Annotated in this window: 42 protein-coding genes, 3 tRNA genes and 1 pseudogene (1 of these 46 only partly in view); 23 read left to right on the top strand and 23 right to left on the bottom strand. The window is 70.6% G+C overall.

The features are described 5' to 3' along the window. From BLT82_RS20335 to BLT82_RS20315, 5 genes are all read right to left on the bottom strand, one after another. On the bottom strand, positions 1-748 hold the 5' portion of the coding sequence (locus BLT82_RS20335; RefSeq protein WP_093656821.1) for an oxidoreductase. The gene continues 188 nt to the left of window position 1, outside the view; only the first 748 of its 936 coding nucleotides appear in the window; it begins with the start codon at positions 746-748; its stop codon lies beyond the left edge, outside the window. Between the two features lie 145 nt (positions 749-893). Then, positions 894-1,406, bottom strand: a complete 513-nt coding sequence (locus BLT82_RS20330) for a DinB family protein (RefSeq protein WP_093656819.1) — start codon at positions 1,404-1,406, stop codon at positions 894-896. A 185-nt stretch (positions 1,407-1,591) separates the two neighbouring features. Continuing rightward, a complete protein-coding gene (gene nirD / locus BLT82_RS20325; protein ID WP_093656817.1) occupies positions 1,592-1,939 on the bottom strand; it encodes a nitrite reductase small subunit NirD in 348 nt (115 codons plus the stop codon). Continuing rightward, positions 1,936-4,446 carry a nitrite reductase large subunit NirB gene (gene nirB, locus BLT82_RS20320; RefSeq protein WP_093656815.1) on the bottom strand — a complete coding sequence of 837 codons (2,511 nt, stop codon included), beginning with the start codon at positions 4,444-4,446 and terminating at the stop codon, positions 1,936-1,938. Before nirB ends, nirD begins: the two co-directional genes overlap by 4 nt. Position 4,447: 1 nt before the next feature. Next, the gene (locus BLT82_RS20315; protein ID WP_093656813.1) at positions 4,448-5,668 is read right to left on the bottom strand and encodes an NAD(P)/FAD-dependent oxidoreductase; all 1,221 of its coding nucleotides are present in this window, start codon (positions 5,666-5,668) and stop codon (positions 4,448-4,450) included. 227 nt (positions 5,669-5,895) lie between these two features. On the opposite strand from BLT82_RS20315, the gene BLT82_RS20310 reads away from it, so the two are divergent. Beyond that, positions 5,896-6,675 (top strand): sulfite exporter TauE/SafE family protein, encoded by a 780-nt coding sequence (locus BLT82_RS20310; protein WP_093656811.1) that lies wholly within the window; start codon positions 5,896-5,898, stop codon positions 6,673-6,675. 102 nt (positions 6,676-6,777) lie between these two features. Here the strand turns inward: BLT82_RS20310 and BLT82_RS20305 are convergent, their stop codons facing one another. From BLT82_RS20305 to BLT82_RS20295, 3 genes are all read right to left on the bottom strand, one after another. Continuing rightward, on the bottom strand, positions 6,778-7,398 hold the full coding sequence (locus BLT82_RS20305; protein WP_093656809.1) for a class F sortase: 621 nt from the start codon (positions 7,396-7,398) through the stop codon (positions 6,778-6,780). A 148-nt stretch (positions 7,399-7,546) separates the two neighbouring features. After that, complete coding sequence (locus BLT82_RS20300; protein ID WP_093656807.1) at positions 7,547-8,056, bottom strand: hypothetical protein; 510 nt, start codon at positions 8,054-8,056, stop codon at positions 7,547-7,549. A gap of 254 nt (positions 8,057-8,310) precedes the next feature. Continuing rightward, positions 8,311-9,096: an aminotransferase class IV gene (locus tag BLT82_RS20295; RefSeq protein WP_093656805.1), complete on the bottom strand. Its 786-nt coding sequence runs from the start codon at positions 9,094-9,096 to the stop codon at positions 8,311-8,313. A gap of 285 nt (positions 9,097-9,381) precedes the next feature. On the opposite strand from BLT82_RS20295, the gene BLT82_RS20290 reads away from it, so the two are divergent. The 3 genes from BLT82_RS20290 to BLT82_RS20280 all read left to right on the top strand — a co-directional run bounded on the left by BLT82_RS20290 (position 9,382) and on the right by BLT82_RS20280 (position 10,951). Next, positions 9,382-10,005, top strand: coding sequence for an NADPH-dependent FMN reductase (locus BLT82_RS20290; protein ID WP_093656971.1), 624 nt, complete (start codon positions 9,382-9,384; stop codon positions 10,003-10,005). Positions 10,006-10,193: 188 nt separating this feature from the next. Further along, complete coding sequence (gene cutA / locus BLT82_RS20285) at positions 10,194-10,526, top strand: divalent-cation tolerance protein CutA (RefSeq protein ID WP_093656803.1); 333 nt, start codon at positions 10,194-10,196, stop codon at positions 10,524-10,526. Next, entirely contained in the window at positions 10,523-10,951 is a 429-nt protein-coding gene (locus BLT82_RS20280; protein ID WP_093656801.1) for a gamma-glutamylcyclotransferase family protein, read from the top strand. Before cutA ends, BLT82_RS20280 begins: the two co-directional genes overlap by 4 nt. Before the next feature lie 117 nt (positions 10,952-11,068). Here BLT82_RS20280 and BLT82_RS20275 read toward each other — a convergent pair whose 3' ends face one another. Continuing rightward, positions 11,069-13,285: a molybdopterin oxidoreductase family protein gene (locus BLT82_RS20275; RefSeq protein WP_093656799.1), complete on the bottom strand. Its 2,217-nt coding sequence runs from the start codon at positions 13,283-13,285 to the stop codon at positions 11,069-11,071. Between the two features lie 98 nt (positions 13,286-13,383). Further along, the gene (locus BLT82_RS20270; RefSeq protein WP_093656797.1) at positions 13,384-14,136 is read right to left on the bottom strand and encodes a SanA/YdcF family protein; all 753 of its coding nucleotides are present in this window, start codon (positions 14,134-14,136) and stop codon (positions 13,384-13,386) included. A gap of 209 nt (positions 14,137-14,345) precedes the next feature. Between BLT82_RS20270 and BLT82_RS20265 the strand changes: the two genes are divergently transcribed. The 6 genes from BLT82_RS20265 (at position 14,346) to BLT82_RS20240 (ending at position 22,521) form a co-directional block, all read left to right on the top strand. Further along, positions 14,346-15,047: a hypothetical protein gene (locus BLT82_RS20265; RefSeq protein ID WP_093656795.1), complete on the top strand. Its 702-nt coding sequence runs from the start codon at positions 14,346-14,348 to the stop codon at positions 15,045-15,047. 140 nt (positions 15,048-15,187) lie between these two features. Next, a complete protein-coding gene (locus BLT82_RS20260; RefSeq protein WP_093656793.1) occupies positions 15,188-16,150 on the top strand; it encodes a sirohydrochlorin chelatase in 963 nt (320 codons plus the stop codon). A gap of 98 nt (positions 16,151-16,248) precedes the next feature. Then, a complete protein-coding gene (locus tag BLT82_RS20255) occupies positions 16,249-17,601 on the top strand; it encodes a deoxyguanosinetriphosphate triphosphohydrolase (protein ID WP_093656791.1) in 1,353 nt (450 codons plus the stop codon). A 301-nt stretch (positions 17,602-17,902) separates the two neighbouring features. Next, positions 17,903-19,171 (top strand): NAD(P)/FAD-dependent oxidoreductase, encoded by a 1,269-nt coding sequence (locus BLT82_RS20250; RefSeq protein ID WP_093656789.1) that lies wholly within the window; start codon positions 17,903-17,905, stop codon positions 19,169-19,171. A gap of 9 nt (positions 19,172-19,180) precedes the next feature. Then, positions 19,181-21,088, top strand: a complete 1,908-nt coding sequence (dnaG, locus tag BLT82_RS20245; protein ID WP_093656787.1) for a DNA primase — start codon at positions 19,181-19,183, stop codon at positions 21,086-21,088. A gap of 122 nt (positions 21,089-21,210) precedes the next feature. After that, a complete protein-coding gene (locus BLT82_RS20240) occupies positions 21,211-22,521 on the top strand; it encodes an RNA polymerase sigma factor (RefSeq protein ID WP_093656785.1) in 1,311 nt (436 codons plus the stop codon). 65 nt (positions 22,522-22,586) lie between these two features. On the opposite strand, the gene BLT82_RS20235 is transcribed toward BLT82_RS20240, so the two are convergent. From BLT82_RS20235 to BLT82_RS20220, 4 genes are all read right to left on the bottom strand, one after another. After that, positions 22,587-24,515, bottom strand: coding sequence for an ABC transporter ATP-binding protein (locus BLT82_RS20235; RefSeq protein ID WP_093656783.1), 1,929 nt, complete (start codon positions 24,513-24,515; stop codon positions 22,587-22,589). Beyond that, positions 24,515-26,248, bottom strand: a complete 1,734-nt coding sequence (locus tag BLT82_RS20230; protein WP_093656781.1) for an ABC transporter ATP-binding protein — start codon at positions 26,246-26,248, stop codon at positions 24,515-24,517. Before BLT82_RS20230 ends, BLT82_RS20235 begins: the two co-directional genes overlap by 1 nt. A 373-nt stretch (positions 26,249-26,621) precedes the next feature. Then, a complete protein-coding gene (locus BLT82_RS20225) occupies positions 26,622-28,061 on the bottom strand; it encodes an FGGY family carbohydrate kinase (RefSeq protein ID WP_093656969.1) in 1,440 nt (479 codons plus the stop codon). A gap of 198 nt (positions 28,062-28,259) precedes the next feature. Continuing rightward, on the bottom strand, positions 28,260-28,559 hold the full coding sequence (locus BLT82_RS20220) for a hypothetical protein (protein WP_093656779.1): 300 nt from the start codon (positions 28,557-28,559) through the stop codon (positions 28,260-28,262). Between the two features lie 252 nt (positions 28,560-28,811). Between BLT82_RS20220 and BLT82_RS20215 the strand changes: the two genes are divergently transcribed. The 3 genes from BLT82_RS20215 (at position 28,812) to BLT82_RS20205 (ending at position 29,213) form a co-directional block, all read left to right on the top strand. Further along, positions 28,812-28,884 (top strand) — tRNA-Asn (locus BLT82_RS20215). 5 nt (positions 28,885-28,889) lie between these two features. Further along, positions 28,890-28,962, top strand: a tRNA-Asn gene (locus tag BLT82_RS20210). 177 nt (positions 28,963-29,139) lie between these two features. Further along, positions 29,140-29,213, top strand: a tRNA-Ile gene (locus tag BLT82_RS20205). Here BLT82_RS20205 and BLT82_RS38835 read toward each other — a convergent pair. Then, a complete protein-coding gene (locus BLT82_RS38835; RefSeq protein WP_208867993.1) occupies positions 29,173-30,015 on the bottom strand; it encodes a transposase in 843 nt (280 codons plus the stop codon). The genes BLT82_RS20205 and BLT82_RS38835 overlap by 41 nt on opposite strands. Before the next feature lie 489 nt (positions 30,016-30,504). On the opposite strand from BLT82_RS38835, the gene BLT82_RS20195 reads away from it, so the two are divergent. After that, positions 30,505-30,864 (top strand): hypothetical protein, encoded by a 360-nt coding sequence (locus BLT82_RS20195; RefSeq protein WP_093656777.1) that lies wholly within the window; start codon positions 30,505-30,507, stop codon positions 30,862-30,864. A gap of 252 nt (positions 30,865-31,116) precedes the next feature. On the opposite strand, the gene BLT82_RS36430 is transcribed toward BLT82_RS20195, so the two are convergent. Continuing rightward, positions 31,117-35,532: an FG-GAP-like repeat-containing protein gene (locus BLT82_RS36430; protein WP_107490262.1), complete on the bottom strand. Its 4,416-nt coding sequence runs from the start codon at positions 35,530-35,532 to the stop codon at positions 31,117-31,119. A 408-nt stretch (positions 35,533-35,940) separates the two neighbouring features. Here BLT82_RS36430 and BLT82_RS20180 point away from each other — a divergent pair, with 408 nt between their 5' ends. Beyond that, positions 35,941-42,744, top strand: coding sequence for a polymorphic toxin-type HINT domain-containing protein (locus BLT82_RS20180; protein ID WP_093656773.1), 6,804 nt, complete (start codon positions 35,941-35,943; stop codon positions 42,742-42,744). A gap of 19 nt (positions 42,745-42,763) precedes the next feature. Further along, positions 42,764-43,201 (top strand): DUF4259 domain-containing protein, encoded by a 438-nt coding sequence (locus BLT82_RS20175; RefSeq protein WP_093656771.1) that lies wholly within the window; start codon positions 42,764-42,766, stop codon positions 43,199-43,201. Positions 43,202-43,556: 355 nt separating this feature from the next. Here the strand turns inward: BLT82_RS20175 and BLT82_RS38695 are convergent. From BLT82_RS38695 to BLT82_RS20150, 5 genes and pseudogenes are all read right to left on the bottom strand, one after another. Beyond that, positions 43,557-44,095, bottom strand: a pseudogene (locus tag BLT82_RS38695) (replication initiator). A gap of 973 nt (positions 44,096-45,068) precedes the next feature. Next, on the bottom strand, positions 45,069-45,221 hold the full coding sequence (locus tag BLT82_RS37210; RefSeq protein WP_167746049.1) for a hypothetical protein: 153 nt from the start codon (positions 45,219-45,221) through the stop codon (positions 45,069-45,071). Between the two features lie 331 nt (positions 45,222-45,552). Further along, positions 45,553-45,966, bottom strand: coding sequence for a PIN domain nuclease (locus BLT82_RS20160; RefSeq protein ID WP_093656769.1), 414 nt, complete (start codon positions 45,964-45,966; stop codon positions 45,553-45,555). Beyond that, a complete protein-coding gene (locus BLT82_RS20155) occupies positions 45,963-46,178 on the bottom strand; it encodes a type II toxin-antitoxin system VapB family antitoxin (protein ID WP_093656767.1) in 216 nt (71 codons plus the stop codon). Before BLT82_RS20155 ends, BLT82_RS20160 begins: the two co-directional genes overlap by 4 nt. A 669-nt stretch (positions 46,179-46,847) precedes the next feature. Further along, the gene (locus BLT82_RS20150; RefSeq protein WP_093656765.1) at positions 46,848-47,072 is read right to left on the bottom strand and encodes a hypothetical protein; all 225 of its coding nucleotides are present in this window, start codon (positions 47,070-47,072) and stop codon (positions 46,848-46,850) included. Between the two features lie 945 nt (positions 47,073-48,017). Here BLT82_RS20150 and BLT82_RS20145 point away from each other — a divergent pair. From BLT82_RS20145 to BLT82_RS20130, 4 genes are all read left to right on the top strand, one after another. Beyond that, positions 48,018-48,374 (top strand): hypothetical protein, encoded by a 357-nt coding sequence (locus BLT82_RS20145; protein WP_093656763.1) that lies wholly within the window; start codon positions 48,018-48,020, stop codon positions 48,372-48,374. Between the two features lie 183 nt (positions 48,375-48,557). Beyond that, positions 48,558-49,166, top strand: a complete 609-nt coding sequence (locus tag BLT82_RS20140; RefSeq protein ID WP_143041510.1) for a DUF5819 family protein — start codon at positions 48,558-48,560, stop codon at positions 49,164-49,166. A 2-nt stretch (positions 49,167-49,168) separates the two neighbouring features. Further along, positions 49,169-50,161 carry an HTTM domain-containing protein gene (locus tag BLT82_RS20135; protein ID WP_093656759.1) on the top strand — a complete coding sequence of 331 codons (993 nt, stop codon included), beginning with the start codon at positions 49,169-49,171 and terminating at the stop codon, positions 50,159-50,161. 61 nt (positions 50,162-50,222) lie between these two features. Beyond that, on the top strand, positions 50,223-51,728 hold the full coding sequence (locus BLT82_RS20130) for a serine hydrolase domain-containing protein (RefSeq protein WP_167746048.1): 1,506 nt from the start codon (positions 50,223-50,225) through the stop codon (positions 51,726-51,728). Between the two features lie 117 nt (positions 51,729-51,845). Here the strand turns inward: BLT82_RS20130 and BLT82_RS38965 are convergent, their stop codons facing one another. Next, positions 51,846-52,733, bottom strand: a complete 888-nt coding sequence (locus tag BLT82_RS38965; RefSeq protein WP_093656754.1) for an SCO2400 family protein — start codon at positions 52,731-52,733, stop codon at positions 51,846-51,848. Between the two features lie 383 nt (positions 52,734-53,116). On the opposite strand from BLT82_RS38965, the gene BLT82_RS20120 reads away from it, so the two are divergent. Continuing rightward, entirely contained in the window at positions 53,117-54,472 is a 1,356-nt protein-coding gene (locus BLT82_RS20120; RefSeq protein ID WP_093656752.1) for a flavin monoamine oxidase family protein, read from the top strand. A 175-nt stretch (positions 54,473-54,647) separates the two neighbouring features. After that, positions 54,648-56,474: a PP2C family protein-serine/threonine phosphatase gene (locus tag BLT82_RS20115; protein ID WP_093656750.1), complete on the top strand. Its 1,827-nt coding sequence runs from the start codon at positions 54,648-54,650 to the stop codon at positions 56,472-56,474. 30 nt (positions 56,475-56,504) lie between these two features. Here the strand turns inward: BLT82_RS20115 and BLT82_RS20110 are convergent, their stop codons facing one another. Next, on the bottom strand, positions 56,505-56,684 hold the full coding sequence (locus tag BLT82_RS20110; protein ID WP_093656748.1) for a CsbD family protein: 180 nt from the start codon (positions 56,682-56,684) through the stop codon (positions 56,505-56,507). Positions 56,685-56,910: 226 nt separating this feature from the next. On the opposite strand from BLT82_RS20110, the gene BLT82_RS20105 reads away from it, so the two are divergent. Continuing rightward, a complete protein-coding gene (locus tag BLT82_RS20105; protein ID WP_093656746.1) occupies positions 56,911-57,651 on the top strand; it encodes an SDR family NAD(P)-dependent oxidoreductase in 741 nt (246 codons plus the stop codon). Positions 57,652-57,671 lie beyond the last annotated feature (20 nt).

Here is a 57,671-nt window from a genome sequence, read left to right as displayed (position 1 = left end):
TGGGCAACGCCCCGGCCTCCGCGGACTGGGCGAGGAGCCGGTTGCCGAGCTCCGCGAGCCGTTCGGCCGTCCGGCGTCCCTCCAGCCTCGCCCCTGCGGTCTGGAGGTTGGTCGCCGCGTAACCGGGGTGTGCGGCCGCCGCGACGACGTCCGAGCCCGCGGCTCCGAGCCGCCGGGCCAGCTCGTGGGTGAACAGCAGATTGGCGGTCTTGGAGCGGCCGTAGGCCACCCAGCGCCGGTAGCGGCGCTCGCTGTTGAGGTCGCCCATGTCGACGTTGGCCAGCGCGTGCATCCCGCTGGACACGGTCACGACCCGGGCGCCGGGGGTCTTCAGCAGTCTTCCGGCGAGCAGCCCGGTGAGGGCGAAGTGCCCCAGGTGGTTGATCCCGAACTGGGTCTCGAAGCCGTCCGCCGTACTGCCGTACGGCAGGGCCATGACACCCGCGTTGTTGACGAGCAGGTCCAGCGTTCCGGGGCTGTACGACTCCGCGAACCGCCGTACGGACGAGAGATCGGCGAGGTCCAGCGGCGCGAACTCCACGTCCGCGCCGGGCACCTCGCGCCGGACGAGGTTCTCGGCCCCTCTGCCGCGCTCCTCGCTGCGGCACGCGAGCAGCACACGCGCCCCGCGCCGGGCCAGCTCCCGGGCGGTGACGAGCCCGATGCCGCTGTTGGCTCCGGTGACCACGGCGGTGCGTCCGCTCTGGTCGGGGATGTCGTGCGTCGTCCAGCCGGTCGTCGACGGCATGCGGTGCTCCTCCGCTACTCGGTCACCCGGCGGGTCCCGCCGGCGCGACACGCCCGCCCGGTTCCGTGCGCCGGCGCCGGTGCGCCCGTGGGGGACGGGCCGCGCGGTCAGGGTACGGCCGGCGGCGCGGCGGGGTGGGGAGGAGTCAGTAGTAGCCCTTCTCCCCGTCGAGCAGTTCCCGGATGGTGTCCAGATGACCGGCGTGCCGGGCGGTCTCCTCCACCATGTGGATCAGCATCCAGCGCAGGGTCGCGGCGGACGACTTGTAGTCGGGGTGGCGGCCGGTCTCGTCCAGCGAGTGGGCCGCGACGATCTCGTTCGAGATCGCGCACTGCCGCTCGTACTCCTCCAGCAGCCGCGCCGTCGAAACGCCTTCGACCCGCATGTCGGCGTCCTCGGGCGACTCGGCGAACTGCGGGCCGTCGGCGGGCCGGCCGAGGAAGAGGACCTCGAACCAGGCGTTCTCCGTCCAGCGCAGATGGGAGACGATCCCGGCCACCGTCATCAGGGGCGAGGCCGGCAGGACGGACCGGTGGGCGTCCGCCTCCGCGAGGCCCTCGCACTTGTAGCGGACGATGGCGCGCTGCATGTCGAGCCAGCCCACGAGCTGGGTGCGTTCGTCCGCGACGAAGGGGGGACGTATGCGGGGAAGGGTCATGGGCGCCGACCGTAGTGGAGGCCCGCTCCGGGCCGCACGCGGATTACCGCCCGCTGCGCCGGCTTCCCGCCGCGTGACAGGGGTCGGGGACGCGGGCCCTCCCGCGGCGGTGCGCGAGGTGCGCGAGGACGTCCTCCGTCCGACCGGGCCGGCGGCCCCCGTCGCGCCGCCGGCCCGGGCCCCCGTCAGGCCCAGCGCACCGGGTACGCGCGCACCGACACCTCTGCGTCGTCCAGGCAGCGGCCCGTCTCCAGGTCGAACCGCTGCTTCAGCAGCGGGGAGGCGACGAACGCCCGCCCGTCCGCGGATCCCAGCAGCCCCCGGGACAGGACCTGGGCGCCGGTGAACGGGTCGCGGTTGTCGATCGCGTACGCCGTCCCCGCACGGTCGAGGAAGACCGCCGCCTGCCGGCCGTCGGGGAGCAGCGCGGCCATGCCGCGGCCAGGGGTGAGCCGGGTGATCTCGCAGACGGGCAGCCAGGTGCCCGCCAGTTCGATCTGGAGCGTGATCGCGGGTGCGTCCTGGATCGTCATCGGGTGAGCGTTCCTTCCAGGGTGAGGACGGTGAGGTCCGGCTTGATCTGGTCCCGCTCGGCAACGAACTTCACGGACGGGTCCGGTGCGTCGGGCGCGTTCACGAACGACACGAAGCGGCGCAGCCGGTCCGGGTCGTCGAGGGTCTCCGCCCATTCGTCGCGGTATCCGGCCACGTGCCGGGCCATCATCGCCTCGAGTTCGCCGCACAGCCCGAGGGAGTCGTGCACCACGACGTCGCGCAGGTGGTCGAGCCCGCCCTCCAGCCGTTCCAGCCAGACCGAGGTGCGCTCCAGCCGGTCCGCGGTGCGGATGTAGAACATCAGGAACCGGTCGATGAGGCGGACGAGTTCGGCGTCGGACAGGTCCTGGGCGAGCAGGTCCGCGTGGCGCGGGGTGGCGCCGCCGTTGCCCCCGACGTACAGGTTCCAGCCGTTGGCGGTGGCGATCACGCCGAAGTCCTTCGACTGGGCCTCCGCACACTCGCGGGCGCAGCCCGAGACGGCCGACTTCAGCTTGTGGGGGGCGCGCAGGCCGCGGTAGCGCAGTTCGAGGTCGATGGCCATGCGGACGCTGTCCTGGACTCCGTAGCGGCACCAGGTCTGGCCCACGCAGGACTTGACCGTGCGCAGCGACTTTCCGTAGGCGTGGCCCGATTCGAAGCCGGCGTCCACCAGGCGGGTCCAGATCGCGGGCAGCTGGTCCACGCGGGCGCCGAACAGGTCGATCCGCTGGCCGCCGGTGATCTTCGTGTAGAGGCCGAAGTCCCGGGCGACCTCGCCGATCACGATGAGCTTGTCGGGGGTGATCTCGCCGCCGGGGATGCGCGGCACGACCGAATAGGAGCCGTTGCGCTGCAGGTTGGCGAGGAAGTGGTCGTTGGTGTCCTGGAGCGCGCCCTGCTCGCCGTCGAGGATGTAGCCGTTGCCGAGGCTGGCGAGGATCGAGCCGACGGCGGGCTTGCAGATCTCGCAGCCGTCACCGCCGCGGGCCTCCTCCCGCCCGTGGGAGTCGAGGAGTTCGGCGTACGAGGTGATGCCGAGGGTGCGGACGATCTCGTACAGCTCGCTGCGCTTGTAGGAGAAGCAGCCGCACAGGCCCTGGTCGGCGGCCTGCGGCAGCAGCTGGCCGATGACCTTGACGCAGCTTCCGCAGCCGGTGCCCGCCTTGGTGCACTTCTTCACCTCGGGCAGGGTGGTGTGGGCGCAGATCTCGCCCTTGGTGACGTTGTGGCAGGAGCAGATCACGGCCTCGTCGGGCAGCGCGGACGGGCCGAGGGCGGCGGGCGCGCCTGCTCCGGCGGGCAGCACCAGCTGCTCGGGCGGCACGGGCGGCACGGAGCCGGTGAGCGGGCGGAGCATGCCGTAGGAGTCGGCGTCGCCGACGAGCACTCCGCCGAGGAGGGCGCCGTCCGCGCCGACGACGAGCTTCCGGTAGACACCGGAGCGGGAGTCGGAGTAGACGACGTCCAGGCAGCCCTCGGCGGTGCCGTGCGCGTCGCCGAACGAGGCCACGTCCACGCCGAGGAGCTTCAGCTTGGTGGAGGTGTCGGCGCCGGTGAAGGTGCTGCCGGAGGTGCGGTCGGCGAGGACGTCCGCGACGGTCTTCGCCATGTCGTAGCCCGGCGCGACGAGCCCGTACACCCGCCCGTCGGAGGCGAGGGCGCACTCGCCGATCGCGTACACGTCCGGGTCGGAGGTGCGGCACCGCTCGTCGACGACGATGCCGCCGCGGTCGCCGACGGCGAGGCCGGTGTCGCGGGCCAGCTGGTCGCGGGGGCGCACGCCGGCGGAGAAGACCACCAGGTCGGTGGCGAGAGTCGAGCCGTCGGAGAGGTTCATGCCGGTGACGGCGGGGCCGTCGGCGACGATCTCCTGGGTGCCGACGCCGGTGTGGACGGTCAGGCCCATACCCTCGATGGTGCGCAGCAGCGCCGCGCCGCCGCCGTCGTCGACCTGCACCGGCATCAGCCGGGGCGCGAACTCGACGACGTGGGTGTCCAGGCCCAGGCCCTTGAGCGCGCCCGCCGCCTCCAGGCCGAGGAGTCCGCCGCCGACGACGACGCCGGTGCGGGAGGTCTTGGCGTACTCCTCTATCGCGAGGAGGTCCTCGATGGTGCGGTAGACGAAGCAGCCCTCGGCGTCGCGGCCGGGGACCGGCGGCACGAACGGGTAGGAGCCGGTGGCCAGGACGAGCGTGTCGTACGTGATCGTCCGCCCGCTGCGCGAGGTGACGGTGCGGGTGGCACGGTCGATGTGCTCCGCCGGGTCGTCCAGGTGGAGCTCGATGCCGTGCCGTGCCATGAAGCCGTCCTCGACCAGCGAGAGGTCGTCGGGTGTCCGGCCGGAGAAGTACGAGGTGAGCTGGACCCGGTCGTACGCGGGGCGCGGTTCCTCGCACAGCACGACGACCCGCGCGCGACCGGTGACGCCGCGCTCCGCGAGGGCCTCCAGGAAGTGCTGGCCGACCATCCCGTGGCCGACGAGCACGATCGTGGGGGTGGTCATCTCAGAGTCCTCCATCGGTGGTGAGCAGGTGGAGCAGGGGTGCGTCGGGGAGCGGGTCGTCGCCCTCCCAGGCCCGGGCGAGCGCGCCGACGGCGGCGAGGTCCCCGAGGAGCACGCCGCCGACGAGCCGGTCGCCGCGGACGACGACCTTCCGGTAGGCGCCGCGGGTGGCGTCGGCGAGCCGCACGACGTCGTCCCCGGGGCGTGGCGAGGGCTCCCCGAACGCCGCGACGTCGAAGGCGCCGGCGGAGCCGAGGGTGAGCCTGGTGAGGGACCGGGTGCCGGTGTAGCGGGGGACCTCCGGCCCCCGGCCCGGCGCGGCCGTCAGGACCGCCGCCAGCACGTCGGCCTGTTCCAGGGCGGGGGTCGCCAGCCCGTACACGGTGCCCGCGTGTTCGGCGCAGTCGCCGATGGCATGGACGTACGGGTCCGAGGTGGTGAGGGTGTCGTCGACGACGACGCCCTGGCGGACGGTGAGGCCCGCGTCCGCGGCGAGGCCGGTTCGGGGGCGGACGCCGCAGGCGAGGACGACGTGGTCGGCGTCGAGGACGAAGCCGTCGGCGAGTTCGACCCCGGTGACGGATCCGCCGCGGTGGCGCAGCCCCCGGGCGTGGCACTCGGTGTGGACCTCGACGCCCAGTCCCTCCAGGTGGCGTCGCACGAGGCCGCCGGCCTCCGGGTCGAGGTGGCGGTCCATCAGGGTGGGGCCCTGGTGGGCGACGACCACGTCCGTACCGCGCTCGGCGAGCGCCCGCGCGGCGGAGACGCCGAGCAGTCCGCCGCCGACGACGACCGCGCGGCTGCCGGGCCGGGCCGCGGCCGCGAGCGCCAGGCAGTCGTCGAGGGTGCGGAAGGGGTGGACGCCGTCCGGCAGCCCGCCGTCGAGACCGCGCAGTGGCGGCAGCACCGGGTTGGACCCCGTCGCCAGCACCAGCCGGTCGTACACCACCGACGAGCCGTCGGCGCAGTGCACGGTCCGCGCCGCGCGGTCGATCCGTACCGCCCGCACCCCGCGCCGCACCTCGGCCGCGTCCCGCGGGACCGGGGGCAGCGCGATCACCTCGGGTCCGTACCGGCCGGCGAGGACATCGGCCAGCAGCACCCTGTTGTAGGGGGCGTGCGGCTCCTCGCCGAGCAGCGTGACGTCGCACGCCGGGGCGAGCTGCCGCGCCAGCCGCGCTCCCGCCATACCGGCGCCGATCACCACGATCCTCGAATCCATGGCAGCAGCGTGCGGTGCCGGTGTTACCCGTCCGCATCCCGGTTGTTTCCCGTGCGGAACACTGCCCTCAGCGCGCGGGAACCCGCCGTGTGAGGGCGCGGCGGGAACGGCGCCGCCGCCGGCGCGGCCCCGGGCGCGGGGCACCGCCGCCCCGCGAACCTCAGACGTAGCTCAAGACCCACGGGATTGATGGACGGCGCATACATCTTCTCCGTAGGGTCGCGGCCATGCCCGACATATCGCTGACCACCCTCGTCTTCCTCTGCGTCGCAGCGGCGGCGGCCGGCTGGATCGACGCCGTGGTCGGCGGCGGGGGGCTGCTGCTCCTGCCGGCGCTGCTGCTCGGCATGCCGCAGGTGCCGGCCGCGCAGATCCTCGGCACCAACAAGGCGGTCGCCATCGTCGGCACCACCGGCGCCGCGGTCACCTATGTCCGCAAGGCCCCCGTGCAGGTGGGGACGGCCGTACGGATCGGGCTCGCCGCGCTCGCCGGCTCGATGGGCGGGGCGTTCTTCGCGGCGGGGATCAGCAGCGAGGTGCTCCGGCCCGTGATCATGGTGGTGCTGCTGGGCGTCGCGGCGTTCGTCCTGCTGCGCCCGTCCTTCGGCACCCGTGCGGACCGGGGGCCGGTCACCCGCGCCCGGATCGCCACCGCGATCGTCCTCGTCGGCGGCGGGATCGGCTTCTACGACGGCCTGTTCGGGCCCGGCACCGGCACCTTCCTGGTGCTCGCCCTGACCGCCGTGCTCCATCTGGACCTGGTGGCGGCCTCCGCCACCGCCAAGATCGTCAATGTCTGCACCAACGCCGGTGCCCTCGCGATGTTCGCCTACCAGGGGACCGTGCTGTGGAAACTGGCCGCGCTGATGGCGGTGTTCAATCTGGCGGGCGGCATGTTCGGGGCGCGGATGGCGCTCCGCAAGGGTGCGGAGTTCGTGCGCGGGGTGCTGCTGGTCGTCGTGTTCTCGCTGGTGGCGAAGCTGGCGTTCGACCAGTGGTCGGGCTGAGCCGGGACTTCGCGGACCCGGGCTGCCGGGCGGGCCGGGGCGGCGCGGCGACGGGAGGCCGGCCGTGAGGGCGCCGAGGGGCACCCGGGCGCACGGCGCGCCTCAGGACCGGGCGGGCCCTCGCACCCCGACCAGGTGGGCGAAGGCCACGACGTTGCCCCGGTAGCCCGTCCTCGCGTCGAAGGGGCCGCCGCAGGTGATCACCCGTAGCTCGGCCCTGCGCGCGGCCCCGTACACCTTCCGGTCGGGGAAGGCGTCGTTCTCGTACACCTCGACCGCGTCGACCGTGAAGACCGCCGTGCGGCCGTCCTCGCGGAGGACCTCGATGCGGTTGCCCTTCTTCAGGGTGCCCAGCTTGTAGAAGACGGCGGGCCCGTCGGCGTTGTCGACGTGGCCGGCGACGATCGCGGTGCCCCGGGCGCCCGGCGCGGTGCCGTCGCGGTACCAGCCGGCGACCCCGCCCTGGTCGGCGGGCGGCACCTCCAGGCTGTTGTCGGGGGCCAGTCCGAGCCGCGTCACGGGGGCGTCCACGGCTATCCGCGGAATGCGCAGCCGCACCGGCGGCGACGGAGGCAACGGAGGTGCTGCGGCGTCCGTGTGCCGGCCCGTGGCGAAGGCCTCGGCGGCCGAGGGGGCGGGCGGGGTGACGGGCCGCGCTCCGTTCTGCACCAGCCACACCCCGGCGCAGACGGCCACGGCCAGCAGCAACCCCTTCGACTTCATGCAATCCTCCGGGACTTCTCGGGCGCCTGGTCCGGGAGGCGCCGGTCCGGGAGGGGAAAACTCCCCGCCCCCGTCAGCCGGACGAAGCGTGACGGGGGCGGGGACGGCGGTACGAGGGACGGTGGAGGCCGAGCGCGAACGCTCTCCGTCAGCCCTGCGCGCCGCTCGCCCGACGGCGCAGGAGCCAGGTCCCGCCGACGGCGGCCGCGGCCAGGACGGCCACCCCCGCCGTGATCTGGGTGATGTCGGGGCCGACGCTGCCGCCGACTCCCGTCTTCACATGGCCACTCGGTTCGTGCCCGTGGGCCCGCACCACGAGATCCCCGGAGGCCTTCTTTCCGTTGTCGCAGAGCACGGCGACTGTGTACGTCCCCGGCTCGGTGTCCTCGGGCACCGTGAACTTGCCGACCGCGGCGCCCTCGCGGGCGCCGGGTGCCAGGTCGAACCCGTCCGCGCCGAGCGACTCGGCGTCGCCCGTGCCGTGACCGCGCTTGCCGCACGCCGTGGTGCTCACGGTCACGGAGGCACCGGCGGTGGTGCTCGAGGGGGACAGCGCCAGCGTCCCGGGGTCCGCCGCGTACACGGCGGGTACGGCCGTCGCACCGATGCAGGCGGCCGCGAGCGCGGGGCCGACCAGCAGGCGGGCGGTGGTGCGCATGACGTCCTCCGGGGCGATGGCCGGTGCCGCCGGACCGTGGTGCCGGCGGCCGTTCCTACACCTCAAGAGGTAAGGCGCAGTCGGCCTCCCACGCCTGCTGATGGGCGATCAGATTCGCTCGAACCGTACGGCGTGTCGTCTTGTTCCGGGCTCGTCGTCGCAGGTCAGAGGGGCGTGATTGCGCCATTGGCCGGGCGGTGCGGGCGGCCGCGCCGAACGAGTGACGCCCCTCGCGCGAAGGCTGCCGGGCGCCGTCAGATCTCGTCCCACGGGACCGTCCCGTACGCCTCGTACAGCCGCCGCATCAGCTCCCCGTCCACGGCGAACTCCGTCGTGCCGATCCGGTGGACGGGCGCGAGGCCCTGCGAGTTCATCAGGACCGCCGCCCGGTACCCGCCGAGGTCCGCGAGCCGCACCTCCCGCCGCACGGACGGTACGAGCCGCTCCAGCAGCGCCATCGTGACCCCGCGCAGCGCAGGGGCGTCCGGCCAGACCAGCGAGGTGCCGTCCCAGAAGGCGACATTGGTGATGTGGCCCTCCGCGATCTCCCCGCCGGGCCCGGTCAGCAGCGCGTCGTCGAAACCGGCCAGGGCGGCGGCCCGCCCGTAGTACGGCTGGCCGACCCCGCCCGCGTGCTTGACGTGCGGGACCGGCCGCAGGAACGGCACGGGCATCATGCTCCGGGGCGCGCCCGGCATGGTCCGCGGCTCCCGCACGGTCACCACCACCGTCGGCGCACCGCCCCCGGCCGCCGCCCCGTACACGTACACCCGCACGCCCGCCTCGCTCCGGCCGGACCCGTCGAGCGCGTGGCGCACCAGCGACCGCACCCGGTACCCGTCGAGGTCCGTGCCGAACAGCTCGCGCGTCCCGTGGTCCAGCCGCTCCAGGTGCAGCGCCAGGCCCCGCGCCCGGCCGTCGCGCACCTGCATCGCGGTGAAGTGGCCGTAGGCCCCCTGGAGCACGGGGATCACGGCCGGGTCCAGCCCGGTCGCCGGCCGGCCGTCGATCTCGATGTGCGCGTGCGATGGGTTCGTCATCAGCCCACCCTAGGCCGCCCCGGGGCGAGGCCCGACGGGGCCCGGTCAGGGGCACCGCCCCGGTGCATCCGGCGCCGCGCACCGATCCTTCGGTGACCACGGGACAGCCCTCGGCCGCTTGACCTCAACAAAGGTTTAGGTACCACGCTGATCGACATGGACCTCACCACGCAGGCCGCCGCCGCGCAGGCGCCGGCCACCGCTCCCACCGCTTCTGCCTCTTCTCCGACACCGTCATCCGGAGGCACCCCGTCCGCCTCCGCCACCGCCGCTCCCGCATCCGCCGTGGGGCGGTCGTCCGCCGGTGGTCCCGCATCCGGAACCGCCGCCGGCGCTCCGCTGAGGCTCGCCCTGGTCGTGGGCAGCAACCGCGAGGGCCGCTTCGCCCCGGTCGTCGCGGACTGGTTCCTCGAGCGGGCCGCCGCCCGCGAGGACTTCACGGTCGACGTCGTCGACCTCGCCGAGGTGGATCTCCCCACCGCCCTCTCGGGCCGCCCCGGCGCGGCCGTGCGCGCCGAACTGTCCAAGGTGTCACCCCGGCTCGCGGCCGCCGACGCCTTCGTCGTCCTCACCCCCGAATACAACCACTCGTTCCCGGCCGCGCTGAAAAGCCTCATCGACTGGCACTACACCGAGTGGCAGGCCAAGCCGGTCGGCTTCCTCTCCTACGGCGGCATCTCCGGCGGGCTGCGCGCCGTGGAGCAGCTGCGCCAGGTCTTCGCCGAGATGCACGCCGTCACCGTCAGGGACACCGTCTCCTTCCAGAACGCCGGGCAGCACTTCGACTCCGAGGGGCGGCACCGGGACCCGGCCGCGCCCGAGGCGGCCGTCAAGACGATGCTCGACCAGCTCGCCTGGTGGGGCACCGCGCTGCGGGACGCCAAGTCGCGGCGGCCGTACGGGGGCTGAGGACGGCCGGGCCCTCCGCGCCGGCCCCGTCCCGCGCCGAGCGGGCGCCGGAGGGCCGCGGTGAGCGCGCCGGGGCCGTGCCCGGCACTGGATCACCGGGCGGGGTCAGTGGTAGACGTACGGCCGTGAGCCCGGCCCTCCGCCGGGGCGCAGGCCGCGCGGACGTGCCGTTCCGCGCCGTACGAGGAGTGTTCGTGACCCGGGCCCTGACCGTTCTGACCACCACCGACAGCGCCGCGAAGGCCGAGGAGCTGGCGCGCGGCGCGGTGGAGGCGAGGCTGGCCGCCTGCGCGCAGATCTCGGCGCCGGTCACCTCCGTGTACCACTGGCGGAACGCCATCGAGACCAGCGAGGAGTGGCAGGTCCTGCTCAAGACCACCGAGGACCGCTACGAGGCGCTGGAGGCGCATCTGCTGGCCCACCACGACTACGACACCCCCGAGATCATCGCGACGCCGGTCGTCCGGGGCAGCGCGGGGTACCTGGCGTGGATCGCCGCGGAGAGCGCGGAGCAGGCGTGACGGGCCGGCTCCGGGAACCCCGCCTGCCGTTCTTCGTCTACGGCACCCTGCGCGCGGGCGAGCACAACCACGACCTCTTCCTGCGCGGGCGCACCGCGGCCGAGGAACCCGCCCGGCTGCGCGGCGCGCTGCTGTACGAGGGTCCTGGCTACCCGTACGCGATCGACGGCGACGGCGTCGTCACCGGCGAGCTCGTCACGGCGGCGCCGGACCAGTACGGCGAGCTGACGGCCGTGCTGGACCACCTGGAGGAGTACTTCGGCCCGGGCGACCCGCGCAATCTCTACGTACGGGTCGAGCGCCGCGTCCACACGGCGTCGGGCACCGTACCGGCGTGGGTGTACGTGGCGGCGGGCCCGGTGGCACGCGAGCTGCGGGCGAAGGGAACCCCGATCCCCGGCGGCGACTGGTCCGCGCGGTACTGACGGCACGGCGCGCGCGGCACCGCAGTGGCCGGACCGGGCCGCACGGGGCGGGGGGCTTCCGCCCGCCCGCGCCGTCCGGGCGGCCTCGTCAGGCCCCGGCCCGCAGGCCCTCAGCCGTCACGCCGCCACCCGCTCCAGGCGCACCGCGCAGACCTTGAACTCCGGCATGCGCGAGGTCGGGTCGAGGGCCGGGTTGGTCAGCGTGTTGGCGCGGCCCGCGCCCGGCCAGTGGAAGGGCATGAACACCGTGTCGGGGCGGATCGCCTCGCTCACCCGGGCCGGAGCGACCGCCCGGCCGCGGCGCGAGACCACCGCGACGGGCTCGCCGTCGGCGACCCCCAACCGTGCCGCGAGCTGCGGATGCAGTTCGACGAACGGGCCCGGGGCCGCCGCGTTCAGTTCGTCGACCCTGCGGGTCTGCGCCCCGGACTGGTACTGGGCCACGACCCGCCCGGTCGTCAGCACGACGGGGTACTCGGCGTCGGTCGGCTCGGCGGCCTCCCGGTGCACCACGGGCACGAACCTCGCCCGCCCGTCCGGCGTCGCGAACCGGTCGAGGAACAGCCGAGGCGTCCCCGGATGCGGGCTCCCGGCGGGCCGGTCGGGCTGCCGGGTGTGCCCGTCCGGGCCCTCGGTGGGCCCGTCCGGTGCCACCGCGGCCCCGCCCGCCGGGACCGTGACTCCGTCCGGTGCGACCGCGCCCGTCTCCGGGCAGGGCCAGAAGACGCCCTGCTCCTCCTCCAGCCGCCGGTAGCTGATGCCCGCGTAGTCCGCAGGACCCCCGGAGGAGGCGCGCCGCAGTTCCCCGAAGACCTCCTCCGGGTCCGTGGGGAAGCCCTTCTCGTGCCCCAGCAGCCCGGCGAGCCCGTGCATGACCTCCAGGTCGCTGCGCACGCCCGGCGGCGGTGTCAGCGCCCGGCGGCGCAGCAGCACCCTGCCCTCCAGGTTCGTCATCGTCCCCGTCTCCTCCGCCCACTGCGTCACCGGCAGGACCACGTCCGCGAGTTCCGCGGTCTCCGACAGCACCACGTCCGCGACGGCGAGGAAGTCCAGGGAGCGGAGCCGTTCCTCCACGTGCGCGGCCCGGGGCGCGGACACCACCGGGTTGGACCCCATCAGCAGCAGCGCCCGTACGTCCCGGCCGAGCGCGTCGAGCAGTTCGTACGCGCTCCGGCCGGGCCCGGGCAGCGAGCCGGGGTCGACGCCCCACACCGCGGCCACGTGCGCACGCGCCGCCGGGTCGTCGAGCCTGCGGTACCCGGGCAGCTGGTCCGCCTTCTGGCCGTGCTCACGGCCGCCCTGGCCGTTGCCCTGGCCGGTGAGACAGCCGTAACCGGCCAGCGGCCGGCCCGCGTTGCCGGTGGCGAGGGCGAGGTTGATCCAGGCGCCGACCGTGTCCGTGCCCTTCGACTGCTGCTCCGGACCGCGGGCGGTGAGGACCATCGCGTTCGGCGCGTCGCAGAACATGGCGACGGCCGAACGCAGTTGGGGCACGCCCACTCCGGTGATCCGTTCGACCAGTTCGGGCCAGTGCGCCATCGCGGCCGCCCTGGCCTCCTCCCACCCCGTCGTGCGTTCCTCGATGAACGCCTCGTCCGTGCGGCCCTGCGCCACCACCAGGTGCAGCAGTCCGAGCGCGAGGGCGAGATCGGTGCCGGGGCGCGGCGCGAGATGCAGATCCGCCTGCTCGGCGGTCTTCGTACGGCGCGGGTCGACGACGATCAGCTTTCCGCCGTTGTCCCTGAGCTCCGTGAGGTAGCGCAGCGCGGGCGGCATGGTCTCGGCGAGGTTCGAGCCGACGAGGACGACGCACCCGGTGCGCGGGATGTCCTCCAGCGGGAACGGCAGCCCCCGGTCGAGCCCGAACGCCCTGTTGTGCGCGGCCGCGGCCGAGGACATGCAGAAGCGGCCGTTGTAGTCGATCTGCGAGGTGCCGAGCACGACCCGCGCGAACTTGCCCAGCGCGTACGCCTTCTCGTTGGTCAGGCCCCCGCCGCCGAACACGCCGACCGCGTCCGCCCCGTGCCGTGCGCGGGTGCGCCGCAGGCCGTCGGCGGTGACGCGGAGGGCCTCCTCCCAGGTGGCCGGTTCGAGCCTGCCTGTGGCGGGGCGTCGGACCAGGGGCCCGGTCAGCCTGACCCGGGAGGAGAGCACCGCGGGTGCCGTACGTCCCTTGCCGCACAGGGCGCCCCGGTTGACCGGGAAGTCGGCCCGCTCCACGACCTCGACCGTCTCCCCGGACCCGCGCAGGTTCATCCCGCACTGCAGGGAGCAGTAGGGGCAGTGGGTCGGGACGAGGGCGGGGGCGGGCGCCGGGGCCGGTGCGTGGGACATGGGCCCAGCGTGCGTCGTCCGTGTTACGGCGGCGGGCCCGCCGCATTACGGCCTCGGTACGCGGCCCTCCCCGGGCCGGGTGCGCGGCGGTGAGCGGCTCAGGGCACGGTGTCCGCCGAGGCCAGGGCCTCGGTGACGCCCGTCTCCTCGGGCCCGAGGAAGTGCGGGTCCGGCCGGAGCGCGACGTCCAGCGCCGCCTTGCCGGCCGCGAACAGCTCGCGCGCGCCGCCGTAGTACCAGACCGAGTCGTGGGGCTCGGCGACGCCGACGCCGTACGACTCGATCCCGGCGGCGTCGCACAGCGCGATCGCGCGCTTGATGTGGAAGCCCTGCGTCACCAGCACGGCCCGGTCGACGCCGAAGATCTTCTTGGCGCGGACGCAGGAGTCCCAGGTGTCGAAGCCCGCGTAGTCGCTGACGATCCGGCCGTCCGGCACACCCTGCCGGACGAGGTACGTCCGCATCGCGTCCGGCTCGTCGTACTCCGCCCGGCTGTTGTCGCCGGTGACCAGGACGACCTTGACCTTGCCGGTGCGGTACAGCTCGGCGGCGGTGTCCAGCCGGTGCGCCAGGTACGGGGTCGGCCGGCCCTTCCACAGCCCGGCGCCGAACACCACCGCGACCTCGCGCTCGGGGGCGCCGGCGACCGAGCCGGTGCGGCTGTCGGCCACGGCGTGCATCCAGGTCGCCGGGGCGAGCGCGAACACCGACGCGAGCATCACCGCCTGCACGGTCCGCCGCCGCCCGCGCCGGGTCCTCGGCACGAGCCCGCGTCGCACGAGCCCGCGCGGCAGAAGCCTGCTCGGCACGAGCCCGCGCAGCCGCAACGCGCGCGGCGGGAACTTCCGCATCGATGACCCCCTGGTTCGTCGGCTCACCTCCTCCGACGTTCGGCGGGGCGCAAAGGTTCGCCGCGTCCGGCCGATGTGAGCGGGGGAACTCGCCGGGTCACCACTTCGAGGGGCGGCGGCCGACTGCAGACGCCGTAGAACGGGGCGGAACAACGCCCTCCGCCCGGAACTCGGTGCCGGTGCGCCGGGAAGTGCGGCATGATCGGGGCATGATCGCCGTCTCCGCCCGGAACAATGCCGAATGGTGCCACGCGATGTGCCGTGCGCACGGGATCCCGGGGGTGTTCGGCGACCGTGCCTGGACCAGCGCGCGGCGTACCCCTCCGCTGTACCCGGACGCCGTCACCCTCGCCCCGGAGGCCACGGCGCCCGAGGTGCTGGGGCCGATCGACCGTACTCTGGCGGGCTGTTCGGTCAAGGACAGCTTCGGGCGGCTGGACCTCTCCGCCGAGGGCTTCGACCTGGCCTTCCGGGCCCGCTGGATCCACCGCCCCGCCATGCTCGCCGCACCGGTCGCGCCCGACGACGTCGTCTGGCGCCCGGTGCGGACGGCTCCGGACCTCGGCCGCTGGGAGGCCGCCTGGTCGGGCGGCGACGAGGCGCTGGCCGGACTCTTCCGCCCGGGTCTCCTGTCCGACCGCGCCGTCACCGTCCTCGCCGGCACGGCCGACGGCGGCAGCCGCACCGTCGCCGGAGCGGTGGTCAGCCGCAGCGAGACCGTCGTCGGCCTCTCGAACGTCTTCGCCGCGGACGGCGACCTCGACCGCGCCTGGTCCGGCTGTCTCGCCACCGTCGCCCGCGTGTGGCCGGGCATGCCCGTCGTCGGCTACGAGCACGGGGAGGACCTGTCGGCGGCCGCCAGGCAGGGCTGTGTCCCCGGCCCCGAGCTGCGGGTGTGGCTGGCGAGCTGAGGCGAGGCCGGAAACCGCCACTTCCCGACGACGCCCCTCCGCTGCTCCTGACATCGCCCCCGGCGGCCCCGTGAGGCCGCGGTAAACACCCGTCATCACCGCGCAACGACGCGGCAACCTGCGCCCGCCAGTATCGGTTCATGACGGAGTCGGCACACCCTCGCGAGTCACTGGCCCCGAACCCGCTGCCCCTCGACAGCACCGCGCAGCTGCTCACCCGCATCGGCGCGCAGCTCGGGGCACAGCTCAGTCACGTCCAGCTCAACGGAGTGCGCAGACCCATGAGTTCTCCCAGCCCCTCGTCCGCCGCCGCGGGCACCCCGTTCCCGGCCCGGGCGGCCGCCGGGCAGCCCGGTGCCGCCTCCGCTCCCGTACTCGTCGCCGTCGCACACGGCAGCCGGGACCCCCGCTCCCTGCGGACCGTCACCCGGCTGCTGGACCGGGTGCGGGAACTGCGCCCCGGCGCCGACGTGCGGCTCGGGCACATCGAACTCGACGAACCGCTGCTCCCGGACACCCTCGCCGGTCTGGGCGACCGCGAGGCGGTGCTCGTGCCGCTGCTGCTCGGCCGGGGCTTCCACGTGAAGCACGACATCCCCGCCGCCGTCGCCGCGGCGCCCCGGGTGCGGGCCCGGATCGCCCCGCCGCTCGGCCCGCACCCCCTGCTCGTCGAGGCGCTCCACGACCGGCTCGTCGAGGCCGGATGGCACGGATCGGAGGACGGCGGCCGGGGCGCCGGGGTGGTCCTCGCCGCCGCCGGATCACGCGACCCCGCGTCTGCCGCCGACGCCCGCCGCACCGCGGTGATGCTCACCGAGCGGCTCGGCGGGGTGCCCGTCCTTCCCGCCTACGCCTCCGCCGTCTCGCCCACCGTCCCCGAGGCGCTGCGCGCCCTGGCCGCCCGCGGCAGGCACCGGGTGGCCGTGGCCTCGTACTTCACCGCGCCCGGCCGGTTCGCCACCGCCTCCCGCAGTGCGGCGCCGTGGATCGCGGCCGCGCCGATCGGTGCCCACCCCGCGCTCGCCCGGCTCGTGCTGCAGCGTTACGACGAGGCCCGGAACGTGTGCGCGGCCGCCGGCCCGCGTTTGCTGGTCAGCGCCTGAGCCGGGTTCCGGGCCGTGCCCGCGAAGTCCCGCACCGCCCTCCGGGCCGACGGCGCCGTGCGGACACAGCCCCGGCGACTGCCGTTACCGTCGGGGGCATGGAAGGCACCACGGGCACCGGCACCGATCACTGCGCACACCCCTGCGATCCCTGCGAGTACGACGACGCGGCCACCGCGCGCTGGGCCCCCGAGCCCGACAAGCGCCCGGGGCGCACGGCCTTCCAGCGCGACCGTGCGCGGGTGCTGCACTCCGCGGCGCTGCGCCGGCTCGCGGGCAAGACCCAGGTGGTCACGCCCGGCTCGCGCAGCGCGGCGTGGGACCCGAGCCCCCGCACCCGCCTGACCCACTCCCTGGAGTGCGCCCAGGTCGGCCGGGAGCTGGGCGCGGCCCTCGGCTGCGACCCGGACCTGGTGGAGGCCGCCTGCCTCGCCCACGACATGGGCCATCCGCCCTTCGGGCACAACGGCGAGCAGGCCCTCAACGACGTCGCGCAGGACTGCGGCGGCTTCGAGGGCAACGCCCAGTCGCTGCGGCTGCTCACCAGGATCGAGCCGAAACGGTTCGTCCTCTCCGGTGCGGTCACCTCGGCCGCACCCGAGTCGGGGGGCGAGCTGATCAGCGTCGGGCTGAACCTCACCCGGGCCGTGCTCGACGCGGCCACCAAGTACCCCTGGTCCCGCGGCGGCCGGCCCGGCGACCCGGGCTCGCCGAAGTTCGGCGTGTACGAGGACGACCTGCCGGTCTTCGCCTGGGTGCGGGAGGGCGCCCCGGTGCACCGCAAGTGTTTCGAGGCCCAGGTCATGGACTGGTCGGACGACGTGGCGTACTCCGTCCACGACTTCGAGGACGGCCTCCACGCGGGCCACATCGACCCGAACGTGCTGCTGTCCGAGGCCGAGCGCGGCGAGATCTGGGCGGTCGCCGTCGGCCGCTACGTCCCCGAGGAGACCGATCCGCAGGCCCTCGCGGACGCTCTCGACCGCCTCGTCGACCAGGAGTGGTGGCCGCACGGCTACGACGGCTCAGCCGTCGCCCAGGCCCGGCTCAAGGACGCCACCAGCCAGCTCATCGGCCGGTTCTGCCTGGCCGCCGAGGGCGCCACCCGGCAGGCGTACGGCACCGGCAGGCTCACCCGGTACGCCGCCGAGCTGGTCGTCCCGGAGGAGGCCCGCCTGGAGTGCGCGGTCCTGAAGGCGGTCGCCGACCGTTACGTCATGCAGCGCGCGGAGCAGGAGGCCCTGCGCGCGGACCAGCGCGTCGTCGTCGCCGAACTGGCCGAGGCCCTCGTCGCCCGGGCGCCCGAGGGCCTGGACCCGCAGTTCCGGGCGATGTTCGACAGCGCCCCCGACGACCGGGCCCGCAAGCGGGTGATCGTCGACCAGATCGCCTCCCTCACCGACGCCTCCGCCCGAGCCCTGCACACCAGGCTGCGCCCGCACGCCCGGTGACCCGGCGCCCCGGTGGCCCCGGAGGCGTCCGGCCCGCCCGCGCGCGCCGCCCGGTGACCGGGCGTTCCGGCCGGGCGGCGGCCCGGGTCCCGCGCGGCCGCCCGCCCCGTACCGCCGGGGCGGGTGCCCGGCCGCCCGGCGATCTCGGGGGCCGGATCCAGCCGTTCCGGTACGCCCACCGGAGCGCCCCCTCTTCCGCCATCACGCTCCGTGCGGGACGCTCGCAGGAAGGCGGCGTAGCGTGCTGTGTCATCCCGGAGGACACCTCCGGGACCTCCGGCCGTGAACAGGGAGGCAACAAGTGGTCGACGCACATCGGACTTTCGTCATCGTGGGCGGGGGACTCGCCGGGGCCAAGGCCGCGGAGACCCTCCGTGACGAGGGCTTCACCGGCCGGGTGATCATCATCGGTGACGAACGCGACCACCCGTACGAGCGGCCGCCTCTCTCCAAGGGGTATCTGACCGGCAAGGAGGAGCGCGACGTCGTCTTCGTCCACGAGCCCGCCTGGTACGCCCAGCACGACATCGAGCTGCATCTCGGCCAGTCCGTCACCGCCGTCGACCGGGAGGGCCGGTCCGTACTGCTCGGCGACGGCACCGCCGTCCACTACGACAAACTGCTGCTCGCCACCGGCGCCGAGCCCCGCCGGCTCGAGGTGCCGGGCACGGATCTGGCCGGCGTCCACCATCTGCGCCGGCTCGCCCACGCCGACCGGCTGCGTCAGGTTCTGGCCAGTCTCGGCCGCGACAACGGCCATCTGGTGATCGCCGGGGCGGGCTGGATCGGCCTGGAGGCCGCGGCCGCCGCCCGCGGCTACGGCGCCGAGGTCACCGTCGTCGAGCCCGAGCCGACCCCGCTGCACCAGGTCATCGGCCCCGAACTGGGGCAGCTCTTCGCCGATCTGCACCGGGACCACGGCGTCCGCTTCCACTTCGGCAGCCGGCTCACAGAGATCGTCGGGCAGGACGGCATGGTGCTCGCCGCCCGTACCGAGGACGGTGACGAGCACCCCGCCCACAGCGTCCTCGCCGCGATCGGCGCCGCCCCGCGCACCGGCCTCGCCGAGGCCGCCGGCCTGGCGCTCGTCGACCGCGCGCACGGCGGCGGCGTCGCCGTGGACGCCTCCCTGCGCACCTCCGACCCGGACATCTACGCCGCCGGCGACATCGCGGCCGTGCACCACCCGCTCCTCGGCATCCGGCTGCGCGTGGAGCACTGGGCCAACGCCCTGAACGGCGGCCCCGCCGCCGCCCGCGCCATGCTCGGCCGCGAGGTCTCCTACGACCGGATCCCGTACTTCTTCTCCGACCAGTACGACCTCGGGATGGAGTACTCGGGCTGGGCCCCGCCCGGCACGTACGACCAGGTCGTGCTGCGCGGGGACGCCGGGAAGCGCGAGTTCGTCGCCTTCTGGCTGAAGGACCGGAAGGTCCTCGCCGGGATGAACGTGAACGTGTGGGACGTCACGGAGGACATCCAGGGCCTGATCCGCTCCGGCAGGGCCGTGGACACGGACGCCCTCGCCGATCCGGGCACTCCGCTCGGAGCTGTCACACCCGCCCCTTAAGATTTACGCGTGGCGGGAAGGATCAATGACGACGACGTGAAGGCGGTGCGGGACACGGTCCCCATCGACTCCGTCGTGTCCGAGTACCTCCAGCTGCGCAATGCGGGCGGCGGCAACCTCAAGGGCCTGTGCCCCTTCCACGACGAGAAGTCCCCCTCCTTCCAGGTCAGTCCGAGCAAGGGCCTCTTCCACTGCTTCGGCTGCCAGGAGGGCGGGGACACCATCACCTTCGTGATGAAGGTCGACCATCTGTCGTTCTCCGAGGCGGTCGAGCGCCTCGCCGCCCAGGCCGGCATCACCCTGCGCTACGAGGAGGGCGGGTACAACCCGGCCCACCAGCGGGGCGAGCGCATCCGGCTGGTGGAGGCCCACCGGATCGCGGCCCAGTACTACACGGAGCAGCTCGACGGCGCGGAGGCCGAGATCGGCCGGAAGTTCCTCGCGGAGCGCGGCTTCGACCAGGCGGCCGCGCAGCACTTCGGCGTGGGCTACAGCCCGGCAGGCTGGGACCACCTCACCCGCTATCTGCGCGGCAAGGGCTTCTCCGACAAGGAGCTGCTGCTCTCCGGCCTCTCCCAGGAGGGCCGCCGCGGCCCCATCGACCGCTTCCGCGGCCGGCTGATGTGGCCGATCCGGGACATCTCCGGCGATGTCGTCGGCTTCGGCGCGCGCAAACTGCGCGACGACGACAACGGCCCGAAGTACCTGAACACCCCGGAGACCGCGATCTACCGGAAGTCCCAGGTGCTCTACGGCATCGACCTCGCGAAGAAGGAGATCGCCAAGTCCAGCCGCGCCGTGGTCGTCGAGGGGTACACGGACGTGATGGCCTGCCATCTCGCGGGTGTCACGACGGCGATCGCGACCTGCGGCACGGCCTTCGGCGGCGACCACATCAAGATCCTCCGCCGGCTGCTGATGGACAACGGCAGCGCCAAGGTGATCTTCACCTTCGACGGCGACGCGGCGGGCCAGAAGGCCGCGCTCCGGGCCTTCGAGGACGACCAGAAGTTCGCCGCGGAGACCTTCATCGCCGTCGCCCCCGACGGCATGGACCCCTGCGATCTGCGGCTCGCCAAGGGCGACGAGGCGGTGCGCGAGCTGGCCGAGCCGCGCAACCAGCTGTTCGAGTTCGCGATCCGGCAGATCGTGAAGAACTACGACCTGGAGACCCCGGTCGGCCGCGCCGCCGCCCTCGACGAGGCGGCGCCGATCGTCGCGCGGATCAAGAACAGCGCCTCCCAGCACGAGGTGGCCGTCCAGCTCGCCGGCCTGCTAGGCATCCTCGACACCCAGTTCGTGGTCCGCCGGGTCTCCCAGCTCGCCCGGTGGGCACGGGAGCGGGGGAGCGGCGGCGGCCAGGGGCCGGCCCCCGCCCGCCAGGCCCAAGCGTACGACACCGCGGGCCCCTCCCCGCGGCCCAGCGGGCCCGCGCTCAATCTGCGCAGCCCCGCCCACCGCACCGAGCGCGAGCTGCTCAAGCTCGCGCTCCAGCACCCGGAGCTGGTCTCGCCGGCCTTCGACGCCTACGGGGCGGACGAGTTCACCGCCCCGCCGTACGCCGCCGTGCGCCAGGCGATCGCCGACGCAGGCGGCGCCGAGTTCGGCGTCCCCGATCCGCCCGGCTACCTCGCGCGCGTCCGGGAGGCCGCGCCCGACGACGCCGTCCGCGCGATGGTCACCGAACTCGCCGTGGAGGCCGTCCACTCCAGGACCGTCGACGAGGGCTACGCGGGCGTCCAGCTCGTCCAGGTCCGGCTGCGCGCCGTGGACCGCCGCATCCGCGAGGTCCAGGGCACCTTCGCCCGCCTCGGCGCCCACGCCGGCCCCGAGCAGGCCGCCGCCGTGCAGAACGAGCTGTGGGTGCTCCAGCAGTACGCCCAGTCGCTGCGCAACCGCGGCGCGGACGCGCTCTGAGGGCCCTCGGCGGCCCGCGGGTTCCCCGGGCGAGCCGGTAACCGCGCGGTCACGGACCGGACGCAAAAAGTCACCGCACGCCCCTCGTGGCAGTGATGTGTCGTACCCCACACTGGGGTGCGGTGCCTGAGTCCCCGGAGCGCGGCCGGTCCACGGCAGGTGGGCCACTCAACCCCGCGGATCCGCTCATCGTGTACGGGACGGACAGCGGCCCGGCCGCCGTCCCCGTCCCGCTGCCGCCTGCCCCCCGACCGGCAGCACCCACCCTGGAGGTCGCCCCCGTGCAGACCCGGACCCTGACCGAAGCCGAACCGGTCGCGGCGGTCCCGCCGCAGAGCCGGGCAGCGCACCACCCCGAGAACGAGACCCCGCCGGTGCCGGAGGGCACGGCGGCGCAGGAAGGCCCCGGTCCGGCGGAACCGGCCGAGCCTCCCGAGTCGTACGAACCTCCCGCGCCGCCTGCGCTCTTCGAGTCACCCGGGCCTCCCGAGCTGCCGGCCCGCAGGGAAGCCGGCGGGGCAGGTCCCTCGTCCGACCTGTTCCGGCAGTACCTGCGGGAGATCGGGCGCATCCCGCTGCTCAGCGCCGTCGAGGAGGTGGAACTCGCCCGCCGGGTCGAGGCGGGTCTCTTCGCGGAGGAGAAGCTCAGGCGCACTCCCGACCTGGACTCCCAGCTCGCCCTCGACCTCGACAAGCTCGTCGTCATGGGCCGGATGGCCAAGCGCCGGCTGATCGAGGCCAATCTGCGCCTCGTCGTGTCCGTCGCCAAGCGGTACGTGGGCCGCGGGCTGACGATGCTCGACCTCGTCCAGGAGGGCAACCTCGGACTGATCCGCGCGGTGGAGAAGTTCGACTACGCGCGCGGCTACAAGTTCTCGACGTACGCGACCTGGTGGATCCGCCAGGCCATGTCCCGCGCCCTCGCCGACCAGGCCCGGACGATCCGCGTGCCCGTCCACGTCGTGGAGCTCATCAACCGGGTCGTACGCGTCCAGCGCCGCATGCTCCAGGAGCGCGGCTACGAGCCCACCGCCGAAGAGGTCGCCGCCCAGCTCGACCTGGCGCCCGAACGGGTCGGCGAAGTGCTGCGTCTCGCCCAGGAACCGGTGTCGCTGCACGCGCCGGTCGGCGAGGAGGACGACGTCGCCCTCGGCGACCTCATCGAGGACGGCGACGCCGCGTCACCCGTGGAGTCCGCCGCCTTCCTGCTGCTCCGCGAACACCTCGAAGCGGTCCTCTCCACGCTCGGCGAACGTGAGCGCAAGGTCGTCCAGCTGCGCTACGGACTGGCCGACGGCCGGCCCCGCACCCTGGAGGAGATAGGCCGGATCTTCGGGGTCACCCGCGAACGCATCCGCCAGATCGAGTCCAAGACGCTCGGCAAGCTTCGCGACCACGCCTACGCCGACCAGCTGCGCGGCTATCTGGACTGAGCCCCGCCGAGCCCCCCGGGCAGGGGGCCGACGGGGCCCGGCGGGCCCCCGGCACGGCGCCGCGCTCAGTCGACCTCGGCGACCGCCTGCGCGAACTGCGCCGCGTACAGCCGCGCGTACGCGCCATCCGCGGTCAGCAGCTCGTCGTGCGTGCCCTGTTCGACGATCGAGCCGTTCTCCATCACCAGGATGACGTCCGCGTCCCGGATCGTGGAGAGCCGGTGCGCGATCACGAACGACGTCCGCCCGTGCGCCAGCCGTGCCATCGCCTTCTGGATCAGCACCTCGGTACGGGTGTCGACCGAGCTCGTCGCCTCGTCCAGCACCAGGATCACCGGGTCCGACAGGAACGCCCGCGCAATGGTGATCAGCTGCTTCTCGCCCGCGCTGACGCCCGAGCCCTCGTCGTCGATGACGGTGTCGTAGCCGTCGGGAAGGGTGCGGATGAAGCGGTCGGCGTGGGCCGCCCGCGCCGCCTCCTCGATCTCCTCCCGGGTGACCTCGCGCGCGGTGCCGTAGGCGATGTTCTCCGCGATCGTGCCGCCGAACAGCCAGGTGTCCTGCAGCACCATCCCGATCCCGGCCCGCAGGTCGTCCCGGGACATGGTGGCCGCGTCGATGCCGTCCAGGGTGATCCGGCCGCCCGTCACCTCGTAGAAGCGCATCAGCAGATTGACGAGTGTGGTCTTGCCGGCCCCCGTCGGACCGACGATCGCGACCGTCTGCCCGGGCTCGACCGCCAGCGACAGATCCTCGATGAGCGGCTTCTGCGGGTCGTAGCGGAAGGACACCTTCTCCAGCGCGACCGCGCCCCGCCGTTCCTCGGGCCGGGGTGCCCCGCGGATCGGGTCGGGAGCCTGCTCCTCGGCGTCCAGCAGCTCGAAGATCCGCTCGGCCGAGGCCACCCCGGACTGCACCAGGTTCGCCATCGACGCCACCTGCGTCAGCGGCATCGAGAACTGGCGCGAGTACTGGATGAACGCCTGGACGTCGCCGATGGACAGCGTGCCCGACGCGACCCGCAGCCCGCCGACCACCGCCACCAGGACGTAGTTGAGGTTGGAGACGAAGAACATCAGCGGCTGCATGACCCCGCTGTTGAACTGCGCCCGGAACCCGGCCTCGTACAGCGCCTCGTTCTGCTCGGCGAAGTCGGCCGCCGACTCCCCCTGGCGCCCGAAGACCTTCACCAGCGCGTGGCCGGTGTACATCTCCTCGATGTGCGCGTTGAGCCGGCCCGTGGACTGCCACTGCCGGACGAACTGCGGCTGCGACCGCTTGCCGACCTTCGCGGCCACCACCACCGAGAGCGGCACGGTCACCAGCGCGACCAGGGCCAGCAGCGGTGAGATCCAGAACATCATCACCAGCACGCCGACGATCGTCAGCAGGGAGTTGATGAGCTGGCCCATCGACTGCTGCATGGTCTGCGAGATGTTGTCGATGTCGTTGGTCGCCCGGCTCAGCACCTCACCGCGCTTGGCCTTGTCGAAGTACGACAGCGGCAGCCGCGCCAGCTTCGCCTGCACGTCCTCGCGCATCCGGTACACGGTCCGGTTGATGACCCGGATCGACGCCCGCGTCGACACCAGCATCAGCAGCCCCGCCGCCGCGAACACGGCGAGCGCCACCAGCAGCACCCCGCCGACGGCCGTGAAGTCGATGCCCCTGCCGGGCGTGAAGTCCACCCCGGACAGCATGTCCGCCAGACCGCCGTCGCCGCGCTCGCGCAGCGCCTCGACCGCCTGGTCCCGCGACAGCCCGGCCGGCATCTCCCGGCCCACGACACCCGCGAAGACGAGGTCGGTCGCCTTGCCGAGGATCCACGGGCCGACCACCGACAGCCCCACGCTCAGCACACCGGCCGTGATCATCACCCACAGGGCCCGCCTCTCCGGCAGCAACTGCCGCAGCAGGCGCTGTCCCGAGCCCTTGAAGTCCATGGACCGCTCACCGGACTGGCCCATCATCATGCGTCCGCCAGGACCGGCCATCAGGCAGCCTCCGCCTCGGTAAGCTGGGAGAGGACGATCTCCCGGTACGTCTCGTTCCCCGCCATCAGCTCGTGATGGCGGCCCGTGCCGACGACCCGGCCCTCGTCGAGGACCACGATGCGGTCGGCGTCGCGGATGGTCGACACCCGCTGGGCGACGATCACCACCGTCGACTCGGCCGTCTCCAGCGCCAGCGCGCCGCGCAGCGCCGCGTCGGTCGCGTAGTCCAGCGCGGAGAAGGAGTCGTCGAACAGATAGATCTCCGGCCGCTGCACCAGCGTCCGCGCGATCGCGAGGCGCTGCCGCTGACCGCCCGACACGTTCGTGCCGCCCTGGGCGACGGGCGCGTCGAGCCCGCCGTCGAGTTCGCGCACGAAACCGGCGGCCTGCGCGACCTCCAGCGCCTGCCACAGCTCCTCGTCGGTCGCGTCGGGATTCCCGTAGCGTAGGTTCGTCGCCACCGTCCCCGAGAAGAGGTACGGCTTCTGCGGTACGAGCCCGACGGTCCGCGCCATCAGCACCGGGTCCAGTTCCCGCACGTCCACCCCGTCGACGAGGACCTCGCCGCCGGTGACGTCGAACAGCCGCGGGACCAGACCCAGCAGCGTCGACTTCCCGCTGCCCGTCGAGCCGATGATCGCGGTCGTCTCACCGGGCCGGGCCACCAGATCCACCCCGCGCAGCACCGGCTCCTCGGCTCCGGGGTAGCGGAAGTCGGCGGCGCGGAGCTCCAGATGCCCGTGGCGCGTCGTCTCGCGCACGGGCGCGAGCGGCGGCACGACGCTCGACTCGGTGGCCAGCACCTCCTCGATGCGCTCCGCGCAGACCTCGGCGCGCGGCACCATCATGAACATGAAGGTGGCCATCATGACGGCCATGACGATCTGCATCAGATAGGCGAGGAACGCGGTGAGCGCGCCGATCTGCATCCCGCCGCTGTCGATGCGGTGGGCGCCGAACCAGACGACGGCGATGCTCGACACGTTCACGACGGTCATCACGATGGGGAACATCAGCGCCATCAGACGGCCCGTCGCCATCGACACGTCCGTCAGCTCGGTGTTCGACCCGCGGAAACGCTCCTCCTCGTAGTAGTCCTTCACGAACGCCCTGATGACGCGGTTGCCGGTGATCTGCTCCCGCAGCACCCGGTTCACGGTGTCGAGCCGCTCCTGCATGGTCCGGAACAGCGGCCGCATCCTCCTGACGATCAGCGACACGGAGACGCCGAGGACCGGGACGACCGCGAGCAGCACAGCCGACAGCGGAACGTCCAGGGAGAGGGCCAGCACGATGCCGCCGACGCACATGATCGGCGCGGACACCATCAGCGTGAACGCCATCAGCACCAGCATCTGGACCTGCTGGACGTCGTTGGTCGTACGGGTGATGAGGGACGGGGCGCCGAAGTGCCCCACCTCGCGCGCCGAGAACGACTGGACCCGGTCGAACACAGCGGCCCGTACGTCCCTTCCGAGCGCGGCCGCGGTCCGTGCGCCGTAGTACACGGCCCCGATGCTGCACACCACCTGGACGACGCTGACGGCGATCATCAACGCGCCGAACGTCAGGATGTATCCGGTGTCTCCCCGTACGACACCGTTGTCAATGATGTCCGCGTTCAGTGTGGGCAGATAGAGGGTGGCGCTGGTCTGGAGCAGTTGCAGCGTCACCAGCAGGGTGATCGCCTGTCGGTGGGGACGCAGGAACGTCCGGAGGAGTCGTATGAGCACGCGCGGCTGTCTCTCGGTTCGGCGGCATTCGTGGAGTCGCCCCATACTCCGACACCGGGCCGCCGGGTGCCCAAGGGTTTTGGCCAAGGCCCGGTCAAGAACCCGCGCGTGGACCGCGGCCCCGCCGGCCCTGCGTCCGGGCCGCGCTCCGCGGACCCGCGACCGATGCGAACGCCGGGGCGCGGGCGGGCCCTCGCCCCGCCGGGACGGCGTGCGGTGGGGGCGCCGGGCCCGGCGAAGCGGACGTTCGGTACCGGGCCGGCAACCGCCCGGGCCTGAACGGCCGTTCGGGGCGGAGTGACCGGGACCGGAGCCTGCGCGGCCGGGGCCCGTGCTCCGGTGGGTCGTCGTCCGGCCCGATGCGGGCCAGCGGTCAGGGGTTGAACGCCCCCGGGTGGATCTGCTCGCGCGTCGCGGCGTACTGCTGGCGCACCGCCTGGCCGACGGCGAGTTCCTCGCCGGCCTCGAAGACCTGCGCGGCCGCCCCCTGCCAGGACGGCGGGGTGTGCGGGGCGAGCGTCCCCTGCGCCGTGCCGAGCGCCCATGCCGCCTGCCGGGCCGCACCCAGCGCCGCGTAGTCGGCGGGCTGCGGCACGACGACCTGTGCGGCGAAGATCGCGGGGGCGGCCGCCTGGATCGCGGGCAGCTCCGCGGCCTGCCCCAGCAGGAACACCCGGCGCACCACCACGCCCCGCCCCCGCAGCACGTCCAGCGCGTCGGCCAGCGAGCACAGCATGCCCTCGAACGCGGCACGCGCCAGGTGCTCGGGCTTCATCGACTCGCGCCGCAGTCCCGTCAGGGTGCCGGCGGTGTGCGGCAGGTGCGGGGTGCGCTCGCCCTCCAGATAGGGGAGCAGCACCAGGCCGGAGGCGCCCGGGGTGGACTTCATCGCCAGCGCGGACAGTTCCGACAGATCCTCGACGCCGAGCATCTCGGCGGTGCCGCGCAGTGCGCGTACGGCATTGAGCGTGTGCACCACCGGCAGATGCATCCCGGTCGCGTCGGCGAACGACGTGATCATCCCGGAGGGGTCCGCGAGCGCCTCGTGGTGGATCGCCATCACGGAACCGGTGGCCCCGAGGGACACCACCGCGTCGCCGCTGCCGAGCCCGAGCCCGAACGCGGCCGCCATGGTCTCTCCGGTGCCGGCCGAGATCAGCAGGCCCTCCGGGGTCGTCCCGGCGGCATCGGACGGGCCCAGCACCTCGGGCAGCGCCGCCTGGTGGCCGAGCGCCAGCTCGACGAGATCGGGGCGGTACGAGCCGGTGCCCGCGGACCAGTAGCCGGTCGCCGACGCCGCCCCGCGGTCCGTCGTCCTGCGCACCGGGCGGCCGAGCAGCTGCCACACCAGCCAGTCGTGGGGCTGGAGCACCAGCGCGGTGCGCCGGGCCGCCTCCGGCTCGGTCCGCGCCAGCCAGCGCAGCTTCGACACGGGCAGCCCGGACTGGGGTACGCAGCCGACGGCCTCGGCCCACGCCTGCCGCCCGCCGAACGCCTCGACCAGATCGGCCGCCGCGGCCTGGGCCCGTTTGTCGTTTCCGACCATCGCGGGCCGCACCGGCGCGCCGGACGAGTCCAGCGGTATCAGCCCGTGCTGCTGGGCGGACACGCCGATGGCCTGCACGCCCTCGAGCAGTCCGCCGGCCGCGGCCTCGCCCAGCGACAGCAGCCACGCCTGCGGATCGACATCGGTGGCCTTGGCCTCGACGGGATGCGGCGCGTATCCCTGGCGCAGTACGGCGCCCGTGTCCGCGTCGCAGACGACGATGCGAGTGAATGCGGACGAACTGTCCAGCCCGGCGACTATCCCCATGCCCAGATTCTGCCGCACTCGCGCCACTCCCACGGCCGTGGGCCGCTGAACGGGGCGGGGGCGAGCTCCGCCGGCATCCCGGTCCCCGCCCCCGCGCGGTCCCGTGACGGCGGGCGGCCCCGGCACATGGGTGAGCCCCGCACGGACCGTGCGGGGCTCACCCATGTGCCGGGGCCGAGGCCGGGACCGGCGCGGGGGTCACGTGTTGCTGGTGCCCCAGTCGTCCTCGCCGCCCTGGCTCCGTTGCCGGAGCGATCGCACCCGTTCGGCCACCGCGTCGGGCATCCGGTCGCCGACCTTGTCGCTCACCACGTGCAGCGCCTTGCCCGCCACCTCGCGGCTCGTCTGCGCGGCGGAGTCCGCCGCGTTCCGCACGGCGGGGTTCTGCGCGAACTCCCTTGCCGCCTTCTTCATCTGCTCGTAGCGCTCCTGCCCGGCCCGCGCGCCGAGCACGTATCCCACACCGATTCCGGCCATGAACGTGAGCCGGTAGCGCATGGCTGCCACCCTTCGCAGGCGTCGTCGCCGACGCCGGTTCGATACGGACCGTGAGGCTGTGGTGCTCGCCTACCCGCATGGCCCCGAGATCACCCTGCGATCACCCGCGGGCGCCTGCCCGGAGCTCACCGCGTGGTCACCGGGGGAACCGATTGGCGGAGCACCCCCCTGCTTGCGCTAATGTATGTGTCGCAGCGAGCGAGCGCCGCCTGGGAACGCCCGGGGTAGGTACGTTCGGTGCACACGCGACAATCCCCTGTAGCTCAATTGGCAGAGCAGCCGGCTGTTAACCGGCAGGTTACTGGTTCGAGTCCAGTCGGGGGAGCGCGGTCCCCTGTAGCTCAATTGGCAGAGCATTCGGCTGTTAACCGGAGGGTTGCTGGTTCGAGTCCAGCCGGGGGAGCAGAAGAGGAAGAGGACCCTTCGGGGTCCTTTTTCATGTTGTCGTCCTGGCGTGGAACCGGGCGGACGGCAGCGCAGTCTTCATGATCGTGGCGTTGCCGACCATCCGAAGCAGGAGATCGTATGAGCGGCTATGCTGCGGCAGACGGCGCGCACAAATGTGCGCGACGCGCCGTTGGGGGCGGTAGCTCAGCCGGCTAGAGCAGCGGACTCATAATCCGTCGGCCGTGGGTTCGAGTCCCACCCGCCCCACCGAGCGCCGCAGGTAGCAGAAACGATCTGACCTGCGCAAACGCAGTAGTGAGACCCCTCGCCAATCATGTGAGGGGGCCATTGCTTTCCTTGGAACAAGATCCAGTGGACACGCAGTGGACGCGATGTGTCCGAAATAAGCCTGATGACCGATGAGTCTAATCTGCCCTGTAAAGTGATCAAGGTGGATGCCGTCGCGTGCGGTAAGAATCAGGGCTTGGGGTCTTGGGTGGGCTCGCTGGTCCACCCGGCCTCGCGTTTGGAGTGCTACGGAAACCGGCAATCGGCCCTGGCTCTGTTCACGAGAACGCCGTAGGTGCCGTCCGATTCCCGGTGCACGGCCCGTATCCGGGCGGCGAGCTGGGCGTCGGCGGGCCTGGCCGGCGGTCCGGTCCGCGGCCGTTCGGCGCCGGTAGGAGAAGCTGGAGCGGGCGATGCCGAGGATGCTGCACGGTCGCTTCACGCCGTAGCGGCGCTGGGGGTCGGCGACGAACTGGAAGCGGTTCACCAGCGCGTCTCCCCGGCGAAATGCTTGGCGGCCTTCCGCAGGATCTCGCGTTCCTCCGCCAACTCGCGGACCTTCTTGCGCAGAGCGGAGTTCTCCGCCTCCAGCGGCGTGGGCGGCCCGGCAGGCGCCTCCGCCCGCGTCCGCGGGGCCGGCTCGCGCCGGCCGCCCGGACCAGTTCCGCAGCGTCTCCGGGTTGACCCCCAGATCAGCGGCGACCGACCTGATCGTCGCCTCTGGCCGCGACTCGTACAAAGCGACCGCGTCCGCCTTGAACTCCGGCGGATAGTGCTTCATGACCACAAGCTGTCCGTTCTCAGATCCTCAAGATCCACGTCTCAAGTGTTCAAGATCCGGGGTCAAGGCCCTTCGTCGACGGCGCCACGGACGATGCCGCTGGCCATAGCCGTCCGCGACTGGCCGCCCTACGAGCCCCGGGGCGTCGTGGGCCGTGGTCACCGCGGGCGCCACCCTGACCCTCGGGCTTAACAACTCCGTACGCAAGGCGGAACTGAACGCCGCCACGCTGGTCAAACAACTCGTGGACGGACGCGGAGGCGGCCTGGCACACTCACCTCTTCTGACCTGGTGCTCCATACCGGGTCCGCATCACCCAGGGGTGGGACTTTGACAGGGCTCAGATACTCCACGGCAATCGCCGCCACGATCGCGGCCACGCTGCTGCTCACCGCCTGCGCAGGCGCCGGCGGGACAACAACGCCGGGAGCCTCCGCGACGGCATCGCCGCCGCCTGCTGGGAAGGCGTCGCCAGTCGCTGAGAAGACCATGGAGCAGGTACTGAGCGACCTCCGCTACGCCGCAAAGAACGTCGGAGAAAACCACTTCCGCGTCGTGGAGGACAAACGCGCTGCCGCCGCGAAGGTTCCCCCCTGCATGGCATCCGGCGCGATCCTGACACCCAAGATCCCCGGCCGCGCTGAACTCACCCTCATCACCAACCGCCTGCAGACACGGGGGTGGAAGATCGACAGCACCCTGGAGGTGGAACTCACCGCGCTTTCGTCGGGCAAGTGGGACATCATGCTCGGCGCCGGACCGGTACCGACGGAAATCGCCGCCCAGGCAGGTGACAACAAGGGCGGCATCGGAATCTCGGTCACAGGTGTGTGCAAGAAACTCTCATAAACCCATCGCTCTCGCCGTGCCCGGCCCGGGAAGGGTACGTGCGACCGCGGAGGGGCCCGTGTGAGCGAGGTCGAGGGTGAAGGTGATGCCTTTAGCGGTCGACGTGGCCGCGTCGGCCTCCACGAAACCGGGGTCAGCCCAGTCATCGGGCTGGAACACCCCCGTATCGTCGGGGAGGACGCGTGTCACCAGGCCCGAAATGCAACCGTTCCCGGCAGCAGTGCTGCCGGGAACGGTCAGGTGGCCGGGTGGTTAGTTGTAGGGCTTGAAGAAGCGTGTGGACGCGTAGACCCACTGGCTATCGGTGTAGGTCCAGCTGGCGAGGGCGCCGTTGAACTTGTTGTCCGTGGCTCGGGCGGTCCAGGTCCACATCTTCACGGAACCGTCGGGCTGGTGGTGCATGGCTCCGATGTCGTCTCGTCCGTCGCCGTTGTAGTCACCGATGACGAGCTGGCTTCGAGTGATGTCCCAGCTGCCTGGGCTCGCAGCGAGGGAGACGAAGGCGGAACCGAACTTGTCCTGACCCTCTACGGACTCGGCAAGAATCGTGGAGACCTTGTCGCTGCCGTCAGCGTAGTCATACCAGATGATGGCATCGTCGCGTCCGTCGCCGCTGAAATCGCCGGCGTGCGGGGTGATGCGGTTCCAGTCGATGGCGCTGCTGTACCACCAGTCAGTAGGTGCAGAGAAACCTCCGCTGACGGTGGAGAGGTGCGTGTAGTTCTTCACGGAGTTGTCGCTCTGGCCGTAGAAGACGCTGAGATCGTCGCGTCCGTCGCCGTTGAAGTCGCCAGTGACGAACTTGCAGCGATTCCGAGGATAGGCCCCAGCTGGTCCGGCCCATGCCTCGAAGGGTGCGTTGAAGCCGCCGGTGACGCCGGCGGTATAGGTCCAGATCTTGGTGGTGCCGTCGGGGTATGCGTACCAGACGGCGATGTCATCGCGTCCGTCGCCGTTAAAGTCGCCTGCCTGCGGGGTCATGTAGCTGGTGTGCATGAATCCCTTGGGTACGGACCAGGACGAGAAGGGGGTGCTGAAGCCCCCGTCGGGCTTACCGAGCGCGGTCCACAGCTTGATGCTGGTGTCGCTGTACCCGTAGAGGGCTGCCATGTCACCGCGACCATCGCCGTTGAAGTCACCGGTGACGAACTTCATCGACTTGGCCTCCCACGCGCCGACCGGCGCGGCGAAGGACTTGTAAGGCAGATGGAACGAGCCGTCGGAGTTCGCCATCACCGTGTACGTGGCGTCTGTTCCGGCGGTGAAGTCGTACCACAGGCCCATATCGCTGCGGCCGTCGCCGTTGTAGTCGTGCCGCGTGACGGTGCCGCTGGACCACACTGCCTGACCCTTGCCGTTGTAGACGACGAGGTTGCCGCGGTCCTGGAGCAGGACGTATCCCTCGACTGTGAGCCCGGGCTCGACATCGGGGCGGGTGGGGTCCGCTTTGACGTCGGTGCTCCACAGCTGGGTGCTGTCATCGGCGGAGTAGACGGCCAGGTTGCCGTTGGCGAGCACGCGTGCCGTGGCGTCACTGTTGCCAGCGGTGCCGCTGGACCACAGGGTCTTGCCTGCGTTGGAGGTGATGACGAGGTTGCCGTCGGCCTGCATGGTGAGTTTGGCTGAGTTGGAGGCCAGGGACTGGCCACTGCTGAGGGTGGTGCCGGCGGGGATCTGTCGGCCGCCGTTGGCTCCGTCGATGGGGAAGTAGGCACCGATGCCGGTGTAGTCGGCGCCGGTCTTGCGGCCGGGCCAGCCTATGAGGGTGTTGTCCTTCTTGCGGGCCCACAGGTCGGGGATGCCGTCGCCGTCGTTGACGCCGTCGCCGTTGCCGTCGCCGTCGAGGTCGCCGGAGGAACCAATGGTGGGGTAGAGGCTTTGAGGCATGGTGCCGGTGGCGATCTTCACCCTGCTGGCGGCGTTGCCCCAGGTTGCGGCGTCGAGTACCCCGGTGGGGTCGGCCTTGCCGTAGGAGCGGTAGAGGTCACCGGAGGCGTTGTCCCTCAGGATCAGGTCGGGCAGTTGGTCGCCGTTGAGGTCGCCGGGAACGATCACGGTGAACGTGTCCCAGTCGCTTTCGCCGACGAGGATCGGGTGGGGGCGGACCTTGTCGAGCTGCGTGCCTCGATTGCCGTAGTAGACCCAGAGGTTCTTGCCCTGCTTGACCAGGACATCGGCGAACGTGTCGCCGTTGATGTCGCCGCCCGTGGTGATCTGTTCGGCGTTGTGCCAGTGGTCGTCGCCGGTCCAGCCTTCTTCTCCCTTGCAGCGTCCACTGGGCCTGGGCACCGGACAGCTGACCGTCAGCTGAAGGTAACTGTCACGGTTGATGATCCCTTTGCCGTTGTTGGGGTAGACCCGCAGCTTGTTCTTGCTGTCGTTCTCGTTGTACTCGAGCGAGATGAGGTCGTTGTAGCCTTCCTGGCCCCAGTCCCCGCTGAAGGTGACCTGCTGGCCCGGAAAGGTGCCGCCCCCGTTCGTGGCCGCGGAGAAATCCCTGCCACCGCGGCCGGCGTAGGTGAGGAGGGTGCCGTTGGTGTCGGTGTTCCAAATGTCTTTGAAACCGTCACCGTTGAGGTCGCCGGGCTTGTCCCTCTCCTGGGCTCGGGTGGCGTAGTACAGGTACGTCGCGGTGTCCGAGCGGTTCCCGGCCGCATCGACGCTGTATGCGTAGACCATGTGCGGCCCGTAGGAAGGCGGTGTGACCGGAGCAGAAGCCACACTCGCGGGTGTCTCGTGTACGTCGGGATCTGTGTCGGTCCACCAGTAGTACGCGGTCACATCCTGGACGCCGTTGGCGGCGAAGAGGAAGTTCCCCTCGGAACGAGCCGGACCAGTCGGATTCGGCCATCCCTGCTCACCGTTGGGGAACTTGTTCCCCTCAGAGCTGATGACTGGAGGCTTGCTGGGACGGCTGCGGTCCAGAGTGAACTTGCACGCTGCGCTCCAGGCGGAGTAGAGGCCGTCGGGGTCCTTGGCGCGTACCTTCCACGTGTAGTCTCCGCTCGGCGTGCTGGCGGAGGGCAGCACGACCGTGGCCACCCGGCCCTTGAGGGCGGGCACGCTCGTGTCTACTACAGGCGTAGTCGTGCCGGTCTTGAATGCCTGGAACTGGGCGGTCAGATTGCCGCCGTCCGGATCGTCGATCTTCGCGTAGAGACTGACGGCGACGTTGCCGATGCTGCCGCCCGCGGTGCAGCTGGTGCGAGGATTGGTGCCCAGTCCACTCGGTGTCCTGGGGGGGTGGTTGTACTTGATCTCCAGCGTGGCGGTCTTCGGGTCGAATCTCTTCCAGCCGAAGGTGTCTCCTTCGTTCTGGGCGTAAAGGCCCAAGGTGACGCTCGCGTCGCCCGCAGCGGCCGCAGTACGCACTGCTGGGGTAGCGTCAAACTCCAGATTGCCCGCCGCGCAATCACTGCTCCAGCCCTTGGAGTCGTCCACTACGTCCAGCCGCGGCTGGATCTTGCCGGGCTGGTTGTTCCAGGTCGTCTTCTTGGAGATGTCGCCGACCTGCCACAGTTCCACGGGGCGGTCTTGGCATGACCAGGACCAGGTGTTGCGGACCCGGAACGTGGCGCTCTTGATCTGAGCGCCGGTGACGTCGCTCGTGTCGAGCTGGAAGAAGGACCGGGAGACCCGGTCCGAGCCGCCGGTCTCGGCTTCGTAGCCGACGCGCACGTCTTCTTTGGTGTCCCAATAGGAGGTGTTGGGGTAGGCCTTGTAAACGCGGGTCCAGTGCTGCCACTCGCCCCAGGCCCAGCTCGGGTCGATGTACACCGGATAGGTGGTTTCCGCCCCGGTGAGCAGCTCGTGGTCCGGGGTGATCGTCAGTGTATCCCCATCGATCGACGTGGCCATCTGCGCATCCTCGGCGCCCGCGCCGGGTTCGAACACGTCCCCCGGCTCTGAGGTTTCCGCTGCGAGGGTGCGTGCTGCAGGAGCGTCAGGGGCGGCGATGGTGCTGGAATCCCACATGAGCGGCGCGGGGCTGGTGAATACGGTCTGCCCGGCCGGGTCGGTGGCCACGAGGGTGCCAGTGTCGGTGTCCTTGGACACGTTGAGGCCCACGGTGTTCATGGCGAACTGCAGCTCGACGAGCTCGGGGTTCTGCGCAGCTGCCGCGGTCTTGACGACGAGCAGCTGTGAGAAGCCCTCGACCTCGGCCTTTAGTTGCAGGTCGACCCCTGCAAGGACCTCCGGATAGGTCGCCACGTTGCCGTTGAGTGTGGGCTTGGGCAGAGGCTTCGGCCAGGTCAGCGAGAGCGTGCGCCCGTCCTTGACCCCGGAGAGCATGGGGCCGCTGCCGCCACCGGAGAACTTCACCGAGACCGAGGTCGCCTTTGGGATGACCGAGCCGTCGGTCGCGAAGGTGAGGGTCGGATCGGCGGGAATCCAGGCTCCGTCCCGCCGTACCCGGACGGCGGTGCCGTGTCGCTTGACCGAGAACGATCCGTCGGGGAGAGCCCACGTATCACTGGCCTCGGTTCGGGCCGAGACCAACTCCACCGGCTGGCCCGAGGCTTGAGCGTCCTGGAGTGCCTTGTCCTCTTCGCTCATCGATCCGTCGGCGACGGGGTCCGATGAAGCGGCGGCGAGGGCGCCGAGGGCGGGATGTGCGGCGTACGAGGGCTGGGCGGCCACTACCGGCGCGAGGACGGAGGTGGCCACGGCGCTGCACAGCAGGCGGCTTCTCCATCTACCTGGAGAGGTTCCGCCCCTCTGAGTTATGGACACGATCGAACTCCCCCTTTTCACTGCCCGGATTGGCGCAGACTCTATAGGGATTCCCTGCTCAAACCTTCCGAGGGTGCTGAAGAAGCAGGCGAACCGACCGTGATGGAAGTGTGAATACGGGGTAATTGCGGACAGGCCAGCAGGGCGCTGCGCGCGACGCGAGTGGCGTCTGACCTGGTCATCCGTTTGATCACGGAAGCCTCACAAGTGCTTCATAGGGGCCAAACGGGCGAGCGTGTCTCCGTTGCATTCATTGGGCATTCGGGTATCGCATCATTCCCAAGATCGGCTGCGTGTTGTTATCGTGCGGCAAACTTTCTGAGCTGCGCGAGGGGTGGGGGCGTGAGCCGTTTCGGCACGCGTGGATGGGTGGGGGCTTTGGCTCTCGCGGTGGTTGCCGGGCTGCTGCCTGCTGGTGCAGCAGGAACGGCAACAGCAGCGGATGGCCAAGGGGTGAAGCTTCCCAGGCTCAAGCAGCCGCCAACCGTAGCTGTGAAGCAGATGGCCCCCGGCGGTACGAAGTGGCGCGGCGATCGAGCCAAGTGGAAAGCCCCAAAGGTCACCTGGCCTGCCCCTGGCACCGCCACCGTCGACGTGAGAGCGAGCGGCGCCGCCTCGGCTCCGAAGCGCGCCGGTGCACTACCGGTCGCTCTCCGTGCCACCGCCTCCAAGACACGCGTCGCCGCCCACAGTCCGGGCAAGGTCAAGGTCACCGTCGCCAGCAGGGACGTGGCTCGTAAGGCCGGTGTAGACGGCATCCTGCTTTCCCTCAGCCCAACCGATGCGGCCTCCGCCAGAGGCGAGGCTCAGGTCCAGGTGGACTACAAGTCCTTCCGCGGAGCCTACGGCGGTGACTGGGCCGCTCGTCTGCGTCTGGTCCAGATGCCTGCCTGTGTACTGACCACGCCGGCTAAACCTGTATGCCGGATTGGAAAGCCGCTGGCAACGAGGAACGATACGAAGACGGGCACGCTTTCGGCGGCCGTTACTCTGCCTGGCTCTGGGAGCAAGGCTGCCCGGACGGCGCCAGCGCCTATGGGGGCAGCAGTTCTGGCGGCCACGGCGGACGACTCCGGTCCGACGGGCAACTACAAGGCGACCTCGCTGCAGCCATCCGGCTCGTGGAGCCATGGTGGCTCAACCGGCGCATTCAGCTGGTCGTACCCGATCGGCGTCCCGTCGGTACCCGGTGGTCTGCAGCCGAAGATCTCGCTGGGCTACAACTCACAGTCCGTTGACGGCCGCACTGCCGCATCCAACAACCAGCCCAGCTGGGTCGGCGATGGGTGGGACTGGGAGCCCGGCTACATCGAGCGCCGCTACAAGCCGTGCAACGACGACAAGACCGGTGGAACCAACACCACGAAGGTCGGTGACCTGTGCTGGTACAACAACAACGCCATCCTGTCACTCGGCGGGAAGAACACCGAGCTCGTCTACGACAGCACCAAGGGGTGGCACCCGGCCTCCGACTCCGGTGAGAAGGTCGAGAAGCTCACCGGGGCCTCTAACCCGGACAAGGGCACTGCAGGCGTTGACGGTGTCGGCGAACACTGGAAGATCACGACGACCGACGGCACCCAGTACTTCTTCGGGCTGAACAAGCTGCCCGGTTGGAGCGACAATGGCACGGCCGCCGATGATCCGGTGACCAACTCCACGTGGACGGTCCCGGTGTTCGGCAATCAGTCGGGCGAGCCCTGCTACAACTCCTCGTTCGCTGCGGCCTGGTGCCAGCAGGCGTGGCGTTGGCAGCTGGACTACGTCGTCGATCCGCGCGGTAACGCTGAGGCGTACTACTGGAAGACCGAGGCCAACAACTACGGCCGCAACGTCTCCGAGACGACAGGTGCCTCCACCCTCACCCCGTACATCCGCGGCGGCTACCTGGACCACATCGACTACGGCCTGCGCTCGAACAGCGTCTACTCGGCCAAGGCCATGGCCCAGGTCTGGTTCGGGGTGAGCGAGCGATGCCTCACCACATGCGGCACCTTCGACGCGACCAACGCCAAGAACTGGCCGGACGTACCGTTCGACCAGTACTGCAAGGACGGGTCCACCGAGTGCAAGGACCAGTACTCGCCCACCTTCTGGTCACGTAAGCGCCTGACTGGCATCACTACCAAGGTGCTCACCGGCGGGGTCCACAAGGACGTCGATGCATGGGTCCTCAAGCAGGGCTTCCCGCCCTCTGGCGACGGGGTCTCCACACCGATGTGGCTGGAGTCCATCACCCGCACCGGCAAGGCCGGCGGTACGGCCGGGCTGCCTGCAGTGACCTTTACCGGTGTGCAGAAGCCCAACCGAGTCGATTCACTCGGCGACGGCCTGGCTCCCTTCGTCCGCCTGCGTATGTCCCAGATCACCACGGAGACCGGCGGCAGCATCGGAATCGACTATCTCGATCCTGAATGCACAGCCCCTAGCTTGCCGCCCACCGACGCCTCGAACAGCACACGCTGCTATCCGGTGAAATGGGCCTACGAAGGTGAGACAGCCAAGCAGGACTGGTTCAACTCCTACGTCGTGCAACGGGTCATTGAAGGGGACAACCTTGCGGCGACGCCGGACACGGTGATCGAGTACGCCTACGTCGGCGGCGCCGAGTGGAGCAAGAGCACGGACGAGTTCACCAAGCCCGAAGACCGCACGTACTCCGTCGCCCGCGGCTACTACCAGGTACAGACCCGCAAGGGAGCCGGCACAGAACCCAAGACGTTCTCCGAAGCTCGCTACTTCCGCGGCATCGACGGCGCGGCTGTGGAGAACTCCGCCAACGTCGCGGTCACTGACCGGGAGCAGTTCGCCGGCTGGCTCCGCGAGAGCGCGACCTACAACGGGAACGGCGGCGCACTCGTCAGCGCCACCTCATACACCCCATGGCGTTCGGCCAAAACCGCAGCCCGCAGCCGCACCGCCGCCGAGCTGCCGGACCTGGAGGCCTACTACACCGGTACCGCGGCGGAGGAGACCCGAACCACCGTCACCGGCGGCGGCACCCGCACGACCAAAGTCACCCGTGGCTTCGACAGCTACGGCATGGTCAGCGAGGTCTCCGAGCATGGCGACATCACCAAGTCCGGCGACGAGAAGTGCACCACCACTCAGTACGCCCGCAACACGAATGCTGCCGTCTGGATCCTCAATACTGTTTCGCGCACCGAGACAGTTGCGGCCGCATGTGGTACCACGGTCAGTCGTCCGGGCGACATCATCGATGACATCCGCGCCTACTACGACGGCGGAGCACTCGGGGCAGCGCCGACCAAGGCCCTTGTCACCAAGACCGACCGCATCAATGGCAGCGGCAACGGCTATGACGTCACCACTTCCGTCCCCCGCACCTGTGGTCTGACCCAGGACCAGTACTGCTTTGACCAGTACGGCCGCTCCCTGGCCACGGCTGACGCATACGGCAAGGTCACCTCGACCGCCTTCACCCCCGCCTCGGGCGAGGTAGCCACCACGGCAGTCGTGATCAACCCACTGGGCCACAAAACCACGACAGTCGTGGACCCCTTGCGAGGACAGCCGGTCAAGGTCACCGACGCCAACAGCAAGGTCACCTCGACCGCCTACGATGCACTGGGCCGTGTCACCAAGGTCTGGACCCCCACCCGCTCGGCCGTCACTTACCCCAGCGCACCGAACTACAGCTTCGACTACTTGGTACGTAAAGACGGCCCGGTCGTCGTCACCACCAGGGTGCTCGATCACAACTCCGAGTACCAGACCAGCTATGCCTTCTACGACGGACTCCTACGCCCCCGCCAGACCCAGGCGAAAGCCCCGGACAACGCTGGCCGGCTGCTGACGGAGGTCTTCTACAACACCCGTGGCGAGGCATGGCTCGACTCCGGGACGTACTTCGCCACCGGCGCCCCGGAAGCAGTGCTCGTCACGGGTCAGGAGACTCAGTATCCGGCCTCGACCGAGACGATCTTCGACGGCGTCGGGCGGCCTACAGCGGTGATCACCAAGCGGTTCGGCGACGAGACCAAGCGCACCACCTCAAGCTACGCAGGTGACGTCACCACCATCACACCGCCCGAGGGTGGGACCACGACGACCACCGTCGTGGATGCGCTGGGCCGTACAACACAGGTCCGGCAGCACACGGGCGCTGAGCCACCCACGCAATCCATCAGCTACACCTACAACAAGCACGGACGCCTGGAAACCGTCACAGACCCGTCGGGCGCGAAGTGGACCTACACGTACGATGTCCGTGGCCGTCAGACCCGAACAGATGACCCTGACAAGGGCGCCACGGTCACGACGTACGACCACGGCGACAGAGTCACGGACGCGCAGAGCGTTGCCCGTGGCATCACTCTGCACACCGACTACGACCCCCTCGGCCGCCCTACCGCCCTGAAGAAGGGCACCACCACGCTTTCGGCCTGGACCTATGACACCGTCGCCAAGGGACAGCTCACCGCAGCCACGCGCTACATCGACGGCAACGCATACATCAATGAGATAACCGAATACGGCGACCTCTACCAACCCGCTGCCACCAAGTTCATCGTCCCGGCCAGTGAGGGCCCACTGGCAGGCACGTACGAGTGGTTCAACTTCTTCACCGACAACACCGGTCAGCTGACGGAGACCGAACACCCCGAAATGGGCGGCCTTCCCGCCGAGTCGGTCACCAGCGCATACAACACAGCAGGACTACTCGATTCGGTCTACGCTGGCAGCGATCCCATTATCTCCAGCAGCACCTATGACCACTACGGTCGCAACGTCCGTGCGGAGTACGGTGAGTTCGGCCGGCACCTGTTCGTCACGAATGAATTCGACGACCACACCAGCAACCTGACCCGCACCTATACGGATCGCGAGGTCGCCCCGCAGCGCGTCGAGGACACCCGCTACACCTACGACCCGGCAGGCAACATCACCCAGATCGCTACCGCCTACGGTCAGGACGCCACCCGCACCACCGACACCCAGTGCTTCACCCTCGACGCTCTACGCCGCATCACCGAAGCCTGGACGAACACCGGCGAGGAGTGCGCTGAAACTCCCTCTGCCGCGGTAGTGGGAGGTCAGGATGCCTACTGGACCACGTACACCTACGATGCCATCGGCAACCGCAAGGCCGAAACGCAACACAAGACCGCATCCGGCCCCACCGCCGACACCATCCGCACCTACGCGGACCCCGAGGCGGGCAAGCACAACCTGCCCAAGGTCACTCAGACCGGCACCGACCCCCACGACGAGACCTACACATACGACGGCGCCGGCAACACCACCATGCGCAAGATCGGCACCAATGCCGCGCAGACCTTGGACTGGGACGACGAAGGACACCTCAAGTCCGTCACACAGGGCACCAATGTCTCCAGCTACCTGTACGACGTAGAAGGCCAGCGGCTAATCCGTAAGGATTCCACGGGCACAACCCTGTATCTGCCGGGTGGCAACGAACTCCACATGGACAAGGTCGGTCTGGTCACCGGAACGCGCTACTACGGCTCCATCGCCATGCGCACCGGCGGCAAGCTCACCTTCACCCTCACCGACCACCACAACACCACAACCACCCAGATCACAGCAGACGCCACCCAGGCCATCACCCGTCGCAAGACCACCATCTTCGGCGCCCCTCGTGGCACTCAGCCCACCGCATGGACCGGCGACAAGACCTTCGTCGGCGGCACCAAGGACAAAGACACCGGCCTCACGCACCTCGGCGCCCGCGAATACGACCCAATGATCGGCCGCTTCATCAGCGTCGACCCGATCATGGTCCTCACCGAATCGCAGCAGATCCACCCCTACACCTACTCAGCCAACAACCCCGTCATCTTCTCCGACCCCAGCGGCCTCGCACTTGCCTGCGGACGAGGCGGAGACGAATGCCCCGACGACGGCGACCCGATGCCCGAGGGCCCGAACGACGACGGCAACGGCCTCAATCATGGCGACACGCCGGGCAGCGACGGACCAGCACCCGGTTCGAATGGCTCTGGCGGCCTCGGGGAGGAGATCGGCTACGACTTCAACGAGGACGGATACATCTCCTTCTGGCCCGGCGTCGATGTCCCCGCGAGCTGGGATAAGGCGCGGGTCTACATCCAAGCCTTCTACGACAAGATCGACCTGCTGTGCCATTACGGGCCCGAGGTATGCGGTGATCCTGAATACCCGCTCTTCTCCCATGTCACCAACAGTGCAAAGGGGGGCGGCTGTCTAGCAGCAGTCGGGAAGGATTGCGGCGGCGACCTGGCTCACCTGGGTTGGTCAGCGATGGTCCAGGCGTCCGGGGCATTCATGGCCGGTACGGTGGCGAGTGAAGGGCCCGCGGGCGGCCCAGTTGGTTGGCGCTGGGGCAAACAGGGCAACTGCACCAAGTGCTTCCTCGCCGGCACCGACGTCCTCATGGCCAACGGCACCACAAAGGACATCGAAAAAATTGAGGTCGGCGACGAAGTCCTCGCAGCCAACCCCCTGACAGGTGAGGCTGGCAAACGCGAGGTCACAGACCTCATAGTCACCGAGGACGACAAGCATTTCAATGAGTTGACCATTAGCACCCCAGATGGCTCGAAGAAGCTCACCGCTACACACGAGCACCCCTTCTGGTCGCCATCCGAGAAGCAGTGGATCGAAGCCAGCAAGCTCAAGCCCGGCATGACACTGCGCACCGACCGCGGTGCTACCGTCACCATCGAAGGCAACCGCCCTTACACGAAGCACGCCCGTACGTACAACCTGACTGTGGACGGCCTCCACACGTACTATGTGCTGGCGGGCGAGATACCGGTACTTGTTCACAATGCGAAATGCGGGCCCGGAACGCTGCCCGGAACAAGGTTCGACGTGCCGACTGAGCCGGGTGTCTACACCATTCACCTGAATGACGGGACGAAGTACGTAGGAAGCTCCACCACAAGCATCAGGGAGCGGGTTAATAAGTCGATGCGGTCCAAGCACGCGGTACGCAAGGCCGGGTATACGGCGGACGATGTGGTCAACGTCACTTACTTCACTCTGCCGCACGGTACGGACGGGGTAGCTATTCGCCGCATGGAGCAAACGATGATGGAAGGGGTAAAGGAGAGAGGCTGGACTCTCTTGAACCGGAGAGATCCAGAGATTCAAGTCCCATTCGGTGGATACCTGCCGTAAGTCTCGACTGGAGTTTGTGATGGGAACCTGGGGATCAGGCCCGCTCGACAGCGACACCGCTGAGGACTTCCTCGATCAGATGGAAGAACAGTCCGTATCGCAGCGGCTGACGGTCGTGGAGAACACGTTCCGTTCCGCCATCGAGGCGAGCGGTAGCTCTAATTCCTCCGTACTGCCTGAGGAAGTGATGGCTGCTGCCGCTGTGGTTGCGGCCAATATTCCGGCCGGGCGTGACTTGGCTTGGAATGAGGAATGCCCCAGCATCACAGAATGGCTGGCGAAGCCGATTACGCCCGCCCTCGCCTTGTCTGCGATTCAGGCGCTGGAAGTGACATTGCCTGCAGACGGTTGGTTCTGGAGGAGCTGGGTCGACGCTGGCGAGAGGGAAGAGGCTCAGGCTGCAATCGACAGTTTGAGATCTGTGCTGCGCCCCGTCAGCGAAGGTGAATCTGCGTAGTCCGCTGGCCGATATCGACCCGAGAGTCGACTGCATGCGAGGAGCCCCACCGAAGCGGGATTCGGTGGGGCTCCTCAGCAGTTTGACGGCAACGCTGACGCTGAAGTTGAAAGGCTGAGGTGACAGGGTTATGGGGGCTGCAGCCCGAGGCCGGCCTCGGCAATGAAGCCGTCGAGGACGCACGGGTCTCGTTGAAGGTGCTGTAACCGGCTCTTCACGAGCGGTGCGAGGTCTTTCGTGGTCCCGGCCTTGATCCTGGTGTCGATCTGCTCGCCGAAGGCGAAGGAGCGGGCGCGGTCGTTGATCTTGGGCCTGTCGACGTGGGCGCGGGTGGCCGCGATCCGGGTGGCGTCGGTCAGGAGTTCGGGTGTGGCCCAGACGGGTGGTGGGTGTAGCTGCCTGCGGGGCCGTCGAGGCGGATCGTGGCGCGAAAGTGGATCAGGCCGTGCTGCTGGTATGCGGCGACCTTGGCGTACGACACGCGGACGGACCTGAGCAGCAGACGCTGCGGGACACCGGGCACGGCGGCGACGGTCCGGCGTAGGTGGAGCACGAAGCAGGCCGACAGAGCCGGGGCGTGGGTGTTCCACAGCACGGCACCCGTGTAGTCGTACAGCTCAGGGGCGAGAGGCGTGCCGAGGAGCGGCTCGCCCTTGGGGGGATGCGTCCGCAGCAGCAGCAGCAGCGGGCGGAGCCGGTGACGCGTCGCACGTGAACCCGCCCGTACGAGGGCGCCGGGAAGGTGGCGAACACACGGGGGTGGGACGCGACCTGTTCCGGGATGTTCTTGCCGCCGCGCAGGCCGGCGGCGATGAGCTGGTAGGTGTGGCGGTAGAGCTCGGCGCAGGAAGGGCAGCGGCTGGTGCGGCGGGTTGCCGTAGCGGGCCAGCAGATGCCCGGCGGGCAGCTCCTTGGACTTCAGTTCGCGCAGAGCGGCCGTCGGTAGAAACGCCGTATGGCTCCACCCGGGCGAAGGGTGCGGGGCCCTTTCCGTCTGTAAGGGACTCCGCTGCGTGAGAGTTCGAGACGTCGACTCCCCCACGCTTAACCTGCATCGATCCAGCAGACATCCCCAAGCGCCTCCTTCGGGAAGGCCCTCGGGAGACGCCAGTGGACACGCGGTGGACGGAAGGACCCGTAAGGATCAGGAAGGCCGGCACACGGCCAGAACGGTTGCAGGTCGCTGACCTGCGGATATAGGAAGATCGAGGCAAGATCGAGGCGCGATCGGAAGATCCGAAAAGGACTCATAATCCGTCGGCCGTGGGTTCGAGTCCCACCCGCCCCACCGAGCGCCGCAGGTAGCAGAAACGATCTGACCTGCGCAAACGCAGTAGTGAGACCCCTCGCCAATCGCGTGAGGGGACCATTGCTGGGGCACCATCGAGAGGGCCGGGAAGGGCACCTCGACCAGGACGTACGGGCGGGGCTCGGGCTCGCGCTGGAGGCAGGAGCCACCGGGAACCGGCCCGACGCCGAAGGAACGGAGTTCGGGCGGTACTCGGCCGAGCAGGGCGCGCGTCATGCACGACGCCGTCAACTACCTGGACTGCGGGGCCGCCGACGGCAAGAGCGGCGAGGACAAGGACCCCCCGCGCATCGCCAAGGCTGACGAACTGCTCGCGACCGACGAGTAGCGACGCGCAAGCCCCTCGCCAACGCCCTGGCCGACTACTCGCCCGACATGGTGGACATACATCGACGGCGACGCGCCTGGCGGCAGGGCAGGCGCGAAGGATGCCTGCGCCCAGGGCGACGACGACTCCCAGATCCAGAACAGCAGGAGCAGCCTGCTGCGCATCGTGCGAGGCGTCTCCTAGGCGGACGGCACCGACAATTTCGAGCGGATGTACCAGGCGCAACAGGGTTACATGTCGCAGGAGCTGATGGACCGGGACTTCGCCAGCGACACCGCGGTGACGAACCAGGCGCGCATGGTCGGAGAGGTGACGGGCGCGCTCAACGCCGTCGGCGGCGACGTCAAGATGGACGTCCACGACGAGAAGATCAGCGACGCCACAGACAAGCGGTTCCACGGCTACCACCTCGGCGGCGGCGCGATCACCGGAATCCCGGTCATCGGTGACGCGGAGCCGGCGATCATCGCGACCGGCGCTCTTGTCGTGATCGCCGCTTTCGCCTCCCTGCACTGCTGGTGGAACACGAATGTGTTGGGCGCGGAGGCCCTCGGGCGGCGGCGCTCGCGCCAAGATTCACTGTGTCGGCGAGCAGGCGCCACCCTCAAGGGCTGGCGCCTGCTGCGGAAAGTCTGCCGCGGAGCAACCGCGTCACCGCGATCGCCGAGGCCGTCCTCGTCCTTTACCACGCCTCAATGTGAGGTTGGAAAGGGATCACTGTCTGAGGTCGATCGTGCGTACCGGCTGTCCCGTGGTCCGGGCGATGGTTTCGAAGTCGCGGTCGTAGTGGAGCAGGGTGAGGCCCGCTTCTTCGGCGGCGGCTGCGACCAGGAGGTCGACCGGGCCCGCGCTGCGGTGTTCGCCCTTCGCGGTGAGCTGTTCCTGGACCACGCGGGAGCGGCGATAGATGCCGTCCGGCATCGGACACCACACGTAGTGGGCGTCGAGTGCCGCCTTCAGTCGTGCGCGGTCCGCGGAAGAGCGGGCGGAATAGAGGACCTCAAGTTCCGTGATGTCGCAGATCGCGACGAGGCCGGCAGCGATCCTGTCGTCCCACTCGGCCGTGTTCCGGGCGAGAAGGACGCGGGCGAGGGCGGAGGTGTCGATGAGGTAGTCGGCGGCGGTCACGGCCGGTACTGGCTCTTGTCCAGAAGGATGTCGAGGTCCAGGGCTCCGTCGGCCACCAGTTGCCGGGCGTCTTCGAGTGCGCGCAGGCGCCGGTAGCGAGCGGTGACCTCGCGCAGGGCGGTGTTGATCGTGTCGCGCTTGGTGGTGGTGCCGAGTTCCCTGGCGGCGGCTTCCAGTGCCTCGTCGTCGAGGTCGATGACAGTTCGGCTCACGGCGACTCCCCTTGTATACGACGGCGTATATCAGTATACCTGATCCATTGTATAAGAAGTCGGCGGCCTCCAGCCTGGTCCTGATCCGCGGGCTCCATGGCCGGGAGGTGAGTCCAGGTCCGCAAGTCCCGCGGCACAGGCCAAAACTGGACAAGAAGGTGCTCCTATCGCCAGGAGACAACATGTCCAACGCAACAGTGACCCTTCCGGCCACAGAAAGTGACCCTCGGGCCACGAGGGCGAGCCCTGCTTCGCCGGCTACCGCGGGAGCGCGAGACGCGGCCCCACCCGCTCATCGGGGCCGGCCCTGCTGCTCGGGCGCAAGGTGGACGATCAGGGCATCTCCTGGTGGCGCAGGACCCGGCTCGCCGACCGCGCGCCGGGGACCGGTGCGCAGGCACCCGTACGTCCACGAGGGCGAGCCGGCCCACGCCCACGGGGCGCAGAGAGCCGGGGGGCAGGGCGGCATCGATCGTTTCGCGCTGCCGTGCGGGCCGATCACCGCGGCCCTGCAGGTGTGGGCGCCACCGACACGGACACCGGAGCCGGCCGCGATCTGCGCCAGGGCGTCGTGCCGACGCGTGGAAGGAACTCCGTGCACACCCACCCGCCATGCTCACGACCCGCTTGACGCGCGGGCAGGCAATGTCCGGAGGGAGGTACCGGGCCTCAGTCGCTCTCCGTCGCCCGGAACCGGCGGCGGCCGGCCGTCACGAGCTCGGCCGTCGTCCCCGCCGCGAAGACGAGAGCGGTGACCGCGTAACCGACTCGGAGCCAGAGAGGCCGGTCCGGGTCCGAGAACGTCAGGAACGTGAACCAAGTCACCCCGAGGAGCCCTCCGAGCCGCTGCAGAGCACGCGATGGCCGGCGCTCCTCGGCACGAACTTCCGTCATGAATTCCTTCGCCTCCTGCGGGATTTGGGCCCTGCGTCGCATCTCGCCGGGACAGCGCCGTCCAGGGGACAGAGGGGGCATGAGCCCCGCAGGGCTGTGTCGGCACAGCTCGGCCAGACGGCGTCCGAGTCGAGAACCATACACGTGAGCGATCAAGGTCAGGCTGGTGACGAAGCGCACAGCGATCAAACTTGATCAAGGTGGAGGTGGCTGAATAACCTTCTGCAGGCGTCGCCCGACCAGCGACGCTGTGCAAGCAGCAACGGGGAGTTGTGCGCGCTGACCACGTGCACTCAAGCACAGCCGAACACACGGCTGCCCCCTGCCTTCGTGACAGGGAAGAACGTGCAGTTGATCCATCAGAACACCTGCGTCGCCTCAGCGACCGCTTCCGACTCATTCGTCATGCCCGGGCATGGGCGGCGGACTCGTCACTCATCCGCTGCCGTCGGCGTGGGGCGCTCGTGGCTACGGCGTGCGCGCTCCGTCGTGCGTATGGGCGCGCACCTCTCATAGAGCCATCTCGTAGAACCATCTGCCCGGCGGTCCGGATGAGTGCCGGTGGGCGCGTCGTCACCTGTGTCCGCCGTGGTGTGGCGGCCGGGTCCGCCGCTCTGGCGAGTCGCGTAAGCGGTGCGACTTTCGCTCTGCTGTCCACCTGAACCTCGGATTTCGCATTCGCGTAGGTTCCTTCGTGCATCGCCGGGCAACGCGTCAGATTTTTCCTCCCCTCGTTGGGGTCTGGCGCCGATCCTTTGCAGACCTTTCTGTGGATTCGGTCATTTCGGCATGCCTGAATACCTGTTGTCTGCGTGACGTGGTTCTCGGGTTCAGGCCTGGAAAAATCTCATCCGATCCGTATTGTTCCATTCGCCGCCCGGAAGCGTGAGGGCGGAACTTTTACTGCGTCCTTTGGGCTGCAGTTTCGATCCATAGGGAAAAAGAATGAAGCGAATCAAGTCCTTTGTCGCTGCCGGTGTCGTCGCAGCCGTCGCCACGGTGGCCGTGGCCACGAGCGCCTCGGCGACGAACTCCGCAACTCCGGCGGAGGAGACCACTGCCGCTGCTTTCCGGGCGGCTGCGCAGGGTCCTGACCAGAAGGTCGTGAAGGCCGAGCCCAGGGCCGCGTGGAAGGAGATCGCGAAGAAGGCCGCGGGTTCCTTCCTCGGCAGTGCTGCCTACGAGGTCGCGACGTCCAGGGCGAAGAAGCAGTACGGCAAGGCCCCGAAGGGCTACTTCATGCGGGGTGGAGCGCCGGTGACGAACGACGTCGAGATCGACCTCGACCGCGCGTTCGACTAATTGCGCAGCGCCGGTGCGGGGGTGCTTCTGCTCCCGCACCGGCGGCACTTCGAGGCCTGAGGACGAACGGAAGTGGATCGAATGAGTGGACCCCGGCCCTTGGTGGCCTGGCGCAGGTCGCGTCGGATACCCGTTGTGCTTGCCGGTGCGGGGATCTCGGCGGTATTGGCATTCCATTTCATCATGACCGCGCTGTACAACACTCCGTTCAATCCCGTCAAAAGAGATCTTGATGAAGTGATCGTCGGCTACATGTCCCCCTTCTTCAGTCAGGACTGGCATCTCTTTGCCCCGGACCCGGTCGACACGGATTCGGGGATCCTCGTGCGTTCCAAGGTCCGGTCGGAGGGAGGCCTCCGCGTCACTGAATGGGCCGATGTCACGACGCCGCACATCACCAAGATCCATGGTGAGCGTATGTGGCCGGCCAGGGTCGACCGCCTGCCCACCGGAGTGAAGGCGCAACTCGAGTCGTGGCCCGACCCCGTGCTGCAGAAGATCCGTGACCAGAAGGACGACGAGCAGTCGGACGGTGCCAAGAGGGAGAAGGGGGCGGAGGATCCGCCCCTCAGCTCGGCCGAGAAGAGCGCGTACGAAAACGCCACGCGATTCGCCCGGGCCCTCGCGACCTCCGAGGCGAAGAAGCGGTGGGGGAACGCGGTGGAGGAGATCCAGATACGCGTCGTCTCCAACGAGTACCCGCGCTTCTCGCAGCGGCATGTCAGGGAGGCCAAGGGGAAAGTCACCTACTACGACCTGGCTTGGATGAAGCCTGTGAAGGTCACGAAGTGATCATGAATCAGTTGAGAGCGGACATGTTTTCAGCCGTGCTGCGGGTGCGGACGGCCTTCTATTCGAGGCTGGATGAGTATTCCAGGACGCGTCGTGCGCTCGTCGGGGCGGCTCTCACGCGCATCACGCTCGGATCGGTCGGGCTCTACTTCTATGTGCGGGACTACCTCGACCGCGGATACCTCTGGGGCCCGGAAGGCGTCTGGCCGTGGCAGAACTTCGTCGACCCCGACCAGGGCGGCACGTTCTCGCTGTACTCCCTCGGCAGGTCCGACATCTGGTTCGAACTGCTCTTCCACGCCGGCATGCTGGCGGCCCTGCTGTTCACCCTCGGCTGGCACACCCGTGTCATGACGGTTGTCCACTATGTATTCCTCTGGTCGCTGTACCAGAGGAACCCCATGCTGATGGACGGTGGTGACAACGTCACCTCCATCGTCCTCGTATTCATGATCTTCGTGGACTCGGGTGCACGCCTCTCCCTGGACGCGCGGAAACGTGCCGAGCGGAAGTTGCCCGACGCGGACACCGAAGCGGTACGGCACCGGATCGGATCGCTCCTCCACCACGCCGGACTTCTCGCCGTCACCCTGCAGGTCTGCACCGTCTACCTGGTTTCGGGCATGTACAAGGTCCAAGGCCGGCACTGGCAGGACGGAACGGCCCTCTACTACATTCTGCGAGTCAATGAGTTCGGCTGGCCCGGAGTGAACAATCTCCTGTACGAGAACGCCTTCCTGGTGGTCCTCATGACCTATGGAACGGTGTTCTTCCAACTGGCGTTCACGTTCCTCCTGCTCAATCGCGCACTACGGCCATTCGCCGTTGCCGGAGGTGTGCTGCTGCACCTGGGAATCGCCATTCACATGGCCGGCCTCATCACCTTCTCGTTGACCATGATCGGGCTCGAACTCCTCATCATGGGCGACGATCACTACCGTCGCGTCCGCGCATTCCTCCACCGGTTCCGGAAGGCGCTCTCGGTCACGACCTGAGCCGACATCAAGAGAGGCGAGCATGCTTGGCCCACAGTGGGTCCGCGTCAAGAGGTGTCCGGTGCAGGAGCGCAGAGCCCAGTGCCTCCTCCTGAGTCTCTGTCTGGTGGCGATGGCGGCCACTGCCTGGCTCGTCTGTCTTCCCCAGCCGCCCCGGCTGGGGAAGGCCACCACGGGGGACCCGGCGCTGGCCGCGCGTGTGCGCGCGGCCGTAAGCGACGCGGATGGATTCCGCGGCCTCTCGGTCGCGGTCGTCGACCGTGGACGTACGGCCTTCGCCGGGCTGGGCGACTCCGGCAACCGCGAGCATCCGGCAGTCGGGGAGAGCACGGTCTTCGAGGTGGGTTCCATCGGCAAGCCCATGACGGGCATGCTGTTGTCCTCGCTGGCGGACAAGCGCCGGTTGGACATCGGCAAACCGTTGGGCGACCTGCTTCCACGCACGTATTTCTCCGATCCCGCGCTCGCCTCGGTGACGCTGACGGACCTGCTCACCCATCGCTCCGGACTCGGCCCCATGCCTGCCGGCCTCGACACCACTCGCAGAGATCTGGAGTTGCGCCTCCTCGGCCGCGATCCGTACCACGGACTCACCGAGCAGGACGTCTTCTCCGCCGCAGCGAACGCCCCGCTCGGTGCGCCGGGAAATTACGTGTACTCCAACCTCGGAGTTGCTTTGGCGGGACAGACCGCCGCGCGCGTGGTCGGAGCGCCCTACGAAGAGCTCCTCCAAGAGGAGGTCATCGGTCCTCTGGGAATGAAGAACACGGGTGTCGTCCAGCGAGCCGAAGACATTCCCAGGCGCAGCGCCAGTGGCATGAAGGGGTCAGGCCCCGCCATGGATCACTGGACGGCGTCGGGATTCACGCCCGCGGGCGACGTCTGGTCGACGAGCAGCGACCTCGCTCTCCTTCTCCGTGCCATCAGCACGGGAGCCGCGCCGGGAGCAGTGAACTCCACCCGTCCGCTGCACGCCCTCGGGCCGACCGACCACGTCGGTCTGGGCTGGAACATCAGCCGGGCCGAGGGACGCGACGTCCTCTGGCACAACGGTGAGACAGGCGGCTTCACTTCATTCGTCGCACTGGATCGCACCACTGACCGGGGGGTGGTGGTCCTGTCCAACACCGACAAGCCGGTGGACTCGATCGGAAGGCGTCTTCTGGGGATCGACGAAGGCGCGGGAGACCGCTCGTACGAAACCTCCTGGGGAGGACCGCTGACGGTGCTCTTCAGCCTGGGTGCCGGCCTGCCCGCTCTGTGGACGGCGGCGCGGCGACGGCAACCCGAACGGCACTGCCGGACCCGCATGGCCGTCGACGTGCTCTGCGGGATCTGCATGCTCGCCGTGACATGGCGCCTCGGAGCGTGGCTGGCGGTGCCACCGGGGACATGGGGAGTCGGGCTCGTTCTGCTGACTGCCGGAACGTGGCTGTTCTTGCTCCGCCTACGCGACACCGAGGACGCGGCCGGTGTCACAGAGGGGCCGCAGAGACCTGCTCGGCCCGTTCCCTTCGTAGCCGGTCGCGCCGCTGTCCTCGCAGCCGCCGTCGTGACGTTGATCTGACCGGACAACCCGTGTCGGCGTACGCCCCACGTCGTGGCCATGAGCGCGAGTGCGCGGCCACCCCGGAAGGGCGGGCCCGGGAAGAGCACGTCGCCGCGACCGGGCCCGCCCGGCCGGTCATCTCCCCGTGAGTACGGCACCGCCGGCCACACCCCGGCGCACGCTCGCCGGCAGGGGTACGCGCTCCGGCAGCGCGTCCGTCACCGGCACCTCCGAGGTGCTCGGCGACGGGCTGCCCGTGGGCGAGGCGCCCGTACTGCCGCCGGGGCTCGGTGAGGTGGGAGCCGTCGGCGAAGGCGACGGGACCGGGCGGCCGGTCGAGGGGCGAGCGCTCGGTCCGTCGGTCACGGGCGGCGGAGCGCTGTCGGGGACAGGGGCCGGAGTACGGGCGGCCGGGGGGCGTGCGGACGGGGGCGTGACCCGAGGGCGCCCGGGCGCACCGCCGTTGCGTTCCCGGGCGGCTCCTCTGGCGGGATGGGTGGCCGGGCGTTCCGGTGCGGCCGAGGCCGTCGGCCCCGCGGTGCCGTGCTCCCGGGGACCGTCCGAGGACGGCAGCTCCGGGCTCGGCGCAGCCTGTGGGAGGCCGGCGGAGCCGTCGGCCAGCAGGGAGGACGTGCCCAGGCCGCCCAGCACCGCGAAGGCGGCCGCGGCGAGAGTCCGGCCGCCGTACGTCCTCCACCGCCGCGGACGGGGGTGGCGGACCGGGGCCGCGACGGCCGCCGCCGCTACAGCCGGCGCCGTCGCCAAAGGACCCGGCGGAGTGGCCGTATCGGCCGGGGCCGGGGCAACGTCGGAGGCCCCGCCGGTGGCCGTTTCCCCCTCGGGCCGGATCTCCGGCACGTCCGTGGCGGCCACCGGAATCCCACCCGTGGCGGCCACCGGGATCCCACCCGTGGGCGCCATCGGGATCTCACCCGTGGGTGCCATCGCCGAGTCGTACGCACCGCACTCGGGGCACGTCACGGCGCCGTTGAGGGTGCGGCGGCAGGGTACGCAGTAGTCCATGGGCCGGCCGCTCAGTACGTGAGCCGCGGGCGGGGACCGTGGTCCGCCGAAGGCTCGGTGCGGTGGGCCGCGGACGCCGGGCGGAGCCGGGTACGGCGCGGAAGGAAGCTGGGCATGTGCGGACCTCGCTCACTCACCGGTCTGGGTGGGTCACCGGTTACCGGGGTCAACGAGGGGCCGTGAGCGGGTGTTCAATCTGCGGCGAAAACGTGGCATGGGTAACTTCCCGCCCGATGCGGGCCGTTGACGACCCCGAGCGCCGTGCGGACCTCGCGGCGGGCGGGGCGGCCGGTCGCCCGGACGGCCCCCGGGGGCCGCACGGTCGGTTCACCCGCCGAGCGCCGTGGCCTCCGGCGGGCGAGGCTGCACCCTGGAGGTGCGTCATGGAGCAGACGACGGCGGACGTGTGTGTGGTCGGTGCCGGATTCGCGGGTCTGGCGGCCGCGCGGAACCTGGCGCACGCGGGCCGGGAGGTGATCGTGCTCGAGGCCCGGGACCGGGTCGGCGGGCGGGTGTGGAACCGTGAGATGCCCGACGGCACGGTGGTCTCCGCGGGCGGCACCTGGCTCGGGGACGGCCAGGCGAGGATGTTCCGGCTCGCGCGGGAGTACGGGCTCCGGGCGTATCCGCAGTACGACGACGGCGATCACGTCCTGAGGCTCGACGGCGCCGAGCACCGCTACCGGGGGACCATCCCCAAGGCCGGTCCGGCGACGCTCGCGTCCCTGGGGCTGGCCTTCACCCGGTTGAACGCGATGGCTCGGCGGCTCCCCGCCGACGCCCCCTGGCTGGCGCGGAACGCGCGGACGCTCGACGCCCGCACGCTCGGGCAGTGGCTCGCCGATCCGCTCAACGTGCCCTCGGGGACCGCGCACACCGTGCTGAAGGCGACGATGAGCCTGCTGTTCTGTACCGACCCCGCCGAGGTCTCCCTGCTGGGCGCCCTCGTACTGGCCCGGGGCGGCGGCGGGTTCGACTACTACACCGACAGCGGCAGGACGGAGACCCATCTCCTCGACGGCGGGACCCCGGAGCTGGCCCGGCGTATGGCCGAGGGGCTGGGCGACGCAGTGCGCCTGGCCAATCCCGTCCGGCGGATCGTCCAGAACGGGAACGACGCCGAGGTGAGCACGGACGCGCTGACCGTGCGGGCGCGCCGGGTGATCGTCGCCGTCCCGCCGGTGCTGACCGGACGCATCCTGTTCGAGCCGGCGCTGCCGTCCGCCGCCGGCCATCTGCGGCAGCGGATGGCGCCCGGGTCGATCATCCGCGTCCACACCGCGTACCCCGAGCCGTTCTGGCGCGGTCAGCGGCTGTCCGGGCAGACGCTCGCCCCCCTCTCGGCCGTGCCGGGCACCATCGACCAGACCCCGCCCGGAGGCCGCCCCGGCGTGCTGAGCAGCTACGCCTTCGGCCCCGGGGCCGTCCGCCTCGGCCGGCTGGACCCCAAGGAGCGCCGGGACGTCTGGCTGCAGGCGCTCGCGGAGCGGTTCGGCCCGGAGGCCCTGCACCCTCTCGGATACCTGGAGACCGACTGGTCCGCCGAGGCCTGGTCCGGCGGTGGGATGATCGGCCACTTCCCGCCCGGGGCCCTGACGGCGTACGGCCGGGCGCTCCGCGAGCCGGTCGGCCGGATCCACTGGGCCGGCACGGAGACCGCGACGCAGATGCACGGGCTGATGGAGGGCGCGGTGCGGTCCGGCGAGCGTGCCGCCCGGGAGGTCCTGGCCCTGAACTGACGGCCCCCGCGGCCGGGGGCCGATCGCACCGGCTACGGCCGCGCCGCGGCGCCCACGCCCCGACACCGCTCGCCGGGACGCTCGGGGCGTCCGGTCCCGGCAGGTGGGGGAAGATGGGTGGGAACGGCCGGGTGAGTGCTGATGTGCCTGGAATCCAGGGATTCAGGGAGGCCTCATGCCGCGCACCGACGACGCGTCACCGATCGGTTCCGGGGAACACGTATCCGCCCCGCCCGATGACGTACGGACGCTCAAGCACGTCATCGAGCGGGAGATCGACGCCCTGCGCGCGGATGTGGGCGACTCCACCCCGGCCCGGGCGAGCCCGGGCGCCGTGACCGCGGACGACACCCCGGCCGCCGTGCCGCGGGCCGCCGGCTCCGCGGAGCCCGGCCGCGGGCAGGACCGGGACACCCACGGGCGACGTGACGTCGCGGACCGGGGCACCCGGGGGCGACGTGGCGCCGCGGGCACGGCGGACGACGATCCATGGGCCTGTCTCGCCGCCGCGCTGCCGGCAGTCCCGCTGGCCACCGCGCTCCTCGCTCCGGTGTGGGACGACGGCAGGGGGGAGGAAGGAGCGGCCGTCGTCGACTTCGTCATCACGGCCGGCAACCGCGTCCGGTCCGCCGAATGGCTCGAACCCCTGGGCCTGCTCGTGGGGCAGCGGCTGCTCGCGGTACGGCCGGGGGCGGCGTCCGCCGGCCTGATCGAGGCCCTGGCGCGCGTCATCAGGACCGGCCGGCCCCTGCACGGCTGGGCCCTGGACTACACCGAGCGGCGCGAAGGGCGGCTCAGGAGGGTCCAGCTGCTGTGCGACGCCGCCGCCTGCGGGGACCGGATCCTGGCGACCTGGCGACCCGCGCTCACCGAGGCGGACCTGCTCACCGGCGACGCGCAGAAGCTGGTCTCCATGGGGTGGGGCAACTGGGACCTGCTGTCCGGTGCGACCAGCTGGTCGGACGGGCTCCACCGCATCTTCCGCACGGCACCCGGACGGACGTGGTCGCTGACGCAGCTGTGCGACGCGCTGCTCCCCGAGGACGTCCCGCGTTTCGCGCAGTGCGTCAGGGCCCTCCTCGCCGGGGCCGACACTCCCTGGACCCGTATCCGGTTCGTCGTCGGGGACGAGGTCCGCACGCTGGACGTGCTCGGCCGGCCGCTCGCCGGCACCGACGGCCGGCCGTGGGCGATCCACCTCGTGGCGAGGGACCTGACGCCCCAGATGCGCAGCCTCCAGCGTCTGGAGGAGACCCGCAAGGAGACCGAGGTGCTGCGCCAGCAGGCCGCCGCCGAACGGAGGGTGGCCTCCCAGCTGCGCGAGGCCCTGCTGCCGACCCACTCCGCGGAGCTCGCCGAGGCGGGCATCGCCGTCGCCGCGGCGTATCTCCCGTCCGAGCGGGAGGCCGCGGTCGGCGGTGACTGGTACAAGTGCCGGCTGCTGCCCGACGGCCGGGTGCTCCTCGCCATCGGGGACGCCAGCGGTCACGGCCTGGACGCCGTCGCGCGGATGGCCCAGCAGCGCCACGCGCTGGCCGGGCTGGCCCAGACCGGGGCGGACCCGGGTGCCATGGCCACGTGGCTGAACCAGCTGATGTGCGGCGACCCCACCGCGCTCACCGCCACCGCGGTCGTCGGGTACGTCGAGCACCACGTCCTGCGCTGGGCGTGCGCCGGCCATCCGCCGCCCGTGCTGCGCCGGGCCGGCGGGGCCTCGCTCCTCCCGGGCGACCACGCCGGCCCGCTGCTCGGGCTGATCCCCGGGTACGCGTACGAGACCGCGACCGTGCCGCTGGAGCCGGGCGACCTCCTGCTCCTCTACACCGACGGCCTGATCGAACGGCGCGACGAGGACATCGAGGACTCGCTCGGCGGCCTCGTCCGCAGCCTCGCGGGCGTAGGGCCGCTGTCACCGGAGGAGACGGTCGACGACCTGATTTCCTCCCATGCCGCCTCCGGCCTGGAGGACGACGCGTGCCTGCTGGCCCTGCGGATCGACTGAACCGCGGGACCCGCGGGCGGGCCGGACGACTCAGTGGTGCCTGGTGTGCCTGCGCACCTGGTCGGCCGCCTTCTCCGCCACCTCCTGCGCCTTGCCGCGCAGCATGTCGCTCCGGCCCGAGCGCTGCATGGACTTGTCGCCCATGGTCTTCCCGAGGGTTTCCTTCAGCTTGCCCTTGATCTGCCGCGCCTTGGCGTTGTGCTTGCTCATCAGGATCGGTGTCCTCTCGGGATCCGTGGTGCGTCCACGCACCGGTTAACCCTGCGCCTGTTCACCCTGCGCCTACCCGGGTTGCCCCGCAACCTGCACACCTTGACACCTCCGCGCCGCGCACCCGCGCACCCGCGCGCCTGCCCCGGCCCCGGCTGTGATGAAGTGGGCCCCGAACGCCCGCGCGGCAGCACGTGCGGGCAGGAGCGAGTACGGGAGGCGCCGTATGGCACGTCCGGTCACCATCGTCACGGGCGGCAGCCGGGGCATCGGCGCGGCGACCTGCGTCCGGCTGGCCGCCGACGGGCACGACCTGGCCCTCGGGTACGTCAGCAACGGCGCGGCCGCCGAGGAGGTCGCGCGGGCGGTGCGCGCCGCCGGCGCACGCTGCGTCACCGTGCGGGTGGACACCTCCGACGAGGCGGCGGTGGAGCGGCTGTTCGACACCGCGGCGGCGGCACTCGGCTCCGTGACCGGACTGGTGAACAACGCCGGTGTCACCGGTCCGCTCGGCCGGCTCGCGGACGCCCGCACCGAGGACCTGCGCCGGGTCATCGACGTGAACCTGCTGGGCTATCTCCTGTGCTGCAGGCGCGCGGCCCGCGACATGGCCGCCCGCGGTTCCGGAGCGATCGTCAACATCTCCTCGGCGGCCGCAACTCTGGGCGCTCCCGGCGAGTACGTCCACTACGCGGCGACGAAGGCGGCGACCGACGCCCTGACCGTCGGTCTGGCCAAGGAACTCGGCCCCCAGGGCATTCGTGTGAACGCGGTCGCCCCGGGCACCGTGAAGACCGACATGCACGCCGCCATGGGCGATCCCGACCGGCCCGCCAAGGTGGCCGCCGTGACCCCGCTGGGACGGCCCGGGGAGCCGACCGAGATCGCCGGCGCGGTCTCCTGGCTGCTCTCGGACGACGCCTCCTTCACGACGGGCACGGTCCTGCGGGTCTCCGGCGGGCGCTGAGCGTCCACGGGCGGTGAAGG

Source organism: Streptomyces wuyuanensis, assembly GCF_900103455.1.
In the GTDB taxonomy this organism is placed as follows: domain Bacteria; phylum Actinomycetota; class Actinomycetes; order Streptomycetales; family Streptomycetaceae; genus Streptomyces; species Streptomyces wuyuanensis.
Note: the sequence above shows the minus strand (reverse complement) of the source record. Positions and strands in the feature narration are given on the sequence as shown.

Excerpts from the sequence above, each read along its gene's own strand:
- BLT82_RS20105 (WP_093656746.1), top strand. The coding sequence starts at position 56,911 with ATGGCACGTCCGGTCACCATCGTCACGGGCGGCAGCCGGGGCATCGGC.
- BLT82_RS20120 (WP_093656752.1), top strand. The coding sequence starts at position 53,117 with ATGGAGCAGACGACGGCGGACGTGTGTGTGGTCGGTGCCGGATTCGCG.
- BLT82_RS20220 (WP_093656779.1), bottom strand. The coding sequence starts at position 28,559 with ATGCGCTACCGGCTCACGTTCATGGCCGGAATCGGTGTGGGATACGTG.
- BLT82_RS38835 (WP_208867993.1), bottom strand. The coding sequence starts at position 30,015 with ATGAAGCACTATCCGCCGGAGTTCAAGGCGGACGCGGTCGCTTTGTAC.
- BLT82_RS20260 (WP_093656793.1), top strand. The coding sequence starts at position 15,188 with ATGACGGAGTCGGCACACCCTCGCGAGTCACTGGCCCCGAACCCGCTG.
- BLT82_RS20305 (WP_093656809.1), bottom strand. The coding sequence starts at position 7,398 with ATGAAGTCGAAGGGGTTGCTGCTGGCCGTGGCCGTCTGCGCCGGGGTG.
- BLT82_RS20150 (WP_093656765.1), bottom strand. The coding sequence starts at position 47,072 with ATGACGGAAGTTCGTGCCGAGGAGCGCCGGCCATCGCGTGCTCTGCAG.
- nirB (WP_093656815.1), bottom strand. The coding sequence starts at position 4,446 with ATGACCACCCCCACGATCGTGCTCGTCGGCCACGGGATGGTCGGCCAG.
- BLT82_RS20145 (WP_093656763.1), top strand. The coding sequence starts at position 48,018 with ATGAAGCGAATCAAGTCCTTTGTCGCTGCCGGTGTCGTCGCAGCCGTC.
- BLT82_RS20235 (WP_093656783.1), bottom strand. The coding sequence starts at position 24,515 with ATGGCCGGTCCTGGCGGACGCATGATGATGGGCCAGTCCGGTGAGCGG.
- BLT82_RS20295 (WP_093656805.1), bottom strand. The coding sequence starts at position 9,096 with ATGACGAACCCATCGCACGCGCACATCGAGATCGACGGCCGGCCGGCG.
- BLT82_RS20195 (WP_093656777.1), top strand. The coding sequence starts at position 30,505 with ATGGAGCAGGTACTGAGCGACCTCCGCTACGCCGCAAAGAACGTCGGA.
- BLT82_RS20310 (WP_093656811.1), top strand. The coding sequence starts at position 5,896 with ATGCCCGACATATCGCTGACCACCCTCGTCTTCCTCTGCGTCGCAGCG.
- BLT82_RS20300 (WP_093656807.1), bottom strand. The coding sequence starts at position 8,056 with ATGCGCACCACCGCCCGCCTGCTGGTCGGCCCCGCGCTCGCGGCCGCC.
- BLT82_RS20225 (WP_093656969.1), bottom strand. The coding sequence starts at position 28,061 with ATGGGGATAGTCGCCGGGCTGGACAGTTCGTCCGCATTCACTCGCATC.
- BLT82_RS20110 (WP_093656748.1), bottom strand. The coding sequence starts at position 56,684 with ATGAGCAAGCACAACGCCAAGGCGCGGCAGATCAAGGGCAAGCTGAAG.
- BLT82_RS20175 (WP_093656771.1), top strand. The coding sequence starts at position 42,764 with ATGGGAACCTGGGGATCAGGCCCGCTCGACAGCGACACCGCTGAGGAC.
- BLT82_RS20140 (WP_143041510.1), top strand. The coding sequence starts at position 48,558 with ATGACCGCGCTGTACAACACTCCGTTCAATCCCGTCAAAAGAGATCTT.
- BLT82_RS20315 (WP_093656813.1), bottom strand. The coding sequence starts at position 5,668 with ATGGATTCGAGGATCGTGGTGATCGGCGCCGGTATGGCGGGAGCGCGG.
- BLT82_RS20330 (WP_093656819.1), bottom strand. The coding sequence starts at position 1,406 with ATGACCCTTCCCCGCATACGTCCCCCCTTCGTCGCGGACGAACGCACC.
- BLT82_RS20265 (WP_093656795.1), top strand. The coding sequence starts at position 14,346 with ATGATCGCCGTCTCCGCCCGGAACAATGCCGAATGGTGCCACGCGATG.
- nirD (WP_093656817.1), bottom strand. The coding sequence starts at position 1,939 with ATGACGATCCAGGACGCACCCGCGATCACGCTCCAGATCGAACTGGCG.
- BLT82_RS38965 (WP_093656754.1), bottom strand. The coding sequence starts at position 52,733 with ATGGACTACTGCGTACCCTGCCGCCGCACCCTCAACGGCGCCGTGACG.
- BLT82_RS20270 (WP_093656797.1), bottom strand. The coding sequence starts at position 14,136 with ATGCGGAAGTTCCCGCCGCGCGCGTTGCGGCTGCGCGGGCTCGTGCCG.
- BLT82_RS20115 (WP_093656750.1), top strand. The coding sequence starts at position 54,648 with ATGCCGCGCACCGACGACGCGTCACCGATCGGTTCCGGGGAACACGTA.
- BLT82_RS20135 (WP_093656759.1), top strand. The coding sequence starts at position 49,169 with ATGAATCAGTTGAGAGCGGACATGTTTTCAGCCGTGCTGCGGGTGCGG.
- BLT82_RS20255 (WP_093656791.1), top strand. The coding sequence starts at position 16,249 with ATGGAAGGCACCACGGGCACCGGCACCGATCACTGCGCACACCCCTGC.
- BLT82_RS20275 (WP_093656799.1), bottom strand. The coding sequence starts at position 13,285 with ATGTCCCACGCACCGGCCCCGGCGCCCGCCCCCGCCCTCGTCCCGACC.